We start from the raw sequence: 56,475 nt of genomic DNA, 5'->3' as shown, positions 1-56,475 counted from the left end.
TACCCGGAGAGAAAGACGAGAATGATGCCGGTAATCAAAACCAGTATTCCGCGCCTTTCTCCCCGGGAGAAATAAAGGAATTCTTTAAAGGGGTTCTGCATGATGACCTATTTCAGAAAACCCAGTTCATTGATAAAAATCAGTGCAATTCCTATCGGAGCAATATATTTCAGGATGAATATCAATAGCTTGTAGACGGATACTTTCAGAGTGCCATTGTTGCTGACTTCTTCCCATACGATTTTCTTGTCCAGATACCAGCCTATGAAGATGGAAATGAAGAAACCGCCTAACGGTAGCATTAGCTTGGCCGTTACAAAGTCGAACAAATCGAATAGGTTTAGCCCGAATACGGTATAGCTTTTGCCGATACCGAGAGACAGTGAGCAGAATACTCCTAAGAAAATACAGCCCGCTGTCACGTATCTGGCTGCCTTGCTGCGTGAGAACTTGAACTCTTCATGTAGATAGGCAGTTACCACTTCGTGCAGGGAAATGGTGGAAGTAAGTGCTGCCAATGCCAGTAGGATATAGAACATCAGAGACAGCAGTATCGCCAGCCAGGGAATATTGCCGAACGCTTGCTGAAAGACATTAGGTAGGGTGATGAATAGCAGACTAGGACCCGCATCCGGTTTGATGCCTACAGAGAAGGCGGCAGGGAAGATGATGAATCCTGCCAAAATGGCTACCATGGTGTCGATAGCCGCCACGTTGAGTGCCGTTTTGGGCAGGTTCGTATCATTGCGGAAGTAAGAAGCGTATGTACAGAGACATCCCATCCCCAAGCTCAAGGAGAAAAATGCCTGGCCCATGGCTCCAAGGAACACATTGCCGTCCACTTTGCTGAAGTCCGGTTTCAACAGGAATTCAATGCCTGCTCCTGCTCCGGGCAGGGATATGGAGCAGATGGCAAGGATTATCAATAGGACAAATAGCATTGGCATCATGATTTTGGCTGATTTTTCAATACCTTTTTCCACTCCTTTGACAATGATGAGATGGGTGGCCAGCAGGAACAGCACCAGCCAGATGACCGGACGCCAGGGGTTGCTGACAAAGCTGTTGAAGGATGCGATGAAATCGGCTGCCGACTTCCCGGCAAAACTGTTGGTAGCCGCTTCGCCGATAAACTCAAGCGTCCATCCTGCCACAACGGAGTAATATCCCAGAATAAGGAATCCGGCCAGTACGCCCATACGTCCTACCCAGCGCCAATGCGTGCCGGGTGCCAATTTCTGATAAGCCCTTGCCGTATTGGCACGCGAGCGCCTGCCGATGAGGAATTCTGCAATCATGATGGGGATGCCGAGAATGAGCACGCAAACCAGGTATACAAGGATAAATGCCGCACCTCCGTGATTCCCGGTCTCAAACGGGAAACGCCAGATATTGCCTAAACCGACTGCGGAGCCTGCCGAGGCAAGTATGACGCCTAATTTGCTTCCGAAGTTGGCTCTGTCACTTTTTGTCATAAAACGTAGATTTTTCTTTCAATTCGTTATTAATACCAGCTAAAACATGCAAATATAGAAAATGTTCTGTACTTTTGTGCACAGTTCGTTGATAATTTGGTATATGCTATATTATATTAAGAAATATCCGGTGTCGCTTTTTATTATTCTGACGGTGATTTATCTTTCATTCTTTAAACCGCCTTCTACAGAAATAAGCAAGATTCCCAATATAGACAAGGTGGTGCATATCTGTATGTATTTCGGCATGTCAGGAATGCTGTGGCTGGAGTTTCTTCGCGCTCACCGGAGAGACAACGCCCCTTTATGGCATGCATGGGCAGGGGCGTTTGTCTGTCCCGTTTTGTTCAGCGGAATGGTGGAGTTGCTGCAAGAATACTGCACGACATACCGTGGTGGAGACTGGCTGGATTTTGCGGCCAATACCACGGGAGCGGTGCTTGCATCAATGGTCGGCTATTTCATTTTAAGGCCAAGGATGAAATAGGATTATAAGTATTCAACTACGGAACTTAGCTTGATGCCGTTCGACCCTTTTATCAGAATTGTTTTCCCGCAAGGTTTCTCTCTTTGCAGCTCTGCGATGAGTGCGGTTACATCGGGATAACTCTGATAAGAGTGGCGTGTGGCGGCAAACAATTCCCCTACAAGAACTACATCCTTGAATCCGCATTCTTCCAGATAGTCTGCAATCTTCTGGTGCTCGTCGGCACTGTCTTTACCCAACTCCCGCATATCTCCCAATATCAACATTTTGTTTTCGGCCTGCATGTTCCGGAAGTTACTAATGGAAGCCATCATGCTTGTGGGATTGGCATTATAGGCATCGATAATCAGAGTGTTGTCCGCTGTTTTTTTCAGTTGTGAACGGTTGTTTTGCGGGGTATATCCGGCCAGTGCCTTGTCTATTTTCTCCGGTTCCACACCAAAAAAATGTCCGATGGTGACAGCTGCCAGAGCATTGGGGAAGTTATATTCACCGATAAGCCGGGTTTGTACTTCGTGATATTTGCTTTCGTTGTCCGTTTTCCACTCGAAGGTGAGGTAAGGAGAATTGCCGGTGACGTGTCCGTTGATGTACAGCCCGTCCTCACTGCCGTAGGCAATCTGGTGGAGTCCGTAGGCTATCTTTTTCAAGTAGGGGTTGTCGTTATGGATAAAGATGGTAGCTTCTTTCCGCGTCCGCAGATAGTCGTACATCTCTCCTTTGGTCTTGATGATTCCTTCAAAAGAGCCGAATCCCTCCAGATGGGCTTTTCCTACGTTGGTAATGATCCCGTAGTCAGGTTCGGCTATCTCTACCAGCTCCTTGATGTCTCCCGGGTGGCTGGCACCCATTTCCACCACGGCAAGGTCGTGTTCAGGGCGCAGGCGGAGCAAGGTGAGGGGAACACCGATGTGATTGTTCAAATTTCCCAAGGTATAGAGCACGTTGTGAGTTTGCGAAAGTACGGTGGACATCAGTTCCTTGGTAGTAGTCTTTCCGTTTGTACCCGTAATGCCGATGATGGGTGTACGCATCTGCCGACGGTGGTAATTGGCAAGTTGTTGCAAGGTTTTCAAGCTGTTTTCCACCACGATGTATCGTGTATCGCCTTCAGGGGCATAGGCTTCTTCGTCCACTATGGCATAAGCACTTCCGCTTTCCAGCGCCCGGGCGGCAAAGGCATTTCCGTTGAACGACTCGCCTTTCAGCGCAATGAATAAAGAGCCTTGGGGGCAGTTACGGCTGTCAGTAGTGACACTGGTGCATGTTAGGAATATCTGATGTATAGCTGTTATATCCATGACTTTATAATTAAATCAATCTGTGTGAATCTGTGTAATCTGTGGTAAACCATCGTGCAAAGATATAGTTTTAATCCTCTCCCTTCCCGGGTACAAGCAAAAAACTTATCAGTTTTATGAGTTTATGTATTTTGAAACCACTTTTTTGTTTACATTTGCAGGTACTATATAGAACAGACTGCCTATGGAAATTACAACTGCCCGATATATAAATGTCAACGGTTCGCTGCTCGACCTCTCTCAACCCCGTGTCATGGGCATACTGAACGTTACTCCCGATTCCTTTTATGCCGGTAGCCGTACACAGACAGAGGCGGAAATAGTACGCCGGGTGAAACAGATAGTTTCGGAGGGAGCGGCCATTATTGACATAGGCGCTTACTCTTCCCGTCCTAATGCCGACAATGTCTCTGCCAGGGAGGAGATGGAACGGTTGCGTATGGGCCTGAAAATACTTTTTGAGATACAGCCGGATGCTGTGGTGTCAGTAGACACTTTTAGGGCGGATGTGGCAAGAATGTGTGTGGAGGAGTATGGTGTTGCCATCATCAATGATATTGCGGCCGGTGAGATGGATGCGAATATGTTCCATACCGTTGCGGCATTGAACGTACCTTATATTATGATGCACATGCAAGGCACTCCGCAAAGTATGCAGCAGCATCCTCATTACGACAATCTTCTGAAAGAGGTTTTCTTGTATTTTGCGCGCAAGGTGCAGCAATTACGTGACTTAGGTGTAAAAGACATCATTCTGGACCCCGGTTTCGGCTTTGGAAAGACAATGGAGCATAACTATGAATTGCTGTCCCATCTGGAAGAGTTCCGTATTTTTGAGTTGCCTTTGCTGGTAGGCGTTTCACGTAAATCGATGATATACCGCTTGTTGGACATTACTCCTCAGGAGGCGCTGAATGGTACTACGGTGCTCGATACCATCTGTTTGCTGAAAGGTGCTGACATTCTCCGCGTACACGACGTGAAAGAAGCCGTGGAAACCGTACGGATTGTGCAAGCCATGCGAAATAATTCCTAGTCCCTAACCCCTAATCATTCAATATCGTGTTTTTTGAATTTGGAATAAAAGATTTTATAGATATTCTGTTAGTGGCTTTCTTGTTGTACTATACGTATAAGCTGATGAAAGCCTCCGGTTCTATAAATGTGTTTACGGGTATCCTGGTGTTTATCCTGATATGGCTGGTGGTATCGCAGGTGCTGGAGATGAAATTGCTCGGTTCCATCTTCGACAAGCTGGTCAGTGTGGGCGTGCTGGCGCTTATCATTTTGTTTCAGGACGAGATACGGCGCTTCTTGCTGACACTCGGCTCGCATCAGCATGCCAGTGCGCTGGTGCGCTTCTTCACCGGTAACAAGAAAGAGAAGCTGGAACATGACGACATCATGCCGGTGGTAATGGCATGTATCAGTATGGGGAAGCAGAAGGTTGGTGCCCTGATTGTCATTGAACATAATCTGCCTTTGGATGATGTGGTGCGTACGGGAGAGATTATCAATGCCGATATAAACCAGCGTCTGATTGAGAATATTTTCTTTAAGAACAGTCCGTTGCACGATGGAGCGATGGTTATCAGTAAGAAACGTATCAAAGCGGCGGGATGTATCCTGCCTGTTTCCCATAATCTGGACATTCCTAAGGAACTGGGGCTGAGGCATCGTGCTGCCATGGGGATTTCCCAGGTGTCTGATGCGCATGCCATCATTGTATCGGAGGAGACCGGAGGTATTTCAGTGGCTTACAAAGGACAATTCTATCTGCGTCTGAATGCAGAGGAATTGGAAAGTTTGTTAACAAAGGAAAGCTAAGGTGTGACAAAATCTCCTATTTTTACGTCATATAACTATGATATAAAAAACAATATCTTATAACTAATAACTGAAAAGGATGGATAGACGAAATTTCTTACGGACGGGAAGTCTGGCGATGTTAGGTTCGCTGGCAGTACCCTCGTTGGCTATGCCTGCGTCAGTACGCGGAGCTTTAGGAGGAGCAGATAATCAGTCTGCCGTAGCTTCGGCAATGGTTCACTTCGGTGTGACGGAGGCTGACTTGAAGAAAGTGATGGCTGCCGCTCTGGAAAAAGGCGGCGATTATGCCGACCTTTATTTTGAACACACATTCAACAACAGTGTGGTTCTGATGGACGGCAAAGTAAACAACTGTGGAGCTAACATTGACTTCGGTATGGGCGTACGCGTATTGGCAGGCGACCAGACGGGGTATGCTTATGTGGAAGGGGTAACTATGGAAGAAATGCTGCGTGCTGCACGTACTGCTGCCCGTATCGCCTCTTCGGGCAAGGCCGGAAAATCTGTAGGACTGACGGAAAAGACAATTACCAAAAGCCGCTATGCCGTCACTGAACCTTGGGAGGACGTGAGTGTCAAGGCAAAAATACCTTATTTAGAAAAGCTGAACGAAAAGATTTTCTCTTTGGACAATCGTGTACGTAAGGTGCAGGCTTCTCTTTCTGACAGTACATCGCACGTGCTGTTCTGTAATTCCGAGGGCGTGAGCTACTACGACTACCGTCCGATGGTTTCTTTTATGGCAGTCTGCATCATGGAAGAGAATGGAAAGATGGAGAACGGTTATGCCGGTCGTTCTTACCGCAAGGGTTTTGAATTCATGACGGATGACATCGTGGATATTATTGCACGTGAGGCGGTGGATAAGACTGCTATCTTGTTCAAGGCTGTGAAACCCAAAGGTGGCGAAATGCCCGTCGTGATGGGGGCTGGCGGTTCGGGTATCTTGTTGCACGAAGCCATAGGACATGCTTTTGAGGCTGACTTCAACCGTAAACGTACTTCCATTTTCTGCGACCTTTTGGGAAAGAAGGTGTGCGATGAGCATATCAACGTGGTGGATGACGGTACCATCGCTTTCAATCGTGGAGCCGTGAATTTCGACGATGAGGGTGTGGAAGGCCAGAAAACCTATATCGTGAAGGAAGGTATCCTGACCAGTTATCTGCACGACCGCATCAGTGCCAAGCATTATGGGGTGGCTCCTACTGGAAACGGACGTCGCGATACTTTCCGTAATACTCCTATCCCCCGTATGCGTGCCACTTATATGGAAGCCGGCAATATGAAGGAAGCGGACATTATCTCCACCGTGAAGAAAGGTATCTATTGTGACCAGTTTACCAATGGCCAGGTGCAAATCGGTGCCGGAGACTTTACCTTCTTTGTGAAGTCGGGTTACTTGATTGAGGATGGCAAGTTGACGCAGCCCGTCAAGGATATAAATATCATCGGTAATGGTCCGAAAGCATTGGCTGACATCACGATGGTGGCAAATAACGATAAGATTGACAACGGTACTTGGACCTGTGGTAAAGACGGTCAGTCTTGTCCCGTTACCTGCGGTATGCCATCGGCACTAGTCAGCAAGCTGACTGTAGGAGGAGAAAGTTAATTATCAACTATCAATTAAAGACATGATTACAGACGACAATAAGAAATTGGCACAATGGGCAATGGAATATGCCTTGAAGAACGGTTGCCAGGCAGCCAAACTGGTGCTATATACAAATTCTAATTCTTCTTTTGAACTGCGTGACGGCAAAATGGACCGTTTGCAGCAGTCTACGGAGAATGGTTTGGGATTGAATCTTTATGTGGACGGACGTTTCGGTTCTTTTTCCACCAATCGGCTGGATAAGAAAGAATTGGAAACTCTTATCACGAATGGTATAGAGTCTACCCGCTATCTGGCGGTGGATGAGTCGCGTATGCTGGCCGACCCTGCACGCTACTATAAAGGAGGCAAGCCTGACTTGCAGCTTTTTGACAAGAAACTCTATGAAGTCAACCCGGATGATAAAGTGGCGATTGCACGTGCTGCTGCAGAGGAGGTATTGGGCAAGGATGAGCGTATCATTTCGGTTGATTCTTCTTATAGTGATGGCGAGGGTTCTTCCTATCGTTTGATAAGCAACGGATTTGAAGGCGAGTCGAAGAGTACCTGGTTCTCTGTCTCAGCCAGTGTATCCATTAAGGGAGAAGGCGAAGCTCGCCCTCAGGATTACTGGTACGACTCGGCTCTGTTCTATGATAAATTGACGAAGACGGGAATCGGTGCCAAGGCATTGGAACGCGTATTGCGCAAGCTGGGACAGAAGAAAGCAAAGTCGGGTAAATATACAATGGTGGTTGACCCTATGAATGTGGGAAACCTGCTCAGTCCGATGCTAAGTGCATTGTATGGCAGTGCTTTGCAACAAAAGAACTCCTTCCTGATGGATAAGCTGGATACGAAAGTGGCTTCCGACCTCTTCACGTTGCGTGACGAGCCGCATGCTATCGGTGCAAACGGTTCACGCTATTTCGATAATGAGGGTGTGGCTACCGAACCCCGCACTGTTTTTGACAAAGGCGTGCTGAAAACTTATTTCATCGATACCTACAATGGTAAGAAGATGGATATAGCTCCTACTATCAGTGCACCTTCACGTCTAATTCTGACACCGGGCGATAAGGACCTGAACGGATTGGTTGCAGATATTAAACAAGGCATCTTGGTTACGGGCTTCAATGGCGGTAACAGCAATAGCAGTACCGGTGACTTCTCTTATGGTATAGAGGGTTTCCTTATTGAAGACGGCAAGCTGACACAGCCCGTCAACGAAATGAATGTGACGGGTAACATGGTTACTTTATGGAATTCCTTGGTTGCTGTGGGCAATGACCCTCAACCGAACCGTTCATGGCAGATTCCTTCGCTGGTATTTGAGGGAGTCGACTTCAGCGGATTATAATGCTAGTTCAACATCAGGCTCATATATGGGCTTGATGTTGCAAATATTTTTTCGGTGAGTTCACCGATTGTAAGTGCCAAGTGGCTGCCCGGCAGACGCTTGGCACTATTCATATATTTACCATTGTTCAGGTAGTAGTAGCCGTTATTGGCACTGACCTGCTCATCGGTGAGATGAATGCTGAGTTCCAGTTCCGGATGGGCCGTAGCATAGAGTTGCAGCATGGTTTTGGCATTGATGATGCGTGCCATGCCCAAAAGTTGGCTTTCACCGGTAGCGGGAGGAGTGAGAACCCGGATGGACGGGAGATTCAAGCTTTGGCAGATATGTTGAAGCAGTAAAGTTTTTGTTGCGGGAGTATCCGACACGATTTCTCCAATGCGCCAGTTGGCTTTCCCTATCGGATAGGTAATGGCCAAAGCCGTGATTTCCTCCCCATTGCTCAATGTGCAAACGAAGCCCTGTCCCAGTTGTAAATCGGCAATGATAACCTGGAAATCCTCTTCCGTATGCTGGATGCAGCAAGGGCGCTCCCGCAATTTCCGGTCGAGATATTCATATCTTTTTTCAGTATATTCGGCAGACATTTCCAAAGTAAGGCCCGTATCGGCTGTCGGTGTACCGGAAGCGATAAAGGTCTCTTCGGCATAGCGGAATACGGGGGCATAACCGCTGCGGCCATAGTAGTCGAACAGCCACGGTTCTGCCGGTATCAGGGTGGATAAGGCGACATTATTGTGTAGCATCCGTGCAAAGGCTTGTGATAACAGCTCGTGCATTACGCCCCGGTTACGGTAATCAGGGTGTGTGCAGGCACCGGATATATAGGCCGTATGAATATCTTCTCCTTCGAACGTCATAGGATAAGGCAACATCTGTAGGGCGGCAATCACTTCTTCGCCGCTTTGGATGGCAATATTGATATCATTGTTGTAGCGGAGCCGAAAATACAGTTCAGTAAATTCCTCGCTATCATTGAAACAGAGCTTCCATAAGTTCTTTACCTTTTCCCGTATCATCAATCCCTTATCCTTTTAATCCTTAATCTCTAATCCTTACTCTCACCATTTGATAGCTTCCACCGGTTCATCTTTCAGGCATGCCACGTATTTTTCCAGAATAATGGCAGGCTGATACGAAAGTTTGGCCTTGCGCAATCCTTCAATACCCAAATCCTCTTCACGGTTGAGGTAGACATATTGTTCGGGGATATGGTTGGCAAATTCATAGTTAATCATTGCGTACGCTCCGTCTATGCTGGTGTCGGCCTTTTCCACATGTACTCCGAAGGTATCTTGGTTGATGGGCATTCCGAAAGTGAAGGCGGCAATTTTGCCGTCTACATGCAGGATGCCTCCGGTCAATCCCAGTTCTTCAAAATTGTGGAGGGCGTAGACCAGTGCGCGACGTTCGTTGCCCGTTCCTTCATGCTGGTCGCAATTGTTGGCCTTACACCATTCGGCTTCCAGGTCCAGACATTCCTGGATGCGGTCGGGAGTGATGGGAGTATATTCGTAATTATAGGTGCGTTTGAATTTGTTGACATGATTCCGTTTGGACTGGAATTTCTTTCCGGCAAGCGTGGCGAGGTCTGTACGCAGATAGAGGTAATCGGCATAGTCCCGGTCTGCTGTGAACTGGAATTTTCCGGGCATGAAGGCTTCCAGTTCCGAGCACATGCCCGAACATATTCCCAGCAGGCAGAAAGGTTCCCCTTCCCGGTGTGCGTCTTCGACCAGTGCGTCCAGTACTTTTGTCAAATCTCCGTTACCTATCGGCATCATGTACACCAGTTCGTCGTTTGCCCAGAATTTCAGCAGGAGGAAGCCGTCCATGATGGCAAACTTTGTATTGTATAGAAAACGCCAGCTGCATAGGTTGGAGAATGAGAGGTCACAATTCCGTCGCGGACTGTTCTGTGTATAGGAAGTAATCAGTTCTTTGTCTTGTAATTCGATATCTTTAAATGAAATCATACGTTGTTTTTAGTTGGTTATGATTATAGATAACAAAAATAAGAAGATTTTGTTAGAGTAGCCCTAATAATCGCAGAATAGTTGGGGTCAGCAATGCAGTGAAAATACCGTTCAGGGTCAGGCCGAGGCTGGCGAATGCGCCGTATTTGCGGCTGATGTCCATGGCTGTGGAAGTTCCTACCGCGTGGGCGGCGGCTCCCAAGGAAAGGCCTTGTGCCATAGGACTGCCGATGTGGGTCAGTTTCATGGTCTTGAAGCCCAGTATTCCTCCCAGCAAGCCTACACAGACCACTACGGCGGCGGTAAGTGAGGGAATGCCGCCCAGCGACTTGGTTACTTCCATGGCTATCGGCGTAGTGACCGACTTGGGCGCCAGGGAGTAGATAATCTCGTCGGAAGCCCCCATCAATTTAGCTATCAGCACGACAGAGATAACTCCCACAATGCAGCCGGCAAGTTGTGACAGCATGATGGGGAGCAGCTGTTTCTTAATCGTTTCCAATTGGAGGTATAGGGGGACTCCCAGGGCCACAACAGCGGGTTTCAGCCAGAATTCTATCAGATGTCCTCCTTCATTGTAGGTCTCATAACTGATATGTGTCATCTTCAGGAAGACAATGAGGATGGCAATTGTCAGCAGGATGGGGTTCAGCAACATGATGCCGGTCTTTTTCTGCAGGAGTTTGGCCAGAAAGAAAATCCCGAAGGTGACAGCCAATAGGAAAAATTCGTTTTCTAAAAAGTTCATTTGATTTTACGTGTTAGTTGATGAACCCATCCGGTGACTACAATCACCAGCAGGGTGCTGATTATGGAAGCGGTCACTATCGGCCAGAACTCGGAGGCGATGACATCGAAGTAAAGCATGAGAGCTACACCGGGCGGTACGAAGAAGAAGCCCAGGTTGGCAACCAGGAAGTCGGACATACCCTGCACCCAGTGCAGTTTAATCCAACCCAATTTCAAGAATAGGGTGAGCAACAGCATACCGATGATGCTGGAAGGTAACTTGATACCCGTAAAGAAAACAATCAGTTCACCCAAAGCTAAGCATCCGAAAAGGATGGCGCATTGACGAATCATATTATTATAATACCTATTGTTATACGTTGAAAACGCTGCAAAGGTAGGTATTCTATGTATTGCTTGTTATCGTTGTATCCTGATTTTTTTTATGTCGTTTGTAGAGTCGGGCGGGTTGTTCCTGCCGGACGGGTAATTGTTTGTTGCAGAGGGGCACGTGTGCGTACACATGAATGCTGGGAATACCTAATGTTAAATATTATAATAATTATGGTCTGAACGGTAAAAAGACCGATGTTTGCAATGTAGATATTGCAAAATTGTGTACTTTTGCGGCGTGAATAACACATACTGCCGATTCTTAATAGACAATTAAAATATCATGCAAAGATTAATTAACGAAATTGTTGAGCGTGCCAAAGCAAACCGCCAACGAATTGTTCTTCCCGAGGGTACGGAAGAGCGTACACTGAAAGCTGCCAATCAAATCCTGACTGACGGAGTAGCCGACTTGATTATCCTTGGAAAACCTGCCGAGATAGAGGCTTGTGCCAAAGAGTGGGGGCTGGGAAATATAAACAAAGCTACCATTATCGACCCGGAAGACCATCCTAAGAAAGAAGAATATGCCCAACTGCTTTGCGAGCTCCGCAAAAAGAAAGGCATGACCATCGAAGAGGCTCGCAAGTTGGTTGTCGATCCGCTTTATCTGGGCTGCCTGATTATAAAGAACGGCGACGCTGACGGCCAGTTGGCAGGTGCACGCAACACTACGGGTAATGTACTTCGCCCTGCTTTGCAGATTATCAAGACTTCCCCGGGCATCACTTGCGTTTCGGGTGCCATGCTGCTGCTGACACATGCTCCTGAATATGGAAAGAACGGTATCCTGGTGATGGGTGACGTGGCTGTGACTCCGGTGCCCGATGCAGAACAATTGGCACAGATTGCCGTATGTACGGCGCGTACAGCCCAGGCAGTTGCCGGTCTCGACCCGAAAGTTGCCATGCTGAGCTTCTCTACCAAGGGCTCTGCCAAGCACGAAGTGGTGGATAAAGTGGTTGAGGCATTGAAGATTGCCAAGGAGATGGCTCCCGATATTGCCATCGACGGTGAGTTGCAGGCCGATGCAGCTTTGGTGCCGGAAGTAGGTGCAAGCAAGGCTCCGGGTTCTTCTATCGCCGGACATGCTAACGTATTGGTTGTCCCCAGCCTCGAAGTGGGCAACATCTCCTACAAACTGGTGCAACGTCTGGGACATGCTGATGCCGTAGGACCTATCCTACAAGGTATCGCCCGTCCGGTGAACGACCTTTCACGCGGTTGCTCCATCGAGGATGTGTATCGCATGATTGCCATCACTGCCAATCAGGCCATTGCTGCCAAAAAGAATGCTGAATAACTTTTAAATCTGATATATAGTATGAAAATCTTAGTATTGAACTGCGGTAGCTCGTCCATCAAATACAAATTGTTTGATATGGACCGGAAAGAAGTTATCGCCCAGGGTGGTATCGAAAAAATTGGTTTGAAGGACTCTTTCCTGAAGTTCACCTTGCCCAGTGGCGAGAAGAAAGTTCTTGAGAAGGACATTCCAGAGCATACCGTAGGTGTGGAATTTATCCTGAACACTTTGACAAGCCCTGAATATGGAGCCATCAAGTCTTTGGACGAAATCAATGCCGTAGGTCACCGTATGGTGCATGGAGGCGAAAAGTTCAGCGAGTCTGTACGGCTGACGCCGGAAGTGCTTGCCGCCTTCACTGCCTGCAACGACCTGGCTCCGCTCCACAATCCTGCTAACCTGAAGGGTGTAAATGCAATATCTGCCATTCTGCCTAATGTTCCGCAGATTGGTGTGTTCGATACGGCTTTCCACCAGACCATGCCGAAGCATGCCTATCTGTATGCCGTGCCTTACGAACTTTATGAAAAGTACGGCGTACGCCGTTATGGTTTCCACGGAACCTCACACCGCTACGTATCGCAGCGCGTCTGCGAGTTCCTAGGTGTAGAGCCGGAAGGAAAGAAAATCATCACTTGCCACATTGGCAATGGTGGTTCCATTACTGCTATCAAGGACGGTAAGTGCGTAGACACCAGCATGGGCTTGACCCCGTTGGAAGGTCTGATGATGGGTACCCGCAGTGGTGATATTGATGCCGGTGCCGTTTCCTTCATCATGGAGAAAGAGGGTCTGGATGCCAACGGCATCTCCAACCTGCTGAACAAGAAGAGCGGTGTGCTGGGTATCTTCGGTGAATCCAGTGACATGCGCGACCTGGAAAATGCCGTAGCTGCCGGCAATCCGAAGGCTGTTCTGGCTGAAGAAATGTACTTCTACCGCATCAAGAAATATATCGGTGCCTATGCCGCTGCTTTGGGTGGTGTGGATATCGTGGTATTTACCGGTGGTGTCGGCGAGAATCAGGCAAGTGCCCGCTGGGGTGCATGTGAAGGCCTGGAATTCATGGGCATAAAGCTGGATGCCGAGAAGAACAAAGTACGCGGTGAAGAAATGGTTATCTCTACCGAAGATTCTCAGGTGAAGGTGGTGGTAATCCCCACTGACGAGGAACTGATGATTGCTTCGGACACGATGGATATTCTGAAGAAGTAATATCGCTGTAATATTTCCCGGTTCCGGCTTCCCGGAGTCCGGATGTGGTTTCGCCCCTGCAAATATGTAATGTATTTGTAGGGGCGAAATGTTTTCCGAATCCTTTAAAATCCTTATCTTTGTTACTCGGTTAAAAACAATAAAGGCAATTTTCCGAATAACTTTAAATAAGAACTGCTTATGAAACGATTAATGTATGTGTTGTTCTTTGTACTGCTGACCAGCGGCATGGCCTATGCCCAGCAGGCGAAGTACGTGTTTTATTTCATCGGTGATGGAATGGGTGTGAACCAGGTGAACGGTACGGAGATGTATCTGGCCGAACAAGAAGGGCGCATCGGTGTAAAGTCTTTGCTGTTCACTTCTTTCCCGGTTGCCAGCATGGCAACTACCTTTTCTGCCACCAACTCGGTGACTGACTCTTCTGCTGCCGGAACAGCCCTGGCTACCGGTGCAAAGACCTATAACGGCGCCATTGGTATGGACGATAACAAGAGTGTGCTTCAGAGTGTGGCCGAGAGAGCCAAAAAGTCCGGTAAGAAAGTTGGGGTAACTACCAGCGTCAGTGTAGACCATGCTACTCCCGCCGCATTCTATGCCCATCAGCCGGACCGTGGCATGTATTACGAGATAGCCCTCGACCTGCCGAAAGCCGGTTTCGACTTCTATGCAGGCGGTGGTTTCTTGAAACCGACTACCACTGCCGACAAGAAAGAGGCTCCGAGCATCTTCCCTATCTTTGAAGAAGCCGGTTATACCGTTGCAAGAGGCCTTGACGAATATAAGTCGAAGTCTGTCCAGGCAGACAAGATGATTCTTATCCAGAAAGAAGGTGCAGAGCCTTCTTGCCTGCCCTATGCCATCGACCGCCAAGAAGGCGACTTGACGCTGGCCGAAATTACCGAGAGCGCCATCTCTTTCCTGACCAAAGGTAGTAACAAGGGTTTCTTCCTGATGGTTGAAGGTGGAAAGATTGACTGGGCCTGCCACGGAAACGACCCTGCCACAGCTTTTGAGGAAGTGGTGGATATGGATAACGCCATCAAGGTGGCTTACGAGTTCTATAAGAAGCATCCCAAAGAAACGCTGATTGTGGTAACAGCCGACCATGAAACCGGTGGTCTGGGGCTGGGTACCGGTAAGTACGAGCTTCAACTGAAAGCCCTTGCCAAGCAGAAGCAGTCTCAGGATATCCTTTCACGTTCCATCACGGACTTACGCAAGATGCGCAAGGTTATCAACTGGCCGGAAATGAAGGAATTCCTGGCAGAAAAGATGGGTTTCTGGAAAGAGCTGCCGGTGAGCTGGGAGCAGGAGAAGATGCTGCGTGATGCTTACGAAGAATCATTTGTGAACAAGCATGTAGTGTTTGAGGAAAGTCTTTATGCCAAGACTGAGCCCCTGGCCGTTGCCGCCAAGAAGGTGATGAGCAAGATTGCCATGGTAGGCTGGACCAGCGGTGGCCATACAGCCGGATATGTGCCGGTATTCGCAGTAGGTGCAGGTTCCAAGCTGTTTGTGGGTAAGATGGACAACACGGAAATCCCGAAACGCATAGCCAAGGCTGGCGGATACAAATAATAGAAAGTCACTACAGATTACACGGATTCTCACAGATTGGAAGCTCTGATATCAAGTATAAGAGACTAATCTGTGAGAATCTGTGCTATCTGTGGTGGCTGTCAATTTATTCCTTAAGGTCCTTCTTTATAATTTCATCCATCTCCCGGATACGTTTCTCCCGTTCCTTGGCGGATTTTATTTTCTGGTCCTTGTATCCGGTATCTGTCCGTTCGGAGACCTCTTCGCTCCATTCCTCGAATTCATCCGTTGCCGGACGTCCGTGCGGGTCTATGTTCTCTTCGGCAATCGGGTCGTTTCTGTAAATCATATCATCCATGACGCTAATGTTTTTAATGTTATGATGTTATTACAACCATGCCGGGAAAAAGTTCCGGTAACCTTCACTTTTTTGTAATCATTTATAAGAATAAACGTTTTATAGCGCGGGCAGCAGGTACTTCCATATTAGATTCAGCTCTGCCTGCATGTCGGGGATGTTGGCGGTGACGGCAATGACGGCATCCTTGTCCGGCAACACCAGTATGTATTGTCCGTTGGCACCATCGGCACGGTAGGCGTTGTGGCGGCAGCGCCACATCTGGTAGCCGTAGCCCTGCAGCCAGTCGCTTGTCTTGGCGCTCATCTTCGCTTTCTTCAGCATCTCCGGTTTCATGCCGGCGGGCAGTGAGGGCACTTGGCAGGCAGATGCCTCCTTTACCCATTCTTCGGGCAGAATCTGCTGTCCGTTCCAGTTGCCTTTCTGCAGGAACAGTTGTCCCATCTTGGCAAGGTCTTCCGTTTTGAGGTACAACCCCCAGCCTCCGGTATTGATGCCTTGCGGGCTTTCCTGCCACCGGGCGTTGACGATGCCAAGCGGGCGGAACAGACGGGGATAGAGATAATCCGCCACTTTCTCGCCCGTCACTTTCTGTACGATGGCTGAGAGCATGTAGGTTCCCAAGCTGTTGTAGGTGTAGAAGGTACCGGGCTTGTGCTCCACGGGGAAGGCAAGGAACTCCTGCACCCAATCGGCGTCCGCCTTTTTGCGTACCGTTCCGGTGGGGTCGGTGTCGTGCCCGCAGTTCATGGTCAGCAGGTCGCGTACGGTCATGGCTGCCAGATTTTCGCTGACGGTTGCCGGAAGCTTGTCGGGGAAGAAGGAGATGACCTTGTCCGTCAGCTTCAGCCTGCCTTCGGAGGCGGCAAGTCCCACGGCGGTGGCGGTGAATGTCTTGCTGACGGAGTTCAGGATGTGAGGCTCATCCTCTTTCCCTTCGCCCATCCATTCTTCGGCAATGACATTGCCGTGTTGCACAATCATGATACTGTGCAGGTCTTGTCCGGCTTTCTTTACGGCATCCAGATATCTGTTCATGGCCTTGTCCAGCTTCGGAGTAGCGGCGGCGCGGGGCAGGCCCTTGGTCAGTTGGTTGATGGAAATCAGCTTTATGCCTTTGTCTTCAATGGCTTTCCGGACGCGGGGGCTTGTCAGCAGGTCGGTCACTCCCTGGCGGTCCAGCGCCACGTCCTCATATCCGATGTGGAAGACGGTTTTCATTTCATCGTTGTCCAGTGCCGGGTGGTCTAAGAAAAGGTAGCGCTGGCCCGGTTGCAACTTCTCCAATGCTTTGATGAAGCTGGCCTCCTTTTCTTCGGCGGTTCTTTTGGGGCCGTCGTACCCGATGTAGGTAAACCGGTAGTCCTTGGAGGAGTCCATGCGGTCGATGGACGGCAGGTTGTATTCTTTGGCGAGCCGTTGCACCAGCTCGTTCACTTCCTTGCTGAAACCGGTGGAGAGCATGTGTCCGGACAGATGGCTGAGTTGCGGAATGCTTTTCAGCGTCGTCTCTATCTGCGCGCGGAACTCCTGCTCTATCTCCTTGATGTCCCATTTCTGCTCCATGATGGACTGTCCCGGATAGGCGGGGTTAGGGAACATCATCGGGTAGAAATAGCCGTTCTCGTCCGTCAGGCTGGGGCAGTGGGTCAGCGGACGCCACTTCACGTTCTCCCACTCGCTGGTGATGACGAGGTGCAGGCCGACGTCCAGTCCCGGATTTTCTTTCAGCATCTTGATGGCTTCTGGATACCAGGCTGCTACGGGCATCACTTCCACGCTGCGGGCAATACCCGAACGGTAGGTCTGGATGCAGGCTTCGTTGACGGAATGCAGGGCACCGAGATCGTCAATGCGGATGACAAGTGTCGGGGCGCCGGATTGTCCCCATACCGGCAATGCTCCTGCTGCGAGCAGGCATCCGGCAATCATGTTTTTCAGTCTTAAAGGTTTCATGGGTGGTAATGGTATGATGGTTAACAGTTTGGAAATGCGGGTTATAGCTTCGTCTCTCCCTCCACAAAATTCTCAAGGAAGAGGTTCTCGCCGTCAAAGACGGCGTACGAGAAGTAGTTTATCCAGTCGCCGAGGATGAGGATGCGGGCGGTACTGCTCAGCATCAGGTCGAGTTCGATGTGGCGGTGACCGTAGATGAAGTAGTTGATGTTGGGATGGCTTTTCAGGTATTCCTTGGTGTAGAGCACCAGGTATTCGTTGTTTTCTCCCATGTATGCGGGTTCTTTCCCGTCTATGCGTTTCAAGCGGCTGTGCTTGGCCCAGTTCAGTCCCAGCTCCATGCTCCAGCGGGGGTGCAGGGCAGAGAACAGCGTCTGTAGGGTACGGCTGCGGAACATGGCGCGCAGCATCTTGAACTTCTTGTCTGGGTCGCCTAGCCCGTCACCGTGGGCAAGGTAGAACTCTTTTCCGAAGATTTCGGTGGTCAGCGATTCGCGGTGTATCATGACGCCGCACTCCTTGGTCAGATAGTCGCCGCACCAAAGGTCATGGTTTCCCGTGAAAAAGTGGACTTCCACTCCCAGGTCGGTCAGTTCGGACAGCTTGCCCAGAAAGCGGGTGTATCCTTTGGGCACTACGGTACGGAATTCGTACCAGAAGTCGAACATGTCTCCCAGCAGGTATACGGCCGATGCCTTGTGCTTGATGCTGTCCAAGAAGTTGACCAGCCTCCGTTCTTGGGTTCGTCCGTGTTCGATGGCTCGTGAGCCCAGGTGAGCATCCGAGAGGAAATATACATTCTTCATTTTCAACTTTCCATTTTCAACTTTGAACTTTCAACTGATTTAAAGGAATCCCAGTTCCAGTTTCGCTTCTTCGCTCATCATGTCCTTGTCCCACTCGGGTTCGAAGACGAGATTGATGGTGGCGGAGGTTACGCCGTCGATGGATTCCACCTTCTGGCGCACATCTTCCATGATGAAGTCGGCTGCCGGACAGTTGGGGGCAGTCAGCGTCATGTCGATGGAGGCTTCTCCCTGGTCGGAGACGTCTATTTTGTAAATCAGTCCCAGGTCGTATACATTTACCGGTATTTCCGGGTCGAATACGGTCTTGAGCATGGAGACTATTTTCTCTTCTATTTCAAATTTGGTCATATTCGTAGGGTTTTATATATAGGTTTTCAAAGAACAAAGCTATGGAATTTAATTGAAAATGCAAAGGAACGCCCTCCTTTTCATTACTTCAGAAAGGGTTTGACGGTGGGGAAACACGCTTCACCCGCTGGGGGAACTCCCTTTACCCCTGGGGAAACTCCTTTTACAATAGGCGGTAAAGGTCTTTACAATATGGGGTAAAGGGCGTTACAATATAGGGTAACGGCTTTTACATATCGCGGTAACGGCTTTTACATTAGCTGGTAAATAGCAGGTAAATACAATGTGCTGATAGTTAGTGTTATGACCGCTTTTGTCTTTCGTATAGTATGTCCGTAACTTGGATTATTTATAGCAATCCTTCGTCGTTGAAGCTGTAATGGCTTCCGTCCGTGACGATGACGTGGTCGGTCAGGTGTATGTTCATGGTTTGGGCGGCTTTCCTCACGAGTTCCGTCAGCCGCTGGTCGTCGTTACTGGGGTGCGGGTTGCCGGAGGGATGGTTGTGGATAAGGGCTATCTGTGTGGCGCGTTGCAGCAGGGCTTCGCGCAGGATGCTGCGCACGTCGGCGGTAGTCTGGTCGATGCCGCCGCGGCTGATGCGTACCTTGTCTATCACTTTGGCGGCGTGGTTCATAAGCAGTACCCAGAATTCTTCTGTGGCAAGGTCGCAGAGCAGGGGATGGAACAGCTCGTAGATGTCGGCGGAAGAGCGGATGGCGGTACGTCCGGAGCGTTCCTGCAGCTTGCGGCGTTTGCCCAGTTCCAGGGATGCCATGACGGTGATGCTTTTGGCGGGGCCCATGCCTTTGAATCGGGAGAAGTCCCGCACCTCCCATTTGCCCAGGCGGTTGAGGTCGTTGCCGCAGGCGGCGAGTATGCGCTGCATCAGTGTCACGGCGGTTTCTTCCGTATTGCCGGAGCCGATGAGGATGGCTAGCAGTTCGGCATCGCTCAAGGCTTCCGCCCCTTTCTGCATCATCTTTTCCCGCGGGCGGTCCTCTGCAGCCCACTGGTTGATATTCAGTTTCTCCATATCATCCCTAATCCTTAACCCCTAATCCTCCTTATTTGTAAAAATTCTTTTTGAATGCCTCGAACTCGTCCTTGCCAAGTATGCAGCGGTTCCACCAGGCGCGCAGGAACCCCGTCCCGTATCCGATGAGCTGGATGAAGGAGGCGGCGACGGAGTAGAGCCCGATGCTGAGGCTACGGTTCCGGATAGTGGAGTCCATGCATACCAGAAGCGCATAAAGAGCGATGGGCAGCAGGCTGTACGGGCAGAAGGGCGTTCCCAGCAGGAATATGGCCACTCCCAGGGTAAATGCAGCCGGCAGCAGGTGGACGAGCTTCAGCGATTCCGGATACTTCTTGTACAGATTGATGCGGGCAATCCCGGAATTGTGTACCTGCTTGAAGAATTTTCGGAAGTCTGTCCGTCGCTTGTGGTATACCCAGGCACCGGGGAACAGCCGGCATGTATATCCTCCCTTGAAGATTCGGATGCTGAAGTCGATGTCCTCCCCGAAGCGCATCCGCGAGAATCCGCCCAGGGCTTGGTACACTTCCTGCCGCACACCCATGTTGAAGCTGCGCGGATAGAACTTGTCCATCTTCTTCTTCCCCCCACGGATACCGCCGGTGGTGAAGAAGGAGGTCATGGAGTAGTTGATGGCTTTCTGTATGTTTGTGAATGATTCGTGCGCGCGGTCGGGGCCTCCGAAGGCATCGGCGGCTTCGTGCTGCAGCTCTTCTTCCACAGCAAGGAAATAACCTTCGGGCAGGATGCAGTCCGAATCCAGTATTATCAGGTATTCGCCCTTGCTTCGTTCCACCCCGTAGTTACGGGTCTGCCCGGGGCCGGAGTTGGGCTTGTCATAGTAATGTACGTCCAATAGTTCCTGATACTTCTCTGTGACCGGCTTGCAGGGGATGGAGGAGCCGTCCTCCACCACAATCACTTCAAAATCCTTGAAACTTTGCTGCGTCAGGCTTTGCAGCAGTTCATCCACCTCATCGGGGCGGTTGTATACGGGGATGATGACGGAGTATCTCATGGGTATGGCTTTATGTTTTGGTTGTCTCCGCAAAGATATATCATTTAAGCTTTGCAGATGAATAAATGGAAAGAAAAATCCCCGGATGCCAAGTGGAGCACCGGGGATGATATGAAAAGGGCATTTGCCTGATTTCCAAAAGGGCTTATGCTTTTACGCGGCTTACGTAAGAACCGTCGCGCGTATCGATTTCGATAGTCTCGCCTTCGTTGATGAACAAAGGAACGCGGACCGTTGCACCTGATTCTACCGTAGCGGGCTTCAGCGTGTTGGTGGCTGTGTCGCCTTTCAGTCCCGGCTCCGTATAGGTAATCTTCTGCTGAACCTTGATGGGCACATCAGCATAGAGTACGGTTTCTGTAGAAGCGTCTGATACCACGTCTACTATCATTCCTTCGAGCAGGAAGTCAACACCGTTGATGAGGTCGTGGGCGATGGGAATTTGGTCAAAAGTCTCCTGGTTCATGAATTGGTAGTTGTCACCGTCATGATAGAGGTATTGGTGGGGACGACGTTCTACACGTACGTCTTCCAGTTTCTCACCGATGTTGAAACGGCGTTCCAGAACGTAACCGTTCACCACGTCTTTCAGCTTAGTGCGCATGAAAGTATTACCTTTTCCCGGCTTTACATGCAGGAAGTCGATACAGAAATACAGCTTGCCGTCCATACGGATGCAAGTTCCGATTTTAATGTCTTGGGCATTAATCATACTTATAGTCTTTAATATTATTATATTGGTATTTACTTCGTTAGTGCTGGTTTGCGAGTGCAAAAGTAATGGAAATCGGTAAAAAACACAAAAACTTTTGAGAGAAAATGAGTTATCTCTTGGTTTATTTGAAAAAAGTATCTATTTTTGCAGCCCGAATTCGTGAGAATAATAACATAAAACAAGATACAGTAATGAAAAGAACATTTCAACCCTCGAACAGAAAGAGAAAGAACAAACACGGTTTCCGTGAGAGAATGGCTACAGCAAACGGCCGCAGAGTATTGGCAGCACGTCGTGCTAAAGGCAGAAAGAAACTGACTGTTTCTGACGAATACAACGGAGTAAAGGCATAATAGTCGTTCTCGTTCGTATTAAAGAAATAAGGGAGCTGCAAAAGACTGATTCTGGTCTTTTGCAGCTTTTCTTATGTATTGTGCCCGCTTCTCCGGAAAAAACTATTGCCAACTCCGTGTACTATGTGGTGAAAATTGTATCTTTGTCCCAAATAATGCATTATCGATTATGACAATAAAAGATTTTTTCTCTTTCCGGCAGAACCGGTTCTTCTGGGCGAACATACTTGCGATGGCCGTTGTGGTAGTGGGATTGCTGTTCGGAGTGCTGAAAGGACTGGATATATATACCCGCCACGGCGAGGCTGTGATAGTGCCCGATGTGAAGGGCATGGGAGTGGAGGAAGCCGAGAAAATGTTCCGTAACCGCGGCTTGGTCTGCATCGTTTCGGATTCCAGTTATGTCAAGACTCTTCCTGCCGGCTGCATCCTCGAATATAATCCGGCAGCCGGACAAAAGGTAAAGGAAGGACGTACCATCTATCTTACAATCAATACGATTGAAGTCCCTCTGCACATAGTACCCGATGTGGCGGACAACAGTTCGCTGCGGCAGGCGGAAGCGCGTATTCTGGCTTCGGGCTTCAAGCTGGCCGAGATACAGTATATTCCGGGAGAGAAGGACTGGGTGTATGGCGTGAAGTATAAGGGCCGTCAGCTTTCCATCGGCGAGAAAGTGCCCGCCGGTGCAGTGCTGACGCTGATGGTGGGAGATGGAGGCGCCTTGCAGGCAGACTCCCTGGGAGTGGATTCTGTGGGAGGTACCGTTGAACCCATGTTGTCCGAAGACTCCGCGGCAGATGAGTCCTGGTTCTGATAAACATCTGACTCCAATCGTAAATTGTAAATAGTCAAATTGTAAATGCCGTGATGATAGAAGAATTGCCGGATGATATAGATAATGATGAGCTGGACGACGTAGAGCCGGTGGGTGACGAGGCGCAACTCTATGAACACTTCCGTGTGGTGGTGGACAAGGGGCAGGAGATGATGCGGGTGGACAAGTATCTGTTCGACCGCTTGACGAACTCCTCGCGCAATCGCATCCAGAAGGCTGCCGATGCAGGCTTCGTGATGGCGAACGGCAAGGCTGTGAAAAGCAGCTATAAGGTGAAGCCGATGGATGTAATCACTGTGATGATGGACCGTCCACGCTATGAGAATGAAGTCATCCCCGAAGACATCCCCCTTGATATAGTATATGAGGACAAGTATCTGATGGTAGTGAACAAACCTGCCGGTCTGGTGGTGCACCCCGGTCATGGCAACTATCACGGTACGCTTGTCAACGCCATAGCCTGGCATATGAAGGATAATCCCGATTATGATGCCAATGACCCGCATGTGGGACTGGTGCACCGCATCGACAAGGACACCTCCGGCCTGCTGGTGATAGCCAAGACTCCGGATGCCAAGACGAATCTCGGCAACCAGTTCTTCAACAAGACGACAAAACGCCGTTACTGGGCGCTGGTCTGGGGAAATGTAGAGCAGGATGAAGGGACCGTTGTCGGCAATATCGGTCGTAATCCCAGAGACCGCATGCAGATGACCGTCCTCCCCGACGACCAGGGAAAGCATGCCGTCACCCATTACCGGGTGCTCGAACGTTTGGGATACGTCACACTGGTGGAATGTATCCTTGAAACGGGACGCACCCATCAAATCCGTGTGCACATGAAGCACATCGGACACATACTTTTCAACGACGAACGTTACGGTGGACACGAAATCCTGAAAGGAACCCACTTCGCTAAATACAAACAATTTGTAAACAACTGCTTCGACACTTGTCCGCGGCAGGCATTGCATGCCATGACGCTGGGGTTTGTGCATCCCGTCACCGGAGAAGAAATGTACTTCACTTCGGAATTGCCCGATGACATGACCCGGCTGATAGACAAATGGAGAGGCTATATCAGTAACAGAGAATTAGAATGAAACGCACGATTGCTATTGTAGCCGGAGGAGATACCTCCGAATTCCACGTCTCCCTGCGTAGTGCACAGGGGATTTACTCCTTCATCGACAAGGAGAAGTATACCTTATATATTGTAGAAATGCACGGACTGGACTGGCATGTACAGCTGCCCGACGGCGCTAAGACTCCGGTAGACCGCAATGACTTCAGCTTCGTGCTGGATGGCGAGAAAGTGACATTCGACTTTGCCTATATCACCATCCACGGAACTCCGGGTGAGGACGGCCGTCTGCAGGGCTATTTTGATATGCTCCACATCCCTTATTCGTGTTGCGGAGTACTGGCAGCGTCGCTCACGTACGATAAGTTTGCCTGCAACCAGTATCTGAAAGGTTTCGGTGTGCGCATTGCCGAATCGTTGTTGCTGCGCGGCGGACAGTCGGTAACGGATGAAGATGTGATGGAGAAAATCGGTCTGCCTTGCTTCATTAAGCCCAGCTTGGGAGGTTCCAGCTTCGGCGTGACCAAGGTGACGGCGAAAGAGCAGATACAGCCTGCCATAACCAAGGCATTTGCGGAAGCGCAGGAAGTAGTGGTGGAGGCCTTTATGGACGGGACCGAGATTACCTGCGGCTGTTACAAAACAAAAGACAAGTCCGTAGTGTTCCCCATTACGGAGGTGGTGAGCCACAACGAGTACTTCGATTATGAAGCTAAGTATAATGGTGCGTCTGACGAGATTACTCCCGCCCGCATCTCGGACGATTTGACCCGCCGGGTGCAGACGCTGACTTCTGCCATTTATGATATACTCGGGGCCTACGGCATTATCCGTGTGGACTATATCATTACCGAAGGGGAAAAAATCAATCTGCTGGAGGTGAATACCACCCCCGGAATGACTGCCACCAGCTTTATTCCCCAGCAGGTTCGTGCTGCCGGAATGGAGATGAAGGATGTAATGACAGATATTATAGAAAACAAGTTTAAGGATTAATCATTATTCATTATGAATGCGAACGTGGAATTTGATGAAATCCGTCCTTATCATGATGAGGAACTTCCTCAAGTCTATGAGGAACTGATTGCCGATGCGGCGTTCCGGCAGGCAGTGGATACTGTGATGCCTGGTGTACCTTTTGAAGTCTGGTCGCAGAAAATGCGCGCGTGTAAAACCAAGCTGGAATTTCAGAAGACCTTCTGCTATGGGCTTCTGTGGAAATTGGCGAAGGAGGTTACGGATGGATTGACTTTGGACCATACCGCGTTGCCGGCAGACAAGTCGGCGGCGTATACCTATATCTCCAATCATCGCGACATTATTCTCGATTCCGGTTTCTTGTCCATTCTTTTGGTAGACCAGGGTATGGATACGGTAGAGATAGCCATTGGCGACAACCTGCTTGTCTATCCGTGGATTAAGAAATTCGTGCGTGTCAACAAGTCCTTCATCGTGCTGCGTGCGTTGACCATGCGCCAGATGCTGGAGGCTTCCGCACGCATGTCCCGCTATATGCATTATACCATCAGTGAGAAGAAACAGTCTATCTGGATTGCACAACGTGAAGGGCGTGCCAAGGATTCCAACGACCGCACGCAGGACAGTGTGCTGAAGATGCTGGCAATAGGCGGTGAAGGCGACGTCATTGACCGCTTAATGGAAATGAATATAGCTCCGCTTGCCATTTCCTATGAATACGACCCTTGCGACTTCCTGAAAGCGCAGGAGTTCCAACTGAAACGGGACATTGAAGGCTATAAGAAAACGACGGCTGACGACTTGCTGAATATGCAGACCGGACTGTTCGGCTATAAAGGGCGGGTACATTTCCAGACGGGTGCCTGCATGAATGATGAATTGGCGAAGATGGACCGTTCACTTCCGAAGCCCGAACTCTTTGCACGCATGTCTGCACTGATAGACAAACGCATTCATGCCAGCTACCGGATGTATCCCAATAATTATGTGGCACACGACCTTCTCGAGGGGAAGGAGGATTTTTCCGACCATTACACTGCCGAGGATAAGCAGCGCTTCACGGCCTATATAGAACAACAGTTGGAGCGTATCTCCATTCCTAATAAGGACGTGGACTTTCTGCGCGGAAAAATGCTGCTGATGTATGCCAACCCGTTGAAGAATTATCTGGCGGCTATAAAAGAATGAATACATGAAGAAGTACTGTGATTGGTGGCTTTTGCCTTTATTGGCCTGTCTGTTGGCTGGTTGTGGCGATGATGATTATCATTATCCTTCCGTGAAGCTGGAATTCTTGACTGCCTTTTCGGGGGCTGACGGCTATCTGCGGTCTGTTGTGACGGATGAAGGGGAAACCTTGCCGGTAGTGGAGGACAAGACAAAGACGAACATAGAGGCAAACGCTTCGGTACGTGTCATCAGTAATTATGCTTCGGAGGTAACTGCCGATGGAACTGCCGGTGCGGTGCTGTATGCCTTGAGCGGTGTTCTTTCTGTCGCTCCCAAAACGGCCGACAAGTTCGAGGAGGGCGTCAAGACAGACCCTACTGATGTGCTGGGTATCTGGATGGGACTCGACTATCTCAATATGACACTGATAGTCAAGGAGAATGGTGAACATAAGTTCCATTTTATTGAGGATGAAGTGATTGTGGATACTGCTACCGGGTGTAGTGAAGTATATCTGACGCTGTATCATGACGCAAAGGAGGAGGTGGTGTCTTATACCAGGCGTGCCTACGCTTCCGTACCTTTGCGGCAGTATGCGGCAGAGGATATACAGAAGGTTATGGTTCATTTCAGTGTGCACACTTATTCCGGTGACATCAAGACTTACGATTTTGTTTATAACCCTGACTAAAATGAAATATTCGATGAAGACATTGTTCGCGGGCCTTTGCCTCGTTTTTACCACCCTCTTTTCCTGCCAGCAGAAGGAGGGACAGTTCAAGTCTGTTTCGGTAGATGACTTTTCCACATTGATAGCCAATCCGGAGGTGCAGCTTCTGGATGTGCGTACTGTTGCCGAATACTCGGAAGGACACGTGCCCCACAGTATCAATATTAATGTATTGGATGAGTCGTTTGAAACGATGGCCGACTCCACTCTGCAGAAGGACAAACCGGTTGCAGTATATTGTCGTAGTGGTAAGCGTAGTAAAAAGGCCGCTGCCATACTGAGCAAAAAAGGATATATAATCTATGACCTTGACAAAGGTTTCATCGGTTGGGAAGAAGCGGGCAAAGAAGTGGAAAAGTAATAGCGGTGTAGCTGAAATGCATTTGCTATAATTTCTTTTTAGGCGAGGATTACGCGGATTTCACGGAAAAATTTAAGAAAAGAATCCGCGTTTTCCGCGTAATCCGCGCCTAAAAAGAATAAAGTAGTCTTGTCCTCTGGTTAGAGGCTTTCAAGCAGTCTCTTCAGCACCACTGTTGCTGAAATCTCCCGGTTGGCCGCTTCGGGGATTACGATGGACTGCGGGCTTTCTATCACATCATCCGTCACAATCATGTTGCGTCGAACCGGCAGGCAGTGCATGAAGTAGGCATTGTTGGTAACGGCCATCTGGCGCTCGCCTACTGTCCAGGTGCGGTCTTTGCTCAATATTTGTCCGTAGTTGTCGCCTGTATAGGCCGCCCAGTTCTTGGCATAGACAAAATCGGCTCCTTCAAAAGCTTTCATCTGGTCATATTCTACGCGGGCATTTCCTACGAACTTGGGGTCGAGTTCATAACCTTCGGGATGTGTAATCACAAAGTCATAATCAGTTGCATTCATCCATTCGGCAAAGGAGTTGGGGACAGCCTGGGGCAATGGACGCGGATGTGGAGCCCATGTCATCACTACTTTGGGGCGTGCCGTCTTCTTATATTCCTCAATGGTTATCAAGTCGGCAAAACTCTGCAGCGGATGGCGTGTGGCAGCCTCCATGGAGAATACCGGCCGGCCGGAATGCTTGATGAACTGCTCCAGTATCACTTCGTTGTAATCGTCTTCCTTATTTTCGAAGCGTGCAAAAGAACGTACGCCGATGACGTCGCAATAGCAGCCCATCACGGGAATGGCTTCCAGTAAGTGTTCCGGTTTGTCACCGTCCATGATGACACCACGCTCTGTCTCCAGTTTCCAGGCTCCCTGGTTGATGTCCAGTACAATTACGTTCATGCCCAGATTCAATGCAGCTTTCTGTGTACTGAGGCGGGTACGCAGGCTGGAGTTGAAGAAAATCATCATCAGCGTTTTGTTACGTCCCAGTTCCACATATTTGAAACGGTCTTTTTTAATCTCGAATGCTTCGTCCAGTGCAGACTTCAGGTTACCGATGTCCTGCACGCAAGTAAAGTTCTTCATATTTACAGTCTTTTTAGTGTATCTATATCTTTGTTATTCGGCTGTCAAGGTCTGGTCTGTCCGGAACCTTCGACAATCCATTTGTATGTGGTGATTTCTTCCAGAGCCATCGGACCGCGGGCGTGTAGCTTCTGGGTGCTGATGCCAATCTCGGCACCGAGTCCGAATTGTGCGCCGTCGGTGAAAGAGGTCGGTGCATTGACGTATACGCAAGCGGCGTCCACTTCCCGGCAGAACCATTCGGCACGTGTCTTGTCGTCCGTAATGATGCATTCGCTATGTTTGGAACCGTACTTCCGGATATGTGCCAATGCTTCCTGGAAAGAATTCACGGTTTTAATGGCCATCTTGTAGTCCAGGAACTCTCTGCCGTAGCAGTCTTCAGTGGCAAGTCTCAACAGCTCGACGGGATATTTGTCACGCAGACTGTGGTAGGCGGGTTCATCGGCAAATATCTCTACATTGCTTGATTGCAGCGGCAGGCATAGGTCGGGCAAATTAGCCAGGCTGTCGGCTTCGATAATCAGGCAATCCAAAGCGTTGCATACACTGACCCGGCGTGTCTTTGCATTGGCAATGATAGATGGACCTATGCTTATATTGCCATAGCGGTCGAAGAACGTATGGCATACGCCGGCACCTGTCTCTATAACCGGTACTGTGGCATTCTGGCGTACGAAGTTTATCAGGCTGCTGCTGCCGCGCGGAATTATCAAATCTACATAATCGTTGGCATGCAGTAGTTCGGCAGTCGCCTCTCTGTCGGCAGGAAGCAGTTCCACGATATGTGTATCTACGTTGAAATGCTCCAGTACCTCGTGTATCACGCTGATTATGGCACGGTTGGAATAGTCTGCATCGCTTCCGCCTTTCAGAATACAGGCATTGCCGCTTTTAAGGCAGAGTGAGAATACATCGAAACTGACGTTGGGACGGGCTTCGTAGATAATGCCTATGACACCGAAAGGTACACTGACCCTTTTTATCTTCAATCCGTTGGGTAATACGTTCTCTTTAAGGACTTTTCCCAAAGGAGAAGGGAGGGCGGCTACGTTGCGGATGTCCGCAGCGATGTCCTGCAAACGGCTTTTTGTCAGTTTTAGGCGGTCGTATTTAGGGTCGGTAGAAGGCATACGCTCCAAATCCTTCTGGTTTTCACTCAGAATGAAGTCTGTTTTGTTTATGGCAGCGTCTGCAACAGCCAGTAATATTTGGTTGATTTCTTTGTCGCTCAACGCTAGCATGTTACGGCTGGCATCTTGTACGGCGACAAAAGTTTTGTTTAAGTTCATTTTCTTACTGAGTATAGAGTGATAAATATGCAAGTATGAATATCGTGGATAGTATCCGTCTGTGGCCTATTCTATATATAGGTAGTCGTAGTGCACTACGGGTTTCTTTCCATGTTTTCCCATTGTTTCCCGTGCCTGGCTGGAGTCACAGTTGGCTTTTCCCACACCGATGGGTTTACCGCCGAAGTCGATAATCCGTACGATGTCGTCCTTCTCGAACTCGCCTATAACGTCAGTGATGCCTACCGGTAGGATGCTTACTGCTTTGTCCGAGAAGAGCAGTTCGGTGGCACAATGATTGATGTGCAGTTCGCCTTTGGCAAACCCTTCGCTGTGCGCAATCCATTTCTTGATGCTCGATACCGGTTCCGGAGACGGAATGAAACGGGTATAGTTTAATTCTTCATTATTCATTATTTTCACGAGGATGTTGTCCCGCTTCCCGTTGGCTATGATTACTGTGATGCCCTCATCCGCCACTTTGCGGGCAATGTTGGTTTTTGTCAGCATGCCGCCGCGTCCGAAACTGGACTTGGAAGTTTGTATGTAGGAGGAGAGGTCTTTGCCTTGTTCTATTTCACGGATGACCTGAGAATTCGGGTCGGCGGGTGAACCGTTGTAGATGCCGTCTATATTGCTGAGAATGATTAGTGCCTGGGCATCCATCATGGAGGCTATCAGGCCGGACAGCTCATCGTTGTCGGTGAACATCAGTTCACTCACGGAGATGGTGTCGTTCTCATTGACAATGGGAATGACGCCGTTCTCCAGCATTACGGTCATACAGTTTTTCTGGTTGAGGTAATGGCGGCGGGTGGAAAAGTTCTCTTTCATTGTGAGCACTTGTCCCACGGGGATGCCATGCTCCCGGAACAGCTCGTAGTAGCGGTTGATGAGTTTGGCCTGCCCTACAGCGGAAAAGAGCTGGCGCTGGTCTACGCTGTCCAACTTCTTGGTGGGGTGCACTTCACTACGTCCCGAAGCAACGGCTCCGGAAGAAACAAGTATTATTTCTATGCCGGCCTTGTGCAGCTCGGCTATCTGGTCCACCAAAGCGGACATGCGGGTGACGTCGAGAGTGCCGTCACGACGTGTCAAAACATTGCTGCCTATCTTGACAGCAATTCTATTGAAATCAATCTCCATTTTCTCTCTTTTCGTATTCGCGGACTACTTCCATAGCGGCTTCGTAGTCCTTTTCATTGACGAGGACGGAAACATCTACCGCAGTGGCAGGCAGTACAACGTTTACTACCATTCCGTCTTTTGTTACAGCTTCAATATCACTATTTCCCAGCAGGCTCTTTACAAGTTCTGCTTCCCACGGTGAACCGGTGAACACCTCAACGAGTTTGCTTTTGTCTTCTTCTTTCATGATGGTATGAATTTAGAGGTTTCTGTCTTACAAATATAACAAATGTTTTTGTTTTAATGTTTAATGCTGACGAATTTATAGTTCAATCCTCTCAACTCTTATCGATTCATTCAGGAAAGTAGAAGCCGATTCTGTGAATTTCTCCTCCGATTCCGTGGTGCGGTAGACGCATCTTCCACCTTTGGTACATTTTTTGTCCATTTCCGGATGACGGTGAAGATAGTCTTTCAGACTGTCTGCCACCAGTTCCCCTTGGGTGACGGTCGTGATGCCGTCGGGCATGTATTGCTGTATCTTGGGCAGCAGCAGCGGGAAGTGCGTGCAGCCTAGAATGACGGTATCTATCTGTGTGTCTTTGGCCAGCAGGTTGCCGATGTTCTTGCGTATGAAGTAGTCGGTACCCTCACCTTGTGCCTCGTTGTTTTCTACGAGGGATACCCATAGAGGGCAGGCTTCACCGCTCACTTTGATGTCGGGGAAGAGTTTATGCACTTCCAGCGGATAGGATTCAGACTTGATGGTTCCTGCTGTGGCAAGCACTCCCACATGGCGGCTTTGGGTTATGTTCCCTATGCATTCTACGGTTGGGCGGATTACTCCCAACACACGACGCATTGGGTCGAGGCGGGGCAAATCATTCATTTGTATGTTGCGCAGGGCTTTTGCCGAAGCTGTATTGCATGCCAGGATGACGAGATGGCATCCCATCTCGAACAGTTTGGTGACTGCCTGCAAGGTGAACTCATAGACAATCTCGAATGAGCGGGTCCCGTAAGGCGCACGTGCGTTGTCGCCCAGGTAAATGTAGTCATATTGGGGAAGGACTTCCCGTATCTTGCTTAGGATGGTCAGTCCGCCATATCCGGAATCGAATATTCCGATGGGACCGGCTGCAGAAGGTAATGTCTGTTTCATGCGTTCTAAAGGCTATGTACCATGCAAAGATAATTCAAATTTCTCAGTAATGTATAAAAAATAAGCGCGGATAAAACTATCCGCGCTTGCTTTATCATAAATAATTCTATTATTTAATGCCCAATTGCGTTTTGACTTTGGCAGTTACATCAACGCTCTGTGCTCCTACGAATGGTATCGGGGTACGGGCTAAGTCGAAAATGTAGACAACACCTTCAGTTTTGCCGACAGCTTGGATGGCTTCGTCCAGTTTCTTATAGATGGGAGCCATAGCATCTTGCTGTGCTTTCTGCATACTTTGATAAGCTTCTTGTTGGAACTGTTCCTGACGTTGAGCCATATCCTGCAGCTCTTTCTGACGTCTTTCTGCAATGTTTTTCGGCAGAGAGTCGGCTTGTGCCAGGAATTCTTGGTACTTCTTTTGGAATTCTTCGTTGGTACGCTGCATTTCATCCTGGTATTTTTTAGACATGGCGTCCAAGTCAGCTTGGGCTTTGGTAAATTCAGGCATAACAGCGATTACATCTTGAGAATTCATGTGAGCGAATTTAGCTTGCGCCATAGCTCCCAGCGGGAGGGCGAACATAACTACGAGTAGTGCGATTTTTTTAAGCATAATGTTTATTATTTATTTGAATGATTATTCGTTGGGGGCAAATATAGCGCAAACTGAACGCAATACAAAATAAGCAAGCTTATTTTTAATCTTGAATGCAGTCTATATTCTGAAACAAATGTATGAAATTAATTTGAATATCCCAGTTTTGCAAGTACTTCATTGCTGACGTCAATACTTGGCGAGGCAAAAATGATACTTGATGCGGAAGCACGGTCTACAACTACCGCATATCCGTTCTGTGTAGCAATTTCCTTTACAGCATTGTATATTTCATCTTGAATGGGTTGCATCAGACTTTCACGTTTTTTATACAGTTCGCCTTCCGGACCGAAGTATTTGCGGCGCAGCTCGGCTGCCGATTTCTCTTTAGCGACAATCTCTTCTTCCTTTTTGCCTCTCTGTGTTTCAGAAAGGGAAGCAATCTGAGACTGATAGTTCTTGTACAGAGTCTTGGCTTCTTCGGAAATCTTTTCGACTTCACTCTGCCATTGTCTGGAGGCTTGTTCCAGTTGTTCATTGGCACGTTCGTAAGCAGGAATATTTTTCAGGATATATTCCATGTCAATCAAGGCGAACTTCTGTGCACCGGCTGTTATACTTACTGCAAACAGCGTAAAAAGGATCAATAAACTCTTCTTCATAACGATACTGCATTAATTGTCAATTATCAATTGTCCATTGCTTAGAATTCCTGTCCCAGGATGAAGTGGAACTGGCTGCCGCCATATTGCGAGGAACCCATTATTTTGTCGAAACCGTAAGCCCAGTCGATACCCATCATACCAATCATCGGGAGGAAGATGCGGACACCGACACCGGCTGAACGTTTCAATTCGAACGGGTTGAACTTATTGACATCATGCCATGCATTACCGGCTTCCACAAACGTTAACGCATAAATACTGGTACTTGTTTCGAGCATCAAAGGATATCTTAATTCCAGTCCGAGACGTGTATAGGCATAACCTTCAGAACCGTATGGAGTCAATGAGCTGTTCTCATAACCACGGAGGGCGATACTTTCTGTAGCATAGCTGGAGTAGCCGGTCATACCGTCACCACCCACGTCAAACGTTTCGAACGGAGACTTTTTGTATTTGTTGTAGTGTCCCAGCAAACCGAATTCTACACGTCCCATCAGCACCGGAGTACGTTTGACGGTAATCGGGTCCATCAACGGGATGTAGACTTTGGATTTGAATTTCCACTTGTGGTATTCAATCCACTTGTGCATCTTGTTCATGTCTTCCTGGCTGCTGGTGCTGTACTTGCTGTAATCGGTACCGTCGAACAGAGAGAAAGGCGGTGTGATTTGTGCAGACAACGAGAACTCGGAACCTTGGCGCGGATAAATCGGGTTGTCGATAGAGCTACGGGACAAGGTCAGGTTGAGGCTGAGGTTATTACACTTACCGTTGGTAACCGGGAAGTACTGCCAGTCACTCAGAACATAGCGTTGGTAAGACAACTCGGCTGTGAACTGGAAGTAGTCATCCGGCCACTTCAAACGCTTACCGAACATCACTGCAAGACCATACATCTGGATAGATTTGTCCGGGTCGTAATAATTCTCGTAGTTGTTGTAATTGCCGTAGTTGTACATACCGTAGCCATACATACCGCTATAATAGCTGTTGTAATAGCTGTTCATGTAGGCTGAATTGTAATAACGGCTACTGATGTCGGTCTGGCGGGAATAGAAAGCCGATACGGAGAATGCATTCGGGCGTTTACCGCCAAACCACGGGTCGTAGAATGAAACGCTGTATGACTGATAGTATTTGGCATTGGTCTGGCCGCTGATGGTCAATGTCTGACCATCGCCTTGCGGGAGGATACCGCGGTAGTTCTCACCCGGATGCAGCAGGTTGGACAGAGAGAAGTTGGTGAACTTCAGACTTAACTTACCGATAATACCCGTTTGTCCCCAACCGGCGGAGAACTCTACCTGGTCGTTGGCTTTGGATACAAGGTCATAACCGATGTCTACCGTGCCGTCTTCCGGTCTCGGCTGGATGTCGGGCTGGATTTGTTCGGGGTCGAAGTGTCCCATCTGCTGGATTTCACGCATGGAACGCATCAGGTCTTCACGGCTGAAGAGTTCGCCCGGACGGGTACGGAGTTCACGGCGTACTACGTTTTCATACAAACGGTCGTTACCGTTGATGCTGACTTTATTGATGGTAGCCTGGCGACCTTCGTAGATACGCATTTCCAGGTCGATGGAGTCGCCCACGATGTTTACTTCCACCGGTTCGAGGCTGTAGAACAGATAACCGTTGTTGTAGTAAAGGTTACCGATGGCATCGTCATCGGTCATTGTACGCTCTTCAAGTAACTTTTGGTTGTAGACATCACCCTTCTTCATCTGGAGGAGGAAGTTCAGTTGTTCGGAAGGATACAGTGTGTTACCTACCCAGGTTACATTGCGGAGATAGTATTTCTGTCCTTCCTCAATCTGCATGAAGATGTCTACCGTGCGGTCATCGTAGGGCTTGATACTGTCTGTCACGATGATGGCGTCACGATAACCCAGTTCGTTGTATTTGTCGATAATCAGCTGTTTGTCCGCTTCGTAGTTGTCCTCAATGAATTTCTTGGTGCGGAACAGATTGAGCAGCTTGCCCTTTTCGTTTGTTTTCTTCATCACACGCTTCAGCTTCTTGGTCGTGAGGGCCTCGTTGCCTACAATGGTGATTTGATGTACTTTCACTTTCTCCTTCTTGTCGATGTCGATGTTGACAATCACTTCATTCTTCTTTTCCGGATCATCACGTTGGGTGATGATTACATCTGCATTCTTGAAGCCCTTGTCGTCAAAATAGCGCTTTATCAAGGTCTTGGCGCGGTCCACCAGATTAGGTGTAATCTGACCGCCCTTTATCATGCCGATTCTGCTTTCCAGGTCTTCACGCTCTGACTTCTTCACACCGTTGTAGCGTATGTCGGAAACACGCGGACGCATGGTCAGATGAATGGTCAGCCAAATTTGGTCGCCTTCAATCTTGTCTGCTGTAATTTCCACGTCAGAGAACAGACCGTGGCGCCAGTAGCGCTTACAAGCTTGTGTAATCTCGTCACCCGGCACGGTGATAGTCTGCCCTTTGGATAGTCCGGACAATCCGACAATTACATAATCCTCATAGTTCTGGGCTCCTTCGACCTTAATGTCGGCTATTTCATACTTCTTGGGTGTTCCCGAATAGAGTATAACCGGCTTTTCGGTTTCATCGGTGTTGTTTACGTCCTGTGCTGCTGTTGTCAGTGCGCAGCCGAAAAGGCAGACAAACGTTACGAGTATGGAGAAAATACGATAGTGCATCTTTTTATTTACTATTTTACAATTTACTATTTACTATTTGTGTGTCCGGTGATTAATTGATTTGCTCGCTGGTCTTGCCGAACCTGCGTTCGCGTTTCTGATAGTCACATATGGCTTTGCGTAATTCTTCTTCACGGAAGTCGGGCCAATAGGTATCACAGAAATAAAGTTCCGAATAGGCGCATTGCCAGAGCATGTAGTTACTAAGGCGGAGCTCTCCTCCGGTACGTATCAGCAGGTCGGGGTCGGGCATGAAGTGGGTTGTCAGATGACGGGATATGAGCTCACTGTCGATTTGTTCGGGTTTCAGCTCACCTTTCTGTACCAGGTCGGCTATTTGCCGGGCAGCTTCCGTTATTTCCCAGCGGGAAGAGTAGCTCAATGCCAGTACCAGGCACATTCCCGTGTTGTGGGAGGTGTGTGCCACGCAAGTGTTGAGCCGTTGCTGTACGTTGGCAGGCAGTTTTTCAATATCTCCTATTACCCGGAAACTGATATTGTTCTTCATGAACGTCTCTTCCTCTATGGAGTCGAAGAGCAATCCCATCAAGGCGGCTACCTCGTCCGACGGACGATTCCAGTTCTCGGTAGAGAACGTATATAAAGTAAGGTATCTGACTCCTAATTTAGCGGCTTCCTCTGCAATGACGTGCACAGTCTCTGCGCCGGCCTGATGTCCATAGCTGCGTTCGTGTCCACGCTGCTTGGCCCACCGTCCGTTACCGTCCATGATAATCGCCACGTGCTGGGGTATCCGGTTTAGATCGATTTCTTCCTTATATGACATCATTATTATTGTATTTCGAAGCCCAATCTGTTAAGACGTCCGCGCCATACCTCATTCTTGGTGCCGTTGCCGCCGAATATCACCCAAATGAAGTCCCGTTTGTCTGCCGGGTCCACAGTTTTGTCTTTCGTCGGTTCCACTATAATGGAGTACGCGCCTTTCCCTTTGAATTCCTGGGGTAGCAGGAATTTGGTTTCTGTCTTGCTCCACGCAATGCCTGTGATGGAGTTGTAGATGGCGTCAAGTTCTCCTCCAAAGCAATAGAACATGTCGCCATAGTACATAATGGCAGGGTTGACCATGCCGGGACAAGATGTGTCGTACACCGTGTTAGCCAGGCTTGCCCAGCCTTTGCCGTCCAATGAGAACCAGGGTATTGTCTCTTGTTCGTTGGCCAGCGGCATTCCTGCCAGAACCACCTTCTCTACACCATTGCCGGTATTGGTCTGGGTGGTGGATATGTTTTCGGTAGGGAATCCTGCCGGGACTTCCTCAAGGGTAAGGTTGTCAGCCGTGTTTTCCGTTTCCCAATTCTTTCCGTCTTTACAGATGTTGAAATATTGCTTTCCGTTGATTTCCACAATACCCGAGAGCCGGTCAGAGAAACCATTGATGAGGACTATGACATTGTCTCCCAATGTAGTGACTTCTGTCCAGGCGCCGCCGTTGGTAGAGCTGAATACTCTTTTGCTTTCTGTAACCATATAAAGCGCATTGTTATACTCTACGGCAGATGTCAGCTTTACGTCTGAGGGGAGGTTGCTGACATTGACTTTACTCCAGTTGTATTTATCGGGCGCAGTCGATGTCTTGTAAGCAGTACTGTTGGAAGTGTAGACAAATAGTTCGTCTCCCAGTACAACCGCTTTTTGCTGACCTAAATTGATGGTATTGGAGAATATATTCCCCCTTTTCTGCATGTCTGTCCATACGAGTGAGTCCGGGTCTTGCAGGTGTACATTAACTTTCAATTTATATTCGCGGACTGTAACACCGTCGGCGGCATGTGCTTTGAACAGCATGCCGGCATCGTTGTTCATGGCGGGTCTCAAATCCACGGAGTCCGACATGACGAATACCGTGTCGGTAGGCGAGCCTGAAGTTATCCAACCGGTAACGGTCATAGTATCAATCAGAATACGGTCAATGATGGTATCTGAACCTACGGGCAATGAATCTCTGTTATAGATGAGTCTATTGAGCTGGTCAATTGTAAATTTGTAATGTTTGCCATGTATGGTATCGATACCAAAAGCATGTATAGTAGCATCGGAACTGAATTCATAATTGTCGTCAGAGTCAAGGCATGAACTTAGAGCAAATGACACAATAAGAAAACTCACAATTACTGATAGAAACTTTATTCTCATTTTGAAAGTTAGTGTTTATTTACAAGTTGCAAAAATAGGAACATTTTTTTCTATAAACAGCTTTACGGGGAAGTTTTATATAAAATTATAGATAATATCCCCCTTTTTCTCGATAAAAAAGCCCTGAAATGAGGCTATTGACTGTTTCTTGAGGCCGTATAATGGCGAAAACTCCTGCCGAAAGAATACTCTGTTGCAAATGGATATCCGTCACTGATTTCGGGTGCTTTGACGCCGGAATGAAGAAGGTGCGGAGCTTCTTCCACAAAGATTTCGTCCCACAATCCGGCATCAATGAAGGATTGGAGCGTTTGGCTGCCACCCTCTACCAAAAGGGATTGTAATCCGCGTGTATACAGCATTTCCATGATTTCGGGGAGTATATTCTGCCGGTAGTCGCTGACTGGCAGATATTCTACATTCGGTAGCGGAGCGTGCGGGATTTCTGTAAAAACGAGGGTCGGCACGCTACCGTCAAATAGGTGAAGGCTGGGGGATAGCTTTTGTTGCCGGTCCAGCACGATACGTACCGGTGAACGACCATACCAATGGCGGACATTCAGGCCGGGATTGTCCAGTTCAGCCGTACGGGTACCTACTAATATGGCACTGTGCTCTGCCCGTTTCTTGTGTACCAGCATCGAAGTCAGCGGGCTGGAGAGGATAACCGGTTTACCGTCCGTGCGGGAGTAATCGATATATCTGTCAGAAGATTCCGCCCATTTTAGGGTGATGTAGGGGCGTCGCAAAGTATGGAAAGTGATGAACCTGCGGATGAGCTGCCGACATTCTGTTTCCAGCACTCCGACAATAACTTCACGTCCGGCATCCTTCAGTTTCTGTATGCCTCGGCCCGCAACCTTAGAAAAAGGGTCCCGGCACCCGATGACGATGCGTGGAATCTGCTTCTCGATGATGAGGTCTGCACAAGGAGGAGTTTTGCCATAGTGCGAACACGGTTCCAGGCTGACATAGATGGTGGAACGTTTCAGCAGGGACGTGTCTTTCACGGAACGGATGGCGTTGACCTCGGCGTGGGCTTCTCCACAGCGCACATGGTATCCCTCGCCTATGATTTTCCCGTCACATACTATTACCGCTCCCACCATCGGGTTGGGTGCTGTATTGCAAAGTCCGTTTTGTGCCAGTTGGATGCATCGCAGCATATATTTCTCTTCTTCTGAATTCATATCCTTGCTTGTCTTTTGGTTGAATAATCAAAATTAATGATTACTTTTGCAGCCCGAATAAAACCGGACTCCGAATGAATGTAACCGTTTCACATATCCGCAGTGCTTTGCAGGAGTGCTATCCTCCCCGGGAGGCAGCCAATCTTTCCCGTATTGTCTGCTGTGAAATGTTAGGTCAGAGTCATATTGACTATTACCTGGGCAAAGATATGATTTTATCTCCAAAGGATGAAAAGGAATTGGAAAGCATTCTTTCCCGTCTGTGCAATTTTGAGCCCATACAGTATGTGCAGGGTACTGCCCGTTTCCTGGGACGTACTTTTCGGGTGGCTCCGGGGGTGCTTATTCCCCGTCCCGAAACGGAAGAACTGGTGGAGAGGATGCTGGAGGAAGTCGCTCCGGCTTCCCGTATTCTCGACATTGGCACTGGAAGTGGGTGTATTGCCGTCACTTTGTCTAAAGAGTTGCCGGAAGCGGAAGTAACTGCTTGGGACATTTCCGGAGAAGCTCTTGCCATAGCCGGCGACAATAACCGCCTTTTGCAGACCTCCGTACAATTTGTACAGCGTGATGTCCTGACGTATCAACCGACTGAGGATGAGTACTTTGATGTAATCGTCAGTAATCCGCCTTATGTTACGGAAACAGAAAAGAAGGACATGGAGCCAAATGTCTTGAACTGGGAACCTTCGGGAGCTTTGTTTGTTCCAGACAGCGACCCGCTCCGTTTCTATCGGCGTATAGGTGAACTGGGACGGAGCATGCTGACGGTCGGCGGCCGACTCTATTTTGAAATCAACCGGGCATTTGGAGAGGCTGTCGCTTCGATGCTTCGCAAGCAAGGCTATACGAATGTCCGTATCCGAAAAGATATTTCCGGCAACGACCGGTACGTAATTGCAGAACGATGATAGAAATAACTGAAACTGAAGCTTTGAACAGAGTGGCGGCATATTGCTCCACTGCCGAGCATTGCCGGGCGGAGATTGCGGAGAAACTGCAACGCTGGGGCATTGCCTATGATGCCATAGACCGTATCATCAACCGTCTGGAACAAGAGAAGTACATTGATGAAGAACGCTTCTGCCGTGCTTTCATCAACGACAAATACCGTTTAGCCAAATGGGGCAAGATGAAGATAGGGCAGGCGCTCCAGTTGAAAAAGATATCTTCATCTGTCTATTGGCCCTATTTGAACGAGATTGATGAGGAGGAATACCACGCCGTCTTGCAGAAACTGCTGGCGGCAAAGCGTAAAAGCGTCCGTGCCGAAAGTGAGTATGAGTTGAATGGCAAACTGGTGCGTTTTGCCTTGAGCAGGGGGTTCGAAATGAAGGATATATGTCGTTGCATAGAGGTTTCTGAGGAAAATGACTACTCCGAATGAAAATTATCGGCTTTCTCTTTTTTATTCTCATTCTGTTTCCGTATTTTTGTGCCATATTTATCATATATAGATTAGTTTTGCTATGAAAACTTTAGAAAGATTGTTTGCAGAGAAGTTGCTGAAGATAAAAGCGATTAAACTACAACCGGCTAACCCGTTCACTTGGGCATCCGGATGGAAGTCTCCGTTTTATTGTGATAACCGCAAAACCCTTTCTTATCCTTCTCTCCGTAATTTCGTAAAGATTGAAATTACGCGTCTGATTTTGGAACGTTTCGGACAGGTGGATGCCATTGCCGGTGTGGCAACGGGAGCTATCCCGCAAGGTGCCTTGGTGGCCGATGCATTGAACTTGCCGTTTGTATATGTACGCTCCACTCCGAAAGACCATGGACTGGAGAATTTGATTGAAGGTGAACTTCGTCCCGGTATGAAGGTGGTAGTCGTGGAAGATTTGATTTCTACGGGTGGAAGCAGCTTAAAGGCTGTAGAAGCTATCCGCCGTGACGGATGTGAGGTCATCGGTATGGTGGCTGCCTATACTTATGGTTTCCCGGTTGCCGAAAAGGCTTTCAAGGATGCCAAAGTGCCTTTGGTGACGCTGACCAATTACGAGGCTGTGATGGAAGTGGCACTGCGTACGGGCTATATCGAGGAAGAAGATGTGGAGACTCTGAATGAATGGCGTAAAGACCCTGCACATTGGGAATCTGGAAAATAAGAACTTATTTGTAAAAATGTTAATATGGATAAAAGAGCCATTCGGATAGATTCTGTCCGGATAGTTCTTTTTTCTTTTTGAATACGATTGATTATGACGAAATTTGAGAGTGGAGTGAAAGTTGTACCGGCTTCACAAGAAGCTGTTTATGAAAAGCTTTCCGACCTGAGCAATCTGGAGAAGGTGAAAGACCGTCTGCCTGAAGACAAAGTGAAGAACTTGAGTTTTGACGCGGAGAGCATGACGATAGAGGTGGCCCCCGTGGGAAAGATTACGTTGCAGATTGTGGAGAAGGAACCTTGCAAGTGTATCAAGTTTGCAACAACCACTTCACCGCTGCCCTTCAATCTGTGGATACAGATTGTACCCACCACCGAAACCGAATGCAAAATGAAGCTGACCATCGGCATGGATATAAATCCGTTTATGAAGACCATGGTGCAGAAACCCTTGCAGGAAGGACTGGAGAAGATGGCAGATATGTTGGCGATGATACAATATTAATCACTAACCATTAATCATTAGAAACAACGTGGCTCAGAAACTTTGGGAAAAATCCGTTCAGGTAAATAAGGATATCGAACGCTTCACGGTAGGCCGTGACCGTGAAATGGACCTTTATTTGGCAAAGCACGATGTGCTGGGTTCCATGGCGCACATCACGATGCTCGAAAGCATTGGCTTGTTGACGAAGGAAGAACTGCGGCAATTACTGGCCGAATTGAAGGAAATCTATGCGATGGCCGAGCGTGGAGAATTTGTGATAGAAGAGGGAGTGGAAGACGTTCACTCACAAGTGGAACTTATGCTGACGCGCAACTTGGGTGATATAGGTAAGAAAATACACAGCGGACGTTCGCGCAACGACCAGGTGTTGCTCGATTTGAAGCTCTTTACCCGTGCAGAGATAAAGGAAGTGGCAGAGGCTGTGGAACAATTGTTCCATGTGCTGGTTATGCAGAGCGAACGCTACAAGGATGTACTGATGCCGGGTTATACACACTTGCAGATAGCCATGCCGTCTTCTTTCGGACTTTGGTTTGGGGCATACGCCGAGAGCCTGGTGGACGATATGATGTTCCTTCAGGCAGCTTTCAAGATGTGCAACCGCAATCCTTTGGGTTCTGCTGCGGGATACGGTTCCTCGTTCCCGCTGAACCGTACGATGACTACCCGTCTTTTGGGATTTGATTCCCTCAACTACAACGTAGTGTATGCCCAGATGGGGCGTGGCAAGATGGAGCGTAATGTAGCTTTCGCCCTTGCCAGTGTGGCCGGAACCATATCGAAATTGGCTTTTGACGCATGTATGTTCAACAGTCAGAACTTCGGTTTTGTGAAGCTGCCGGACGATTGCACTACCGGCTCCAGCATCATGCCTCACAAGAAGAACCCGGACGTCTTTGAACTGACGCGTGCCAAGTGCAACAAACTGCAATCCCTTCCCCAGCAGATTATGATGATAGCCAACAATCTTCCTTCCGGCTATTTCCGTGACTTGCAGATTATCAAAGAGGTCTTCCTGCCTGCTTTTCAGGAACTGAAAGACTGTCTGCAGATGACGACTTACATTATGAATGAAATCAAGGTGAACGAACATATTCTTGATGATGACAAGTATCTGCTTATTTTCAGTGTGGAGGAAGTCAACCGCTTGGCACGTGAAGGGATGCCTTTCCGCGATGCCTACAAGAAGGTGGGACTGGATATTGAAGCCGGAAACTTCTCGCACAGCAAAGAGGTACATCATACCCATGAAGGCAGTATCGGAAACCTTTGTAACGATGAAGTCTCTGCCCTGATGCAGAAAGTGGTAGATGGTTTCAATTTTGAGACCATGCAAGCTGCAGAGAAAGAGTTGCTGGGCAGGTAAAAGGTTCTGCGGGTTCAAGTCCCGCTGCGAGTACTGTACTTTTATAAAAAAAAATTTGGCAGAAACGGGAAAACTGTTTATCTTTGCACCCGTTCTCCAAATGCGGAAATAGCTCAGTTGGTAGAGCATAACCTTGCCAAGGTTAGGGTCGCGAGTTCGAGTCTCGTTTTCCGCTCTCCTTTCCCTTTTTTAGGATGCTCGAATGGTGGAATGGTAGACACGAAGGACTTAAAATCCTTTGGCCATTGCGGCTGTGCGGGTTCAAGTCCCGCTTCGAGTACTCGATTAAGCTCTGTGAATCATTGATTTGCAGAGCTTTTTCTTTATAAGCTCTTGATATGAAAGACCGTTTCCCTATAGCGAACAAAGTGTTTCCCTTAATAGAACATTTCGTTTCATCATATGAAAACAGACTGTTTTTCCTTATTGGAACAAACTGTTTCTCTATACTTGAACAAAGTGTTCATCTCTGTGAACTAACAAACTAACTATAATACTATAGTAGATGATATGCGCGTGGCACTTGGTAATATGTGCTTGCAGATGAAATAAAAGAATCTATATAAATACCCTCCTCTTTATTGTTCAGAACAGCTTGGGGCGTTTGTTATTGAACCGATAGCCGATACCCAACATCAGATAATTGGGCTCATGAAATTCCCGGAGGTTATATCCTATATGGAGATACGAATTGCGTGTTACGTCTATTTTCAGGGCAAGAATCTGATAGAAAGACTTCATGTCACCGCCGCCGTGCAGAACATTGGCTCCCAGACCGATACCTACCGTGAAGTAAGGCATGACAAATTCTCCGCGGGCGGATAAGCCCAATGCCATCTGCTTCTTGGCGGGCGGAGTATAGAAGCCGTTCTCTTCTTCGTACGATTCTTTCATGTTCGCACTGTGGTCGTATACGCCGTCCAACGCCACACCGGCGCGGAATTTATAGCCGAAGTTGTACATGGGTGCAAAGCTGAAACCGAACACGTTGTAAGTGCCGGGTGCGGGTACCTGGCCACTACTGCCCTCATGGGCCACTGCTTTCTTTCGCCAGGAGCCGAACAAAGTCAGGTCGTAGCTGACGTGGCGGGGGAATGGAGGAACGATAGGGTGTTGCCATGACTGGGCGAGTTCATCCGCTCTGCGGTTAAAGTTATATACCAGCCCCACTTTACAGTCCACCGTGTTCAGACCGGAGTTGGGATATTGGGTGTTTCCGTTGGAAAAGTGGCTTCCGGTAGCTCCTATCATCAGGTCGAACTTGGGGGAGAGTGCCCACTTTAAGTAGAGGTTCACATTGAGATAGGCATTCACTTTCGAGCCGATAATCTGGTTCTCCGGGTTGTCGTATTCATCGTAGGGTTTCCAGCCGAACGATGCGCCGAAGTTCCATTCATAGTTCAAGGATATGCGGGGGCTGAATTGGGCGATGCGTCCCCCTTGAAACAGATAGACCGCCAGCGGGTTGCCCAGCTCTTCCGGATTGCCGAAGTTGAAATAGCCGACTCCAATCCCTTGATAGGCTCCTATATAAGCCTGGTCGGCAACGGTGTGGGGACGGAGCTGGAAGGAGTATTTCAGATGGCCGGCATAGGCATTTTTCATGGGCTTGTATTGGTGGTTGGAGTACTCCAGAAAAGGGTTGGTCTGAAAAATATAGCCAGCACGCCCTTCTACGCCTAATCTGTGGATGAAGCGCTGTGAGAAAGGGAGTGTATCCCGTTTGTATTCCGAATGACTATCGGATGTCCATTGTTGGGCGTATATTGTATCAGACAAGAAAAGTACCGCTCCTAAGAAAGCCAGTATTTTCCATATCTGCGTTCTATTTTTCATATGCCGTGTCGGTCTTTCTTGTTTATAAATGTTCCAAGTGAAGTTTAATTTCGTGCAAATATAGTTCTTTTCTCCTTTTGGTATTCACAATGAGACAACTATTTGTAAAAAGAGGGGGTAAAACGGAAATCGTCAATAGAATGGCCGACTTCGGTTTTATCCCCTCCTTATTCATTCACCCGGATGTTGTCTTATGATTCAGATACTGGGTGGCGAGTATTATTTCCGGTCGTTCTCCCGGATTTCCACACGGCGGATTTTCCCGCTGATGGTTTTGGGGAGCTCATCAACAAATTCGATGACACGCGGGTATTTGTAGGGAGCCGTCACTTTCTTCACATGGTTCTGCAACTCCTTGACAAGCTCTTCTTCGGCGCGTGCCTTGTACTCTTTTGCCAACACAATCGTAGCTTTTACCACTTGGCCGCGGATTTCATCGGGCACACCGGTAATGGCACATTCCACTACGGCTGGGTGGGTCATCAATGCACTTTCCACTTCGAACGGGCCGATGCGATAACCGCTACTTTTGATAACGTCGTCGGCGCGGCCCACGAACCAGAGGTAGCCGTCTTCGTCCTTCCAGGCTACGTCTCCCGTGTAGTAAATGCCGTTGTTCCATGCCTCGTGGGTACGGTTGGCATCGCGGTAGTATTCCTTGAACAATCCCAGCGGTTTGCCTTTGTCGGTACGGATTACAATCTGTCCCTGCTCACCGGCTTCCACAGAACGGCCGTCGTTGTCTATCAGGTCTACGTCGTATTGCGGATTGGGCAATCCCATGCTGCCGGGTTTCGGTTCCATCCAGGGCATGGTGGCGACGGTGAGGGTCGTTTCGGTCTGTCCGAAACCCTCCATCAACTTGATGCCCGTCAGTTTCTTGAAGGTCTCGAATACAGCGGGGTTCAAGGCTTCTCCGGCGATGGTGCAGTATTCCAGGCTGGATAGGTCGTACTTCGTAAGGTCTTCGTGAATGAGGAACCGGAAGATGGTGGGCGGTGCACAAAGCGACGTGACGTGATAATCCTGTATCTTCTCCAGTATGGCTGCGGGAGTGAACTTCTCGTGGTCGTATACAAATACGTTGGCACCGGCAATCCATTGTCCGTAGAGCTTGCCCCACACGGCTTTTCCCCAACCGGTGTCGGCAATGGTGAGGTGTAGGCTGCTCTCTTTCAGGTTGTGCCAGAAGCTGCCGGTGACGATATGTCCCAACGGATAGGTGAAGTCGTGGGCCACCATTTTGGGCTCTCCGGTAGTACCGCTGGTGAAGTACATCAGGGAGATGTCATCGTTCGTGTTCGGATGTTCCGGTTTCACGAAAGGAGCGGCGGCCTCGATACCTTTGTGGAAGTCTTCGAATCCTTCGGGAGCTTCCGGCCCGACGCTTACGAGGCGTTTCACAGAAGGAGACTCTGGCATAGCTGCCGTGATATGGTCGGTGATGACGCTTTCGCCGGCACAGACTATCATTTTAATGTCTGCGGCGTTGCAGCGGTATACGATGTCTTTCTTCGTCAGCAGGTGGGTGGCGGGAATCACCACTGCACCGAGTTTGTGCAGTGCCACAATGCTGAACCAGAATTCATAACGGCGTTTCAGTATCAGCATCACCATGTCTCCGTGCCCGATGCCGAGGCTTTGGAAATAGGAAGCCGTCATGTCTGTGTACCGTTTCATGTCGGCAAAGGTAAACTGCCGGCATTCGCCCTGGTCATTGGTCCACAACAGTGCGGGTTTGTCGGGCTGCTCGGCTGCCCAGGCATCCACTACGTCGTAGCCGAAGTTGAAATTCTCCGGTACGTTTATCTTCAAGTTCTTGATGAAGTCCTCCTGTGAGGTGAAGGATGTTTGAGATAAAAATCTTTCTACCATAACTTTATTACATGATTACTGCCAGGAATTTTACAGTCTTTCCGTCAAGCGCCTTCATGCCGTGCGGCAGTTTGGAGTTGAAGTATAGACTGTCTCCTTCGTTTAAGATTAAGTCTTTGCCGTCGATGCTGACCATCATACGGCCTTCCAGTACGAGGTTGAACTCCTGACCGGCATGGCTGTTGTAATGTATCGGCTCGCTGTCCGGTTTCGGTTCTACGGTCACAATGAACGGGTCTGCCGTGCGGTTGATGAAACCGGCTGCCAGCGATTGGTATTTATATGCCTTGGTACGTTCTATACTGGTTCCTTTTCCGGCACGTGTCAGGAAGTAGGAGCTCATTTTGGGCTCTTGCCCAAACATCAGTGCGTCCAGTGATATGCCGTAGTGCCGTGCTATCTTCTGCAGCATGCTGACCGAGATGTCGAATTCTCCGGTTTCGGCCAGGCGGTACTCTTCTGCAGAAATGTCGCAGTCACGGGCGATATCGTCGGCAGTCAGTTCCAATACGTCACGCAGTCCGCGCAGGCGTTCGGCTATTTGTCTGATTTGTTCGTCCATAATTATATTTTTTAATGGGTTGTTATTAAAGTGTGGCAATGTGCCAATAGGCTGCACAATGTTTAATTACACCGTAGCTCATAGGCATATCGGGACATCGTTACATTAGCACATTAAATATCATTTACTCGCTTTGATGGCTTTAATCACAGTGGAGGTGAATCCTTCATGTTCCAGCTCGTTGATTCCCTTGATGGTAATTCCTCCGGGGGTACACACCTTGTCAATCTCAACACTGGGGTGCGTGTCGTTGTTCAGAATCAGCTCGGCTGCCCCTTTCACGGATTGTGCCACCATGCGCATGCCGTCTTTGGGATAGATACCCATTTCAACGCCGGCCTGCATGGCTGCCTGGATATACTTAAGCACGTAGGCGATGCCGCAGGAAGTCATGGCAGTGGTTGCCGCAATCTTTTCTTCGGGAATGAGCATGGCGAGTCCCATCTGGTTGAAAATGTCCAGCATCAGTTGCTCCTGCTCCTTGGTGGCATTGCGGCTGGCGATGAGTGTCATGCTTTCCATCTCGCTGATGGCGGTATTGGGAATAAGACGGAACATGGTCATTTCTTTGTCTGCTACATAGTGTGTCAGCTCTTCAAAAGGAATGCCGGCTGCAACGGATATAAGAATCTCTGTGCCTTTTAGTTCCAGTTCCTTTATCACTGGCTCCATCAGCCATGGCTTCACGGCAAAGATTATCATATCTGCACCGGCTGCCGCTTCCTGGTTGTCATTGGTCACTTGCAATGCGGGGAATTCTGCCTTCAGCTTGTCCAGCTTGCCCTGGGTGGGGTTGGAGACAATGATGTTACCGGCAGGGATGATTGTTCCTTTTGCCAGCCCTCGGGCAATGGCTCCCCCCATATTTCCTGCACCGATAATTGCTGTTTTCATATCTTTTTGTTGTTAAAAGAGTTGTTTTGCTGGCAAAGGTAGATAAATTTTCTACAAAAAACGACCGAGAGAGAAAGGTATTCTGCTTTTCGGTCGTTTCTTTTGCTGGCTGATTATTTGTGTCAAATATTAAAGTACTTTCTTGAAGCGTTCCAAGAATTCCTTTGCTTCATCCATGCCGAGGCACAGAGGCGGCAGCAGGCGAAGTACATTCGTACCGCTTACACCGGTGAATACATGCTGCTCTTTCAGTAGTCTTAGGCGCAGTTCCTTGATGGGTTCTTCAAATTCCAGCCCTATCATGAGTCCGCGTCCGCGAACGTCCTTGATTTGAGGGAATTTCTTTAGTTCCGTTATCAGGAAGTTGCCGACTTGGGCTGCATTCTCTATCAGGTTTTCCTGCTCTATCACATCCAGCACGGCAAGGGCGGCACTGCAAGCCAGGTGGTTTCCGCCGAAAGTGGTTCCAAGTTGCCCGTATACTGGTGTAAACATTGGGCTGATGAGTACGCCTGCCATCGGGAAACCATTGCCGATGCCTTTTGCCACGGTGATGATGTCGGCTTTGATGCCGTTGTACTGATGGGCGAAGAACTTGCCGCTGCGTCCGTAGCCGCTTTGGATTTCATCGAGAATCAAGACCGTGTTGTGTTCCGTACAAGTCTGGCGGAGAGCCTGCATGAATTCGTCTGTCGGCAGTTGGATGCCGCCTACACCTTGTATGCCTTCGATAATCACTGCGCAGACATCTCCTTTGGACAATTCGGCCTTCATGGCTTCGATGTTGTTCAACGGGAGGTAGGTGACGTGCCCGCAGTTGTTGATGGGAGCGATGATTTTAGGATTGTTCGTTACTTCCACCGCCAGTGAGGTACGTCCGTGGAATGCTTTTGAGAAGGATATCACACGGGTACGGCCATTGTAGAAAGAGGCGAGTTTCAAGGCGTTTTCATTGGCTTCGGCACCGCTGTTGATGAGGAAGAATGAGTAGTCGTCATAGCCACAGACTTTTCCCAAGCGTTCTGCCACTTGCTGTTGCAGCTTGTTAATTACTGAGTTTGAGTAGAATCCTAACGTAGCAACTTGGTTACTCACCATCTCTACATAATGTGGATGTGCATGTCCGATTGAGATGACTGCATGGCCACCGTAGAGGTCGAGGTATTCGGTACCGTTCTCGTCCCATACATGGCAGCCTTTTCCTTTGACGATGTTGATGTCAAAGAGAGGGTATACGTCGAATAAATTCATTTTTTTTAGAATGCAGAAGGTTTCAACCGTAATCCTACGGTCTCTTCCAGGTTAAACATTAAATTCATGTTATGGACAGCTTGTCCGCTGGCGCCTTTCAGGAGGTTATCAATGCAGGAAATGATAAGCAGTTTGTCGCCATGCTTCTCCAGATGGATGAGGCACTTGTTGGTGTTTACCACTTGCTTCAGGTCGATATTCTTCTCCACGATGTGGGTAAAGGAATCTTTGGCGTAATATTCTTCATACATGCGGACGATTTCTTCCAGGGCCACTTTGGTCTTCACCACAATGGTGGTGAAGATGCCGCGCGGGAAGTCGCCGCGGTAGGGGATGAAGTCAATGTCCGCATCAAAGCTGTTCTGCAGCTGTTTGAGCGATTGCTTGATTTCGGGCACATGCTGGTGCTCGAAAGCTTTGTAGACGCTCATGTTGTTGTTGCGCCAGCTGAAGTGGCTCGTGGCGCCCGGTTTCACACCGGCGCCGGTACTTCCGGTAATGGCGTTCACCATGATATCATCGTTCAGCATCAGATGTTTGGCGAGCGGCAGCAGGCCCAGCTGTATGCAGGTGGCAAAGCAGCCCGGATTGGCTACGTGCTTCGCTTTGCAGGTGGCACGGCGGTTCAGCTCCGGCAGGCCGTAGATGAAGTCGTGTTCGGGAGAGGCTATGCGGTAGTCCATGGAGAGGTCGATGATTCTCAGTTCCTCGGGCACGTTGTGGCTTTCGAGGAACTTCTTCGTGTCACCATGTGCCGTACAGAAAAAGAGTACGTCGATTTCTTCCAGCGGGAGCTGGTCGGTAAATACCAAGTCTGTTTCGCCGTACAGTCCTTCGTGTACGTCGGTAATTTTGTTGCCGGCGTTGCTTGAGCTGTTTATGAAAACGATTTCCGCTTCCGGATGGTTGAGCAGCAAACGTATCAGTTCGCCTGCCGTGTATCCGGCTCCGCCGATGATTCCTACTTTAATCATTTTGATAATATCTATTTGGTTCTTGTGGTATAACAATTAGCATTATAATGTATATGGGTATGCCTGCAAATGCAGTAAAGATCGTGGCGAACGTATAAACGATACGCACCAATGAGACATCGAGTCCGAAAAAGTTTGCCAGTCCTGCACATACGCCTGAAAGCATCCTTCCAGTCCGGGGACGTGTCAGTTTTTGCTTCCTGCCGGTCATTTAGATTTTCTCGTCTTTATGATTTGAATAATAAGCACGCAGTGCTGTGGAGGTTACTTTGATGAAGCCCTTGGCATCTTCTGCCGTCCATCCTTTCTGCATCTCACCGTATTCGCCAAACTTGTTTTTCACAAGGTCATCTTTGCTTTCTACACCTACGGTAGAAAAGCAGAGCGGGTGAAGTTCGAGGATAGCCGTACCGTTTACGTTGCGTTGCGAGGATTCCAGCATGGCTTCGATGTCGCGCATTACTGGTTCCAGATATTGGCTTTCGTGCAGGAACATGCCATACCAGTTGGCTACCTGGTCCTTCCAGTATTGCTGCCATTTGCTCAAAGTGTACTTCTCGAGGAACTTGTGTGCTCCGATAATCAGCATAGGTGCGGCAGCTTCGAAACCTACGCGGCCTTTGATACCGATAATCGTGTCGCCTACGTGCATGTCGCGTCCGATACCGTATGCCGCACCAATCTCTTCTACCTTCTGGATGGCTTTGATGGGGTCGTCGAATGTCTCGTCGTTCACGGCTTTCAGCTCACCTTTTTCAAAAGTGAGGCGCAACTGCTCGCTGCCCTCTTTGGTGCAGTGTTTCAGATAGGCGCTTTCGGGCAACCCTTGCGCGGAATCCAGAATCTCGCCACCACAAATGGAAGTGCCCCACAAACCTACGTTATAGGAATATTTTAGTTTGGTGAAGTCGGCGGCAAAGCCGTGTTTGTTCAGATAATCAATCTCTTCCTGACGGCTCAGTGCCATGTCGCGTGTCAGCGTGATGATTTCCACGCCCGGAGCCATGACGAGGAAAGTCATGTCGAAACGAATCTGGTCGTTACCCGCACCTGTAGAACCGTGGGCGATGGCATCCGCGCCGATTTCGTTGGCATAGCGTGCAATGGCCAATGCTTGGAAGATACGTTCGGAACTTACAGAGATAGGATAGGTGCCGTTACGCAAAACATTGCCGAATACCATGTATTTCAAGCTTTTCTCATAGTATTCCTGCGTCACGTCGAGGGTGACGTATTCTTTGGCGCCCAGCTTGTAGGCATTTTCTTCGTTTGTCTTCAACTGTTCAGCACTGAAACCGCCCGTATTGGCACAAGCTGCATATACTTCGTACCCTTTTTCTTTGGTAAGATACATCACCGTAAACGAGGTATCCAAACCTCCGCTGAATGCGACTACTACTTTCTTCTTCTTTTCCATATCCTTAGTATTTTTATATTTTATCCTCTTCGTGCAGCTTCGGGTCGTAAAGCATTGCTGTGCAAATGCAGAATTTACGGTTCTTAGCTACCAATATATCATGGTTTATACAGCCTTCGCAACCTTTCCAGAACGATTCGTCATCGGTCAGTTCGTTGAAGGTGACGGGCACATATCCCAGCTCGGTATTCATTTTCATGACGGCAGCTCCGCTGGTGAGACTGAAAACTTTAGCATTAGGCCAGCGTAGGCGTGCCAGGCGGAAAGAAGCGGTCTTGATACGTTTTGCCAGCCCCAGTCCCCGATATTTGGGGTGTACTATCAAACCGGAGGTTGCTACATATTGCTTGTTACCCCAGCTCTCTATGTAGGTGAAACCGGCAAAATCATCTCCACACAAGGCTATAATGGCCTTTCCTTCTTTCATTTTAGTAGCTACGTATTCGTGTGTGCGTTCTGCGATGCCCGTTCCGCGTACCTTGGCAGCTTCCCGGATGGTATCCAAAATCTTGTCTACGTAAACTTCATGTGAGGCGTCAGCCACCATCACATCAATTTGTTTCGAATCCATTTCTTATTTAATTTCTTGTTTTTTGTTGTTATCTATCATTTAATGTTCGGGATGATTTGCGATAGGAAGCTGCGTACCTCGTCATGTGACGCTGCTTCGTGCACCACCAGCATGATGGTGTCATCTCCGGCAATGGTACCCAGAATGGCGGGACACTCTCGGTTGTCGATGTCGTAGGCCATGCTGCTGGCATATCCGGGCCGGGTACGGATGACGGCAATATTGCCCGAAAATTGAAGTGAAACGAATCCGCTTGTCATCAGCATTTCACTTGCACTCTGGTCGTTCGAACGTTTATACATGATGTTGTTGGGCAGCACATATACGTATTTACCGTTCATGTTCGCTGCTTTCGCTACTTTCAGCTGTTTCAAGTCGCGTGACAAGGTGGCTTGTGTCAGTTCAAAGCCTTCCTTGCTCAAAGCTTGCAACAGTTCTTCCTGAGAACTGACGTCTTTGCTTGAGATAATCATCTTGATGGCGTCTAACCGATTGGCTTTTTTCTTCATTTTCTGTATAATTATTCTAAGAGTAGTGCAAAATTAGGGATTATTTCGGAAAGAATATGCAAAAAGGAGAGCTTTTTTATTCTTTTTATACATCGGGTGTACTGTATATGTTGTTTTTGTTCTCTTTGTTGGAGTCTTGTTTGTTCTTTTACGTTATTGGAGATTGTTTCCGTATGTCTTTGGTAAATGTTGATATAATATAGAATAGATATGCAATTGTCAAATCTGACACCCTTTCAATCAAAAACTGTACAAAAATTATATGCATAGAAATAAAATCCCTCAGGTTTTTACGTTGGTCCCAGATTGTTACGTTGCCCCCCCCTCTCTCTTATGGTCGGGAAACCGGAGGAGAGGAGGGATGAAATAAAAAAGGCTTAACTTCTAAAAGCTAAGCCTTTTCTGTCGGCTGCACTATCGAATTATCGAACAAGTTTATAGTGGATTTTGAGAAAATAATAGATTTTATTTTAGTTGTTTTAAAATAAAAAGCTATTTTTACGGTAAAAAAGTAATCATTATGGATTTATATACTACAATAGTAGGACTGTATTCGCAAAATAGACATGAAGTGCTAAGAGTAGTAAATACAGCTATCCATTCGAAATGTAATCTATCTGAAGGTATAGAGGTTATTCATACAGGGTTTTATTGTTTTACACATACGGGGAAAGAACTTGAATTCCTATATGATACACAATCTCAGATTTTGTATTTCCAAGGTTCTAACAGTAATGGGTATCATTTTCCTTTGGGAGTATTATTTCAAAGTAAGTGTTTACCACATATCATTAATTATCAGGGTTTGGTGAGAATGAGATTTTCTTTAATGCTTAATAATAATAGTTTTTTTTGTTATCAAGGGTATGATACAATTCAGCAATCATTTATAAACAAAGTGGTGTTATATTTTCCAATCACTACTTATACATATTTTATATTTCAAAAGTATGAGGGGTATCATGCTATAAAGATAAAACCTATGGAAATACCTTCTTTTACTTTTAAAGCGGGAAAGTTTTGTTTTTGACAACTGTTTTGTTATAGGTTTATATAATGGATTATCGAACAGAAAACGAGAATGAAGTTTTTAAAATTTTCCGCAGATTTACAGCGGTTTGTGAAGGTGAAAAAGAAAAAGCGACAACCGATTTTGCTCGTTTGTCGCCTTCTGTCGGAATGAGGCGACTCGAACGCCCGACCCCTACGTCCCGAACGTAGTGCGCTACCAACTGCGCTACATTCCGATTGCTTTTGAAAAGTGGTGCCACCAGGAATCGAACCGGGGACACAAGGATTTTCAGTCCTTTGCTCTACCAACTGAGCTATGGCACCTTTTTCGTTTGCGGGTGCAAAGATAAAGAGTTTTTTTTATACCGCAAGGCTTTTTGAGGAAAAATATCTAAAAAAGGTACCTCTTACTCTATGGAGCGAGGTACCTTACTTCTAAGAATCATTTGCTATCGAAGAAATCAGTCGATATTCGGATTGATGCTGTGCCAGTCTTTGATGGCAGGCAGTACACCCATTTCTATCACCTCGTCACGAAGTTTGCAGAGATGGGCATAGCTTTCTTTCAGTTTGGCTTCTTCTTCGGGTGTGCCGTTCAGTTCCTTATAGTGTACGCCGTCTTTGGTAATTTCAGTTTCCATTGCCATCATGATGTGGTCGAAGCCGTGGTTGTGTACATATGTACCGGCAGGCCAGCGGAACGGTTTGCCACCCATAGCTGCAGCTATCATTTCGATGGAGACGTATGCCGGACTCTGGAAGGAAGAACGTCCACGGAGGGCGATGATGTTGGCACCGCCTTTGGTTACCTTAGTCTGGATTTCGACCCACTGTTCTTTAGTCAGGGCAGGGGTGCCGATGATATCAAGTAACGGTTTGCCGTCCACCTTGGCGGTAGAGGCATATACAGCCATCTGTTCACCATGACCGCCGTAGGTACGGCAATTTTCGATTTTGTCGGGGGCGATGCCGAAATGCTTGGAAAGTTCACTACGCAGGCGGGTGCTGTCGAGGGCAGCCAATGTGGTCACTTGTGAAGGTTTCAGGCCGGAATACAATAGGGTAATCAGACCGGTGATGTCGGCAGGGTTGAAAATGACAACCACGTGCTTCACATCCGGACAGTAGGCTTTTACATTCTTGCCGAATTCTTCGGCAATAGCGGCATTGCCTTTCAAAAGGTCTTCGCGGGTCATGCCGGCCTTGCGGGCGGCACCGCCTGATGATACCACATACTTGGCACCGGTCAGCGCTTCTTTGATATCGGAGGTAAATGTGATGTTCATTCCTTCGAATCCGCAGTGGAACAGCTCTTCGGCCACACCTTCCAGTCCGGGAGCATAAGGGTCGTACAGACATAGGTTGGGAGTGAGATGCATCATGATTGCAGTCTGTGCCATGTTTGAACCGATCATGCCGGCTGCGCCGACGATTGTCAATTTGTCATTTGTCAGAAATTCCATAATCTTTTTTATTTAAAGGTGAGTAATATCTTTTCTTGCTGATTGTCACGATACAAAGATAACCCTTTTTGAAGAGAGTTGTTCATAGAAAAAAGTTATCTTTTAGAGCAAAAAGTTATTTCTTCTTTCCGAACTGCTGTATTGTACCTAAATTACTTATCTTTGTTGGGAAAATGAAGATAAGTAAGAAACTATGAGCATTGAGTTAGGAAAGTACAATACGCTGGAAGTGGTGAAGGAGGTAGCCTTCGGCATGTATCTGGACGGTGGCGAAGAAGGTGAAATTCTGCTTCCGTCGCGTTATGTCCCCCAAGACTGTAAGGTGGGAGACAAACTGAACGTTTTTATATATCTTGATAACGAAGAACGTCTGGTAGCCACTACTCTGACACCGTTAGTGCAGGTCGGGCAGTTTGCCTGCTTGGAGGTGGCGTGGATAAACCAGTATGGTGCTTTCCTTAACTGGGGATTGATGAAGGATCTTTTCGTCCCCTTCCGCGAACAGAAAATGAAGATGCAGGTGGGAAAGAAGTATGTGGTTCATGCCCATTTGGATGATGAAAGCTATCGTATCGTGGCATCGGCCAAAGTAGACCGTTATCTTTCCAAAGAGAAGGCCGTCTATGAGTCGGGGCAGGAGGTGGATATCCTGATTTGGCAGAAGACGGATTTGGGATTCAAGGCGATCATCAACGATGAATATAGCGGCTTGCTATATGAGAGCGAGATATTTCAGCCACTGCACACGGGCATGAGGATGAAAGCCTATGTGAAGCAGGTACGTGAAGACGGCAAGATAGACCTGCTGCTTCAAAAACCGGGGCAGGCTAAAGTAGAAGATTTCTCAGCTACGCTGCTGGACTATATCCGTGAACAGGGCGGACGGATAGCTTTGAATGACAAGAGTCCGGCAGAAGAAATCTATGCAACTTTCGGTGTCAGCAAGAAAACCTTCAAAAAGGCTGTGGGAGATTTGTACAAAAAACATCTGGTTGTATTGGAGGAAGATGGAATCAGGATTAGGAATTAGTCCCAGTCATTAGGAATTTCCCTACTTGTAAATAGAGACAATCATTAGGGAGGGGAATTTCCTCTCCCTATTTTTGTCGTACAATAAAAAAACTTGAGTTCAACTTATAAATGCAACTTTTTGGGTGCGGATAATAAGCAATAAAAACATTTATTTTTCAGAGAGGAAA

General features: G+C 48.3%; 58 protein-coding genes and 4 tRNA genes (1 of these 62 only partly in view). 24 read left to right on the top strand and 38 right to left on the bottom strand.

Translation table 11 applies throughout. The features are described from left to right. A protein-coding gene (locus tag ACESTD_RS06790; protein ID WP_005834708.1) for a helix-hairpin-helix domain-containing protein crosses the window boundary here: on the bottom strand, positions 1-101 show its 5' end (the start). It extends 850 nt beyond the left edge of the window; only the first 101 of its 951 coding nucleotides appear in the window; its start codon is at positions 99-101; its stop codon lies beyond the left edge, outside the window. Between the two features lie 6 nt (positions 102-107). Continuing rightward, positions 108-1,475, bottom strand: a complete 1,368-nt coding sequence (locus ACESTD_RS06785) for a sodium-dependent transporter (RefSeq protein WP_005834711.1) — start codon at positions 1,473-1,475, stop codon at positions 108-110. 103 nt (positions 1,476-1,578) lie between these two features. On the opposite strand from ACESTD_RS06785, the gene ACESTD_RS06780 reads away from it, so the two are divergent. Beyond that, a complete protein-coding gene (locus ACESTD_RS06780) occupies positions 1,579-1,962 on the top strand; it encodes a VanZ family protein (RefSeq protein WP_005824913.1) in 384 nt (127 codons plus the stop codon). 2 nt (positions 1,963-1,964) lie between these two features. Here the strand turns inward: ACESTD_RS06780 and murF are convergent, their stop codons facing one another. Continuing rightward, entirely contained in the window at positions 1,965-3,263 is a 1,299-nt protein-coding gene (murF, locus tag ACESTD_RS06775; RefSeq protein WP_005834715.1) for a UDP-N-acetylmuramoyl-tripeptide--D-alanyl-D-alanine ligase, read from the bottom strand. A gap of 184 nt (positions 3,264-3,447) precedes the next feature. On the opposite strand from murF, the gene folP reads away from it, so the two are divergent. From folP to ACESTD_RS06755, 4 genes are all read left to right on the top strand, one after another. Next, complete coding sequence (gene folP, locus ACESTD_RS06770; RefSeq protein ID WP_005834717.1) at positions 3,448-4,299, top strand: dihydropteroate synthase; 852 nt, start codon at positions 3,448-3,450, stop codon at positions 4,297-4,299. A gap of 26 nt (positions 4,300-4,325) precedes the next feature. Further along, a complete protein-coding gene (gene cdaA, locus ACESTD_RS06765; protein WP_005824908.1) occupies positions 4,326-5,090 on the top strand; it encodes a diadenylate cyclase CdaA in 765 nt (254 codons plus the stop codon). Between the two features lie 79 nt (positions 5,091-5,169). Next, a complete protein-coding gene (locus tag ACESTD_RS06760; protein ID WP_005824906.1) occupies positions 5,170-6,708 on the top strand; it encodes a TldD/PmbA family protein in 1,539 nt (512 codons plus the stop codon). Positions 6,709-6,730: 22 nt separating this feature from the next. After that, complete coding sequence (locus ACESTD_RS06755) at positions 6,731-8,050, top strand: TldD/PmbA family protein (RefSeq protein WP_005834721.1); 1,320 nt, start codon at positions 6,731-6,733, stop codon at positions 8,048-8,050. Between the two features lie 2 nt (positions 8,051-8,052). Here ACESTD_RS06755 and ACESTD_RS06750 read toward each other — a convergent pair whose 3' ends face one another. From ACESTD_RS06750 to ACESTD_RS06735, 4 genes are read right to left on the bottom strand one after another with little or no spacing between them, the layout of a single operon-like run. Further along, complete coding sequence (locus tag ACESTD_RS06750) at positions 8,053-9,069, bottom strand: GNAT family N-acetyltransferase (RefSeq protein ID WP_005834723.1); 1,017 nt, start codon at positions 9,067-9,069, stop codon at positions 8,053-8,055. A gap of 42 nt (positions 9,070-9,111) precedes the next feature. Beyond that, positions 9,112-10,026, bottom strand: coding sequence for a DUF2156 domain-containing protein (locus tag ACESTD_RS06745; protein WP_005824900.1), 915 nt, complete (start codon positions 10,024-10,026; stop codon positions 9,112-9,114). A gap of 52 nt (positions 10,027-10,078) precedes the next feature. Beyond that, positions 10,079-10,774 carry an LrgB family protein gene (locus tag ACESTD_RS06740; protein ID WP_005824898.1) on the bottom strand — a complete coding sequence of 232 codons (696 nt, stop codon included), beginning with the start codon at positions 10,772-10,774 and terminating at the stop codon, positions 10,079-10,081. Further along, positions 10,771-11,109: a CidA/LrgA family protein gene (locus tag ACESTD_RS06735; protein WP_005824896.1), complete on the bottom strand. Its 339-nt coding sequence runs from the start codon at positions 11,107-11,109 to the stop codon at positions 10,771-10,773. Before ACESTD_RS06735 ends, ACESTD_RS06740 begins: the two co-directional genes overlap by 4 nt. A 322-nt stretch (positions 11,110-11,431) precedes the next feature. Here ACESTD_RS06735 and pta point away from each other — a divergent pair, with 322 nt between their 5' ends. The 3 genes from pta (at position 11,432) to ACESTD_RS06720 (ending at position 15,250) form a co-directional block, all read left to right on the top strand. Then, the gene (pta, locus tag ACESTD_RS06730; protein ID WP_005824889.1) at positions 11,432-12,451 is read left to right on the top strand and encodes a phosphate acetyltransferase; all 1,020 of its coding nucleotides are present in this window, start codon (positions 11,432-11,434) and stop codon (positions 12,449-12,451) included. Between the two features lie 21 nt (positions 12,452-12,472). Then, positions 12,473-13,669 carry an acetate/propionate family kinase gene (locus tag ACESTD_RS06725; protein ID WP_005834728.1) on the top strand — a complete coding sequence of 399 codons (1,197 nt, stop codon included), beginning with the start codon at positions 12,473-12,475 and terminating at the stop codon, positions 13,667-13,669. Positions 13,670-13,849: 180 nt separating this feature from the next. Then, positions 13,850-15,250 carry an alkaline phosphatase gene (locus tag ACESTD_RS06720; protein WP_373158728.1) on the top strand — a complete coding sequence of 467 codons (1,401 nt, stop codon included), beginning with the start codon at positions 13,850-13,852 and terminating at the stop codon, positions 15,248-15,250. Between the two features lie 106 nt (positions 15,251-15,356). On the opposite strand, the gene ACESTD_RS06715 is transcribed toward ACESTD_RS06720, so the two are convergent. The 7 genes from ACESTD_RS06715 to efp form a co-directional block, all read right to left on the bottom strand. Beyond that, positions 15,357-15,569: a hypothetical protein gene (locus ACESTD_RS06715; protein WP_008662841.1), complete on the bottom strand. Its 213-nt coding sequence runs from the start codon at positions 15,567-15,569 to the stop codon at positions 15,357-15,359. A 99-nt stretch (positions 15,570-15,668) separates the two neighbouring features. Continuing rightward, positions 15,669-17,525, bottom strand: coding sequence for a ChbG/HpnK family deacetylase (locus ACESTD_RS06710; RefSeq protein WP_373158727.1), 1,857 nt, complete (start codon positions 17,523-17,525; stop codon positions 15,669-15,671). 41 nt (positions 17,526-17,566) lie between these two features. Continuing rightward, positions 17,567-18,331: a UDP-2,3-diacylglucosamine diphosphatase gene (locus ACESTD_RS06705; protein WP_061411792.1), complete on the bottom strand. Its 765-nt coding sequence runs from the start codon at positions 18,329-18,331 to the stop codon at positions 17,567-17,569. Positions 18,332-18,370: 39 nt separating this feature from the next. Next, on the bottom strand, positions 18,371-18,682 hold the full coding sequence (locus tag ACESTD_RS06700; protein ID WP_005824875.1) for a metal-sulfur cluster assembly factor: 312 nt from the start codon (positions 18,680-18,682) through the stop codon (positions 18,371-18,373). Between the two features lie 349 nt (positions 18,683-19,031). After that, entirely contained in the window at positions 19,032-19,718 is a 687-nt protein-coding gene (gene radC, locus ACESTD_RS06695; RefSeq protein WP_005825180.1) for a DNA repair protein RadC, read from the bottom strand. Positions 19,719-19,749: 31 nt separating this feature from the next. After that, positions 19,750-20,739, bottom strand: coding sequence for a glycosyltransferase family 2 protein (locus tag ACESTD_RS06690; RefSeq protein ID WP_005834737.1), 990 nt, complete (start codon positions 20,737-20,739; stop codon positions 19,750-19,752). Between the two features lie 145 nt (positions 20,740-20,884). Then, positions 20,885-21,451, bottom strand: a complete 567-nt coding sequence (gene efp / locus ACESTD_RS06685; protein ID WP_005825176.1) for an elongation factor P — start codon at positions 21,449-21,451, stop codon at positions 20,885-20,887. A 194-nt stretch (positions 21,452-21,645) separates the two neighbouring features. On the opposite strand from efp, the gene rpmH reads away from it, so the two are divergent. From rpmH to ACESTD_RS06650, 7 genes are all read left to right on the top strand, one after another. Beyond that, positions 21,646-21,807, top strand: a complete 162-nt coding sequence (gene rpmH, locus ACESTD_RS06680; protein ID WP_004292199.1) for a 50S ribosomal protein L34 — start codon at positions 21,646-21,648, stop codon at positions 21,805-21,807. 169 nt (positions 21,808-21,976) lie between these two features. Beyond that, entirely contained in the window at positions 21,977-22,624 is a 648-nt protein-coding gene (locus ACESTD_RS06675) for a PASTA domain-containing protein (RefSeq protein WP_005834739.1), read from the top strand. Between the two features lie 53 nt (positions 22,625-22,677). Beyond that, positions 22,678-23,748, top strand: a complete 1,071-nt coding sequence (locus ACESTD_RS06670; RefSeq protein ID WP_117990757.1) for an RluA family pseudouridine synthase — start codon at positions 22,678-22,680, stop codon at positions 23,746-23,748. Next, positions 23,745-24,725: a D-alanine--D-alanine ligase gene (locus ACESTD_RS06665; protein WP_195288366.1), complete on the top strand. Its 981-nt coding sequence runs from the start codon at positions 23,745-23,747 to the stop codon at positions 24,723-24,725. The genes ACESTD_RS06670 and ACESTD_RS06665 overlap by 4 nt, the downstream gene beginning before the upstream one ends. A 12-nt stretch (positions 24,726-24,737) precedes the next feature. Continuing rightward, positions 24,738-25,895 (top strand): hypothetical protein, encoded by a 1,158-nt coding sequence (locus tag ACESTD_RS06660; protein WP_005834743.1) that lies wholly within the window; start codon positions 24,738-24,740, stop codon positions 25,893-25,895. A 4-nt stretch (positions 25,896-25,899) separates the two neighbouring features. Next, on the top strand, positions 25,900-26,568 hold the full coding sequence (locus tag ACESTD_RS06655; RefSeq protein WP_098031848.1) for a NigD-like C-terminal domain-containing protein: 669 nt from the start codon (positions 25,900-25,902) through the stop codon (positions 26,566-26,568). A 13-nt stretch (positions 26,569-26,581) separates the two neighbouring features. Next, complete coding sequence (locus ACESTD_RS06650; protein ID WP_008662859.1) at positions 26,582-26,968, top strand: rhodanese-like domain-containing protein; 387 nt, start codon at positions 26,582-26,584, stop codon at positions 26,966-26,968. Positions 26,969-27,108: 140 nt separating this feature from the next. Here the strand turns inward: ACESTD_RS06650 and ACESTD_RS06645 are convergent, their stop codons facing one another. The 11 genes from ACESTD_RS06645 to ribD all read right to left on the bottom strand — a co-directional run bounded on the left by ACESTD_RS06645 (position 27,109) and on the right by ribD (position 38,932). After that, positions 27,109-28,062, bottom strand: a complete 954-nt coding sequence (locus tag ACESTD_RS06645) for an acetylornithine carbamoyltransferase (RefSeq protein WP_005825157.1) — start codon at positions 28,060-28,062, stop codon at positions 27,109-27,111. Between the two features lie 44 nt (positions 28,063-28,106). After that, entirely contained in the window at positions 28,107-29,354 is a 1,248-nt protein-coding gene (locus tag ACESTD_RS06640) for a glutamate-5-semialdehyde dehydrogenase (protein ID WP_151852298.1), read from the bottom strand. A 66-nt stretch (positions 29,355-29,420) separates the two neighbouring features. Continuing rightward, the gene (proB, locus tag ACESTD_RS06635; protein ID WP_008662866.1) at positions 29,421-30,500 is read right to left on the bottom strand and encodes a glutamate 5-kinase; all 1,080 of its coding nucleotides are present in this window, start codon (positions 30,498-30,500) and stop codon (positions 29,421-29,423) included. Continuing rightward, on the bottom strand, positions 30,490-30,729 hold the full coding sequence (locus tag ACESTD_RS06630) for a DUF2007-related protein (RefSeq protein WP_005825154.1): 240 nt from the start codon (positions 30,727-30,729) through the stop codon (positions 30,490-30,492). The genes proB and ACESTD_RS06630 overlap by 11 nt, the downstream gene beginning before the upstream one ends. Positions 30,730-30,804: 75 nt before the next feature. After that, on the bottom strand, positions 30,805-31,644 hold the full coding sequence (gene murI, locus ACESTD_RS06625; protein ID WP_005834749.1) for a glutamate racemase: 840 nt from the start codon (positions 31,642-31,644) through the stop codon (positions 30,805-30,807). A 109-nt stretch (positions 31,645-31,753) separates the two neighbouring features. Continuing rightward, complete coding sequence (locus ACESTD_RS06620; protein WP_005834750.1) at positions 31,754-32,260, bottom strand: OmpH family outer membrane protein; 507 nt, start codon at positions 32,258-32,260, stop codon at positions 31,754-31,756. 128 nt (positions 32,261-32,388) lie between these two features. Then, positions 32,389-32,904 carry an OmpH family outer membrane protein gene (locus ACESTD_RS06615; RefSeq protein WP_005834752.1) on the bottom strand — a complete coding sequence of 172 codons (516 nt, stop codon included), beginning with the start codon at positions 32,902-32,904 and terminating at the stop codon, positions 32,389-32,391. A 41-nt stretch (positions 32,905-32,945) separates the two neighbouring features. Further along, a complete protein-coding gene (gene bamA, locus ACESTD_RS06610; protein WP_005825149.1) occupies positions 32,946-35,585 on the bottom strand; it encodes an outer membrane protein assembly factor BamA in 2,640 nt (879 codons plus the stop codon). A 52-nt stretch (positions 35,586-35,637) separates the two neighbouring features. Then, the gene (locus tag ACESTD_RS06605; protein WP_005834753.1) at positions 35,638-36,372 is read right to left on the bottom strand and encodes an isoprenyl transferase; all 735 of its coding nucleotides are present in this window, start codon (positions 36,370-36,372) and stop codon (positions 35,638-35,640) included. 5 nt (positions 36,373-36,377) lie between these two features. After that, a complete protein-coding gene (locus tag ACESTD_RS06600; RefSeq protein WP_009037775.1) occupies positions 36,378-37,742 on the bottom strand; it encodes a DUF6242 domain-containing protein in 1,365 nt (454 codons plus the stop codon). Between the two features lie 134 nt (positions 37,743-37,876). Next, positions 37,877-38,932 carry a bifunctional diaminohydroxyphosphoribosylaminopyrimidine deaminase/5-amino-6-(5-phosphoribosylamino)uracil reductase RibD gene (gene ribD / locus ACESTD_RS06595; RefSeq protein WP_005834757.1) on the bottom strand — a complete coding sequence of 352 codons (1,056 nt, stop codon included), beginning with the start codon at positions 38,930-38,932 and terminating at the stop codon, positions 37,877-37,879. A 74-nt stretch (positions 38,933-39,006) separates the two neighbouring features. Here ribD and prmC point away from each other — a divergent pair, with 74 nt between their 5' ends. The 7 genes from prmC to ACESTD_RS06560 all read left to right on the top strand — a co-directional run bounded on the left by prmC (position 39,007) and on the right by ACESTD_RS06560 (position 43,193). Then, positions 39,007-39,843: a peptide chain release factor N(5)-glutamine methyltransferase gene (prmC, locus tag ACESTD_RS06590; RefSeq protein ID WP_009037776.1), complete on the top strand. Its 837-nt coding sequence runs from the start codon at positions 39,007-39,009 to the stop codon at positions 39,841-39,843. Further along, positions 39,840-40,319: a regulatory protein RecX gene (locus ACESTD_RS06585; protein ID WP_009037777.1), complete on the top strand. Its 480-nt coding sequence runs from the start codon at positions 39,840-39,842 to the stop codon at positions 40,317-40,319. Before prmC ends, ACESTD_RS06585 begins: the two co-directional genes overlap by 4 nt. 82 nt (positions 40,320-40,401) lie before the next feature. Then, positions 40,402-41,040: an orotate phosphoribosyltransferase gene (gene pyrE, locus ACESTD_RS06580; protein ID WP_005825142.1), complete on the top strand. Its 639-nt coding sequence runs from the start codon at positions 40,402-40,404 to the stop codon at positions 41,038-41,040. A 93-nt stretch (positions 41,041-41,133) separates the two neighbouring features. Further along, on the top strand, positions 41,134-41,544 hold the full coding sequence (locus ACESTD_RS06575; RefSeq protein WP_009037778.1) for an SRPBCC family protein: 411 nt from the start codon (positions 41,134-41,136) through the stop codon (positions 41,542-41,544). Positions 41,545-41,572: 28 nt separating this feature from the next. Then, entirely contained in the window at positions 41,573-42,913 is a 1,341-nt protein-coding gene (gene argH / locus ACESTD_RS06570) for an argininosuccinate lyase (protein ID WP_009037779.1), read from the top strand. Positions 42,914-43,015: 102 nt separating this feature from the next. After that, positions 43,016-43,088, top strand: a tRNA-Gly gene (locus ACESTD_RS06565). A gap of 21 nt (positions 43,089-43,109) precedes the next feature. Beyond that, positions 43,110-43,193: transfer RNA gene (locus ACESTD_RS06560), tRNA-Leu, on the top strand. A gap of 305 nt (positions 43,194-43,498) precedes the next feature. Here the strand turns inward: ACESTD_RS06560 and ACESTD_RS06555 are convergent. The 10 genes from ACESTD_RS06555 to argR form a co-directional block, all read right to left on the bottom strand. Then, entirely contained in the window at positions 43,499-44,749 is a 1,251-nt protein-coding gene (locus tag ACESTD_RS06555; protein ID WP_098031852.1) for an acyloxyacyl hydrolase, read from the bottom strand. A gap of 219 nt (positions 44,750-44,968) precedes the next feature. Further along, positions 44,969-46,624, bottom strand: coding sequence for an AMP-binding protein (locus tag ACESTD_RS06550; protein WP_005825134.1), 1,656 nt, complete (start codon positions 46,622-46,624; stop codon positions 44,969-44,971). A 7-nt stretch (positions 46,625-46,631) separates the two neighbouring features. After that, positions 46,632-47,186 (bottom strand): helix-turn-helix domain-containing protein, encoded by a 555-nt coding sequence (locus ACESTD_RS06545; RefSeq protein ID WP_016272528.1) that lies wholly within the window; start codon positions 47,184-47,186, stop codon positions 46,632-46,634. Positions 47,187-47,306: 120 nt separating this feature from the next. After that, positions 47,307-48,080 carry a pyrroline-5-carboxylate reductase gene (gene proC / locus ACESTD_RS06540; protein WP_005834777.1) on the bottom strand — a complete coding sequence of 258 codons (774 nt, stop codon included), beginning with the start codon at positions 48,078-48,080 and terminating at the stop codon, positions 47,307-47,309. 129 nt (positions 48,081-48,209) lie between these two features. Then, a complete protein-coding gene (locus ACESTD_RS06535) occupies positions 48,210-49,331 on the bottom strand; it encodes an aspartate aminotransferase family protein (RefSeq protein ID WP_373158726.1) in 1,122 nt (373 codons plus the stop codon). A gap of 5 nt (positions 49,332-49,336) precedes the next feature. Next, positions 49,337-50,305 carry an N-acetyl-gamma-glutamyl-phosphate reductase gene (gene argC / locus ACESTD_RS06530; RefSeq protein WP_005825122.1) on the bottom strand — a complete coding sequence of 323 codons (969 nt, stop codon included), beginning with the start codon at positions 50,303-50,305 and terminating at the stop codon, positions 49,337-49,339. Next, a complete protein-coding gene (locus ACESTD_RS06525; RefSeq protein ID WP_117589163.1) occupies positions 50,298-50,516 on the bottom strand; it encodes a PspC domain-containing protein in 219 nt (72 codons plus the stop codon). The genes argC and ACESTD_RS06525 overlap by 8 nt, the downstream gene beginning before the upstream one ends. Then, positions 50,517-51,722, bottom strand: a complete 1,206-nt coding sequence (locus tag ACESTD_RS06520; RefSeq protein ID WP_005825117.1) for an argininosuccinate synthase — start codon at positions 51,720-51,722, stop codon at positions 50,517-50,519. Positions 51,723-51,735: 13 nt separating this feature from the next. Then, positions 51,736-52,293: a GNAT family N-acetyltransferase gene (locus tag ACESTD_RS06515; RefSeq protein WP_005825115.1), complete on the bottom strand. Its 558-nt coding sequence runs from the start codon at positions 52,291-52,293 to the stop codon at positions 51,736-51,738. Between the two features lie 35 nt (positions 52,294-52,328). Beyond that, positions 52,329-52,802 carry an arginine repressor gene (gene argR, locus ACESTD_RS06510; protein WP_005825113.1) on the bottom strand — a complete coding sequence of 158 codons (474 nt, stop codon included), beginning with the start codon at positions 52,800-52,802 and terminating at the stop codon, positions 52,329-52,331. 520 nt (positions 52,803-53,322) lie between these two features. On the opposite strand from argR, the gene ACESTD_RS06505 reads away from it, so the two are divergent. Then, positions 53,323-53,832, top strand: coding sequence for a hypothetical protein (locus tag ACESTD_RS06505; protein ID WP_098031853.1), 510 nt, complete (start codon positions 53,323-53,325; stop codon positions 53,830-53,832). Positions 53,833-53,976: 144 nt separating this feature from the next. Here ACESTD_RS06505 and ACESTD_RS06500 read toward each other — a convergent pair. The 3 genes from ACESTD_RS06500 to ACESTD_RS06490 form a co-directional block, all read right to left on the bottom strand. Further along, positions 53,977-54,049 (bottom strand) — tRNA-Pro (locus ACESTD_RS06500). Positions 54,050-54,064: 15 nt separating this feature from the next. Next, positions 54,065-54,137 (bottom strand) — tRNA-Phe (locus ACESTD_RS06495). 137 nt (positions 54,138-54,274) lie between these two features. Next, positions 54,275-55,276, bottom strand: a complete 1,002-nt coding sequence (locus ACESTD_RS06490; RefSeq protein ID WP_022400896.1) for a malate dehydrogenase — start codon at positions 55,274-55,276, stop codon at positions 54,275-54,277. Positions 55,277-55,469: 193 nt separating this feature from the next. Between ACESTD_RS06490 and ACESTD_RS06485 the strand changes: the two genes are divergently transcribed. Beyond that, positions 55,470-56,306: a S1 RNA-binding domain-containing protein gene (locus tag ACESTD_RS06485; RefSeq protein WP_035449742.1), complete on the top strand. Its 837-nt coding sequence runs from the start codon at positions 55,470-55,472 to the stop codon at positions 56,304-56,306. Positions 56,307-56,475: the final 169 nt, after the last annotated feature.

The organism is Bacteroides sp. AR20 (genome assembly GCF_964250605.1).
Lineage (GTDB): Bacteria > Bacteroidota > Bacteroidia > Bacteroidales > Bacteroidaceae > Bacteroides > Bacteroides uniformis.
The sequence above is the reverse complement of the archived record's forward strand: the minus strand, read 5'-3'. Positions and strand labels throughout refer to the sequence as shown.

Bases quoted from the DNA above. Each gene is read 5' to 3' on its own strand.
- ACESTD_RS06785 (WP_005834711.1), bottom strand. From the start codon at position 1,475: ATGACAAAAAGTGACAGAGCCAACTTCGGAAGCAAATTAGGCGTCATA.
- ACESTD_RS06780 (WP_005824913.1), top strand. From the start codon at position 1,579: ATGCTATATTATATTAAGAAATATCCGGTGTCGCTTTTTATTATTCTG.
- murF (WP_005834715.1), bottom strand. From the start codon at position 3,263: ATGGATATAACAGCTATACATCAGATATTCCTAACATGCACCAGTGTC.
- folP (WP_005834717.1), top strand. From the start codon at position 3,448: ATGGAAATTACAACTGCCCGATATATAAATGTCAACGGTTCGCTGCTC.
- ACESTD_RS06760 (WP_005824906.1), top strand. From the start codon at position 5,170: ATGGATAGACGAAATTTCTTACGGACGGGAAGTCTGGCGATGTTAGGT.
- ACESTD_RS06755 (WP_005834721.1), top strand. From the start codon at position 6,731: ATGATTACAGACGACAATAAGAAATTGGCACAATGGGCAATGGAATAT.
- ACESTD_RS06750 (WP_005834723.1), bottom strand. From the start codon at position 9,069: ATGATACGGGAAAAGGTAAAGAACTTATGGAAGCTCTGTTTCAATGAT.
- ACESTD_RS06745 (WP_005824900.1), bottom strand. From the start codon at position 10,026: ATGATTTCATTTAAAGATATCGAATTACAAGACAAAGAACTGATTACT.
- ACESTD_RS06740 (WP_005824898.1), bottom strand. From the start codon at position 10,774: ATGAACTTTTTAGAAAACGAATTTTTCCTATTGGCTGTCACCTTCGGG.
- ACESTD_RS06735 (WP_005824896.1), bottom strand. From the start codon at position 11,109: ATGATTCGTCAATGCGCCATCCTTTTCGGATGCTTAGCTTTGGGTGAA.
- pta (WP_005824889.1), top strand. From the start codon at position 11,432: ATGCAAAGATTAATTAACGAAATTGTTGAGCGTGCCAAAGCAAACCGC.
- ACESTD_RS06725 (WP_005834728.1), top strand. From the start codon at position 12,473: ATGAAAATCTTAGTATTGAACTGCGGTAGCTCGTCCATCAAATACAAA.
- ACESTD_RS06720 (WP_373158728.1), top strand. From the start codon at position 13,850: ATGAAACGATTAATGTATGTGTTGTTCTTTGTACTGCTGACCAGCGGC.
- ACESTD_RS06715 (WP_008662841.1), bottom strand. From the start codon at position 15,569: ATGGATGATATGATTTACAGAAACGACCCGATTGCCGAAGAGAACATA.
- ACESTD_RS06710 (WP_373158727.1), bottom strand. From the start codon at position 17,525: ATGAAACCTTTAAGACTGAAAAACATGATTGCCGGATGCCTGCTCGCA.
- ACESTD_RS06705 (WP_061411792.1), bottom strand. From the start codon at position 18,331: ATGAAGAATGTATATTTCCTCTCGGATGCTCACCTGGGCTCACGAGCC.
- ACESTD_RS06700 (WP_005824875.1), bottom strand. From the start codon at position 18,682: ATGACCAAATTTGAAATAGAAGAGAAAATAGTCTCCATGCTCAAGACC.
- radC (WP_005825180.1), bottom strand. From the start codon at position 19,718: ATGGAGAAACTGAATATCAACCAGTGGGCTGCAGAGGACCGCCCGCGG.
- ACESTD_RS06690 (WP_005834737.1), bottom strand. From the start codon at position 20,739: ATGAGATACTCCGTCATCATCCCCGTATACAACCGCCCCGATGAGGTG.
- efp (WP_005825176.1), bottom strand. From the start codon at position 21,451: ATGATTAATGCCCAAGACATTAAAATCGGAACTTGCATCCGTATGGAC.
- rpmH (WP_004292199.1), top strand. From the start codon at position 21,646: ATGAAAAGAACATTTCAACCCTCGAACAGAAAGAGAAAGAACAAACAC.
- ACESTD_RS06675 (WP_005834739.1), top strand. From the start codon at position 21,977: ATGACAATAAAAGATTTTTTCTCTTTCCGGCAGAACCGGTTCTTCTGG.
- ACESTD_RS06670 (WP_117990757.1), top strand. From the start codon at position 22,678: ATGATAGAAGAATTGCCGGATGATATAGATAATGATGAGCTGGACGAC.
- ACESTD_RS06665 (WP_195288366.1), top strand. From the start codon at position 23,745: ATGAAACGCACGATTGCTATTGTAGCCGGAGGAGATACCTCCGAATTC.
- ACESTD_RS06660 (WP_005834743.1), top strand. From the start codon at position 24,738: ATGAATGCGAACGTGGAATTTGATGAAATCCGTCCTTATCATGATGAG.
- ACESTD_RS06655 (WP_098031848.1), top strand. From the start codon at position 25,900: ATGAAGAAGTACTGTGATTGGTGGCTTTTGCCTTTATTGGCCTGTCTG.
- ACESTD_RS06650 (WP_008662859.1), top strand. From the start codon at position 26,582: ATGAAGACATTGTTCGCGGGCCTTTGCCTCGTTTTTACCACCCTCTTT.
- ACESTD_RS06645 (WP_005825157.1), bottom strand. From the start codon at position 28,062: ATGAAGAACTTTACTTGCGTGCAGGACATCGGTAACCTGAAGTCTGCA.
- ACESTD_RS06640 (WP_151852298.1), bottom strand. From the start codon at position 29,354: ATGAACTTAAACAAAACTTTTGTCGCCGTACAAGATGCCAGCCGTAAC.
- proB (WP_008662866.1), bottom strand. From the start codon at position 30,500: ATGGAGATTGATTTCAATAGAATTGCTGTCAAGATAGGCAGCAATGTT.
- ACESTD_RS06630 (WP_005825154.1), bottom strand. From the start codon at position 30,729: ATGAAAGAAGAAGACAAAAGCAAACTCGTTGAGGTGTTCACCGGTTCA.
- murI (WP_005834749.1), bottom strand. From the start codon at position 31,644: ATGAAACAGACATTACCTTCTGCAGCCGGTCCCATCGGAATATTCGAT.
- ACESTD_RS06620 (WP_005834750.1), bottom strand. From the start codon at position 32,260: ATGCTTAAAAAAATCGCACTACTCGTAGTTATGTTCGCCCTCCCGCTG.
- ACESTD_RS06615 (WP_005834752.1), bottom strand. From the start codon at position 32,904: ATGAAGAAGAGTTTATTGATCCTTTTTACGCTGTTTGCAGTAAGTATA.
- bamA (WP_005825149.1), bottom strand. From the start codon at position 35,585: ATGCACTATCGTATTTTCTCCATACTCGTAACGTTTGTCTGCCTTTTC.
- ACESTD_RS06605 (WP_005834753.1), bottom strand. From the start codon at position 36,372: ATGTCATATAAGGAAGAAATCGATCTAAACCGGATACCCCAGCACGTG.
- ACESTD_RS06600 (WP_009037775.1), bottom strand. From the start codon at position 37,742: ATGAGAATAAAGTTTCTATCAGTAATTGTGAGTTTTCTTATTGTGTCA.
- ribD (WP_005834757.1), bottom strand. From the start codon at position 38,932: ATGAATTCAGAAGAAGAGAAATATATGCTGCGATGCATCCAACTGGCA.
- prmC (WP_009037776.1), top strand. From the start codon at position 39,007: ATGAATGTAACCGTTTCACATATCCGCAGTGCTTTGCAGGAGTGCTAT.
- ACESTD_RS06585 (WP_009037777.1), top strand. From the start codon at position 39,840: ATGATAGAAATAACTGAAACTGAAGCTTTGAACAGAGTGGCGGCATAT.
- pyrE (WP_005825142.1), top strand. From the start codon at position 40,402: ATGAAAACTTTAGAAAGATTGTTTGCAGAGAAGTTGCTGAAGATAAAA.
- ACESTD_RS06575 (WP_009037778.1), top strand. From the start codon at position 41,134: ATGACGAAATTTGAGAGTGGAGTGAAAGTTGTACCGGCTTCACAAGAA.
- ACESTD_RS06555 (WP_098031852.1), bottom strand. From the start codon at position 44,749: ATGAAAAATAGAACGCAGATATGGAAAATACTGGCTTTCTTAGGAGCG.
- ACESTD_RS06550 (WP_005825134.1), bottom strand. From the start codon at position 46,624: ATGGTAGAAAGATTTTTATCTCAAACATCCTTCACCTCACAGGAGGAC.
- ACESTD_RS06545 (WP_016272528.1), bottom strand. From the start codon at position 47,186: ATGGACGAACAAATCAGACAAATAGCCGAACGCCTGCGCGGACTGCGT.
- proC (WP_005834777.1), bottom strand. From the start codon at position 48,080: ATGAAAACAGCAATTATCGGTGCAGGAAATATGGGGGGAGCCATTGCC.
- ACESTD_RS06535 (WP_373158726.1), bottom strand. From the start codon at position 49,331: ATGAATTTATTCGACGTATACCCTCTCTTTGACATCAACATCGTCAAA.
- argC (WP_005825122.1), bottom strand. From the start codon at position 50,305: ATGATTAAAGTAGGAATCATCGGCGGAGCCGGATACACGGCAGGCGAA.
- ACESTD_RS06525 (WP_117589163.1), bottom strand. From the start codon at position 50,516: ATGACCGGCAGGAAGCAAAAACTGACACGTCCCCGGACTGGAAGGATG.
- ACESTD_RS06520 (WP_005825117.1), bottom strand. From the start codon at position 51,722: ATGGAAAAGAAGAAGAAAGTAGTAGTCGCATTCAGCGGAGGTTTGGAT.
- ACESTD_RS06515 (WP_005825115.1), bottom strand. From the start codon at position 52,293: ATGGATTCGAAACAAATTGATGTGATGGTGGCTGACGCCTCACATGAA.
- argR (WP_005825113.1), bottom strand. From the start codon at position 52,802: ATGAAGAAAAAAGCCAATCGGTTAGACGCCATCAAGATGATTATCTCA.
- ACESTD_RS06505 (WP_098031853.1), top strand. From the start codon at position 53,323: ATGGATTTATATACTACAATAGTAGGACTGTATTCGCAAAATAGACAT.
- ACESTD_RS06490 (WP_022400896.1), bottom strand. From the start codon at position 55,276: ATGGAATTTCTGACAAATGACAAATTGACAATCGTCGGCGCAGCCGGC.
- ACESTD_RS06485 (WP_035449742.1), top strand. From the start codon at position 55,470: ATGAGCATTGAGTTAGGAAAGTACAATACGCTGGAAGTGGTGAAGGAG.